The sequence below is a fragment of the Acidobacteriaceae bacterium genome (genome assembly GCA_035944135.1).
Classification (GTDB): Bacteria; Acidobacteriota; Terriglobia; order Terriglobales; family Acidobacteriaceae; genus Granulicella.
This window is the reverse complement of sequence record DASZBM010000003.1, coordinates 56,867-98,260: the sequence shown is the minus strand read 5'-3', so window position 1 is coordinate 98,260 and position 41,394 is coordinate 56,867. Positions and strand designations below refer to the sequence as shown.

General features: G+C 62.7%; 40 protein-coding genes and 1 tRNA gene (1 of these 41 running past the window's edge). 20 read left to right on the top strand and 21 right to left on the bottom strand.

The features are described from left to right. The 4 genes from VGU25_10135 to rpsL all read right to left on the bottom strand — a co-directional run. A partial coding sequence (locus tag VGU25_10135; protein ID HEV2577557.1) for a GTP-binding protein occupies positions 1-128 on the bottom strand: 128 nt, incomplete at its 3' end. Positions 129-274: 146 nt separating this feature from the next. After that, entirely contained in the window at positions 275-2,365 is a 2,091-nt protein-coding gene (gene fusA, locus VGU25_10130; GenBank protein ID HEV2577556.1) for an elongation factor G, read from the bottom strand. A gap of 98 nt (positions 2,366-2,463) precedes the next feature. Further along, the gene (rpsG, locus tag VGU25_10125) at positions 2,464-2,934 is read right to left on the bottom strand and encodes a 30S ribosomal protein S7 (protein HEV2577555.1); all 471 of its coding nucleotides are present in this window, start codon (positions 2,932-2,934) and stop codon (positions 2,464-2,466) included. Between the two features lie 103 nt (positions 2,935-3,037). Next, on the bottom strand, positions 3,038-3,421 hold the full coding sequence (gene rpsL, locus VGU25_10120) for a 30S ribosomal protein S12 (protein HEV2577554.1): 384 nt from the start codon (positions 3,419-3,421) through the stop codon (positions 3,038-3,040). A gap of 523 nt (positions 3,422-3,944) precedes the next feature. On the opposite strand from rpsL, the gene VGU25_10115 reads away from it, so the two are divergent. The 3 genes from VGU25_10115 (at position 3,945) to VGU25_10105 (ending at position 9,417) form a co-directional block, all read left to right on the top strand. Continuing rightward, a complete protein-coding gene (locus tag VGU25_10115; GenBank protein ID HEV2577553.1) occupies positions 3,945-4,733 on the top strand; it encodes a GNAT family N-acetyltransferase in 789 nt (262 codons plus the stop codon). 60 nt (positions 4,734-4,793) lie between these two features. Beyond that, entirely contained in the window at positions 4,794-6,821 is a 2,028-nt protein-coding gene (locus VGU25_10110) for a S9 family peptidase (protein HEV2577552.1), read from the top strand. Between the two features lie 232 nt (positions 6,822-7,053). Then, a complete protein-coding gene (locus VGU25_10105; protein HEV2577551.1) occupies positions 7,054-9,417 on the top strand; it encodes a hypothetical protein in 2,364 nt (787 codons plus the stop codon). A gap of 242 nt (positions 9,418-9,659) precedes the next feature. Here VGU25_10105 and nusB read toward each other — a convergent pair whose 3' ends face one another. Together nusB and ribH are read right to left on the bottom strand one after the other, a co-directional pair. Beyond that, complete coding sequence (gene nusB / locus VGU25_10100; GenBank protein ID HEV2577550.1) at positions 9,660-10,085, bottom strand: transcription antitermination factor NusB; 426 nt, start codon at positions 10,083-10,085, stop codon at positions 9,660-9,662. Continuing rightward, the gene (gene ribH, locus VGU25_10095; GenBank protein HEV2577549.1) at positions 10,085-10,978 is read right to left on the bottom strand and encodes a 6,7-dimethyl-8-ribityllumazine synthase; all 894 of its coding nucleotides are present in this window, start codon (positions 10,976-10,978) and stop codon (positions 10,085-10,087) included. The genes nusB and ribH overlap by 1 nt, the downstream gene beginning before the upstream one ends. A gap of 51 nt (positions 10,979-11,029) precedes the next feature. On the opposite strand from ribH, the gene VGU25_10090 reads away from it, so the two are divergent. The 4 genes from VGU25_10090 (at position 11,030) to VGU25_10075 (ending at position 15,663) form a co-directional block, all read left to right on the top strand. Then, positions 11,030-11,839: an enoyl-CoA hydratase-related protein gene (locus VGU25_10090; protein HEV2577548.1), complete on the top strand. Its 810-nt coding sequence runs from the start codon at positions 11,030-11,032 to the stop codon at positions 11,837-11,839. A gap of 61 nt (positions 11,840-11,900) precedes the next feature. Further along, on the top strand, positions 11,901-12,443 hold the full coding sequence (locus VGU25_10085; GenBank protein HEV2577547.1) for a hypothetical protein: 543 nt from the start codon (positions 11,901-11,903) through the stop codon (positions 12,441-12,443). Between the two features lie 98 nt (positions 12,444-12,541). After that, a complete protein-coding gene (locus VGU25_10080; protein HEV2577546.1) occupies positions 12,542-14,386 on the top strand; it encodes a DUF2339 domain-containing protein in 1,845 nt (614 codons plus the stop codon). Next, positions 14,383-15,663: a DUF3999 family protein gene (locus VGU25_10075; protein ID HEV2577545.1), complete on the top strand. Its 1,281-nt coding sequence runs from the start codon at positions 14,383-14,385 to the stop codon at positions 15,661-15,663. The genes VGU25_10080 and VGU25_10075 overlap by 4 nt, the downstream gene beginning before the upstream one ends. A gap of 104 nt (positions 15,664-15,767) precedes the next feature. On the opposite strand, the gene VGU25_10070 is transcribed toward VGU25_10075, so the two are convergent. Further along, positions 15,768-15,843: transfer RNA gene (locus VGU25_10070), tRNA-Ala, on the bottom strand. A gap of 284 nt (positions 15,844-16,127) precedes the next feature. Here VGU25_10070 and VGU25_10065 point away from each other — a divergent pair. The 7 genes from VGU25_10065 to VGU25_10035 all read left to right on the top strand — a co-directional run bounded on the left by VGU25_10065 (position 16,128) and on the right by VGU25_10035 (position 23,950). Then, entirely contained in the window at positions 16,128-16,799 is a 672-nt protein-coding gene (locus tag VGU25_10065; protein ID HEV2577544.1) for a sigma-70 family RNA polymerase sigma factor, read from the top strand. Continuing rightward, the gene (locus VGU25_10060) at positions 16,799-17,524 is read left to right on the top strand and encodes an anti-sigma factor (GenBank protein HEV2577543.1); all 726 of its coding nucleotides are present in this window, start codon (positions 16,799-16,801) and stop codon (positions 17,522-17,524) included. The genes VGU25_10065 and VGU25_10060 overlap by 1 nt, the downstream gene beginning before the upstream one ends. Before the next feature lie 153 nt (positions 17,525-17,677). Next, a complete protein-coding gene (locus VGU25_10055; protein ID HEV2577542.1) occupies positions 17,678-19,474 on the top strand; it encodes a hypothetical protein in 1,797 nt (598 codons plus the stop codon). An 85-nt stretch (positions 19,475-19,559) separates the two neighbouring features. Continuing rightward, complete coding sequence (gene rnc / locus VGU25_10050; protein ID HEV2577541.1) at positions 19,560-20,474, top strand: ribonuclease III; 915 nt, start codon at positions 19,560-19,562, stop codon at positions 20,472-20,474. Then, a complete protein-coding gene (gene lepB / locus VGU25_10045; GenBank protein ID HEV2577540.1) occupies positions 20,471-21,259 on the top strand; it encodes a signal peptidase I in 789 nt (262 codons plus the stop codon). The genes rnc and lepB (VGU25_10045) overlap by 4 nt, the downstream gene beginning before the upstream one ends. Before the next feature lie 173 nt (positions 21,260-21,432). After that, a complete protein-coding gene (gene lepB, locus VGU25_10040) occupies positions 21,433-22,230 on the top strand; it encodes a signal peptidase I (protein HEV2577539.1) in 798 nt (265 codons plus the stop codon). Positions 22,231-22,282: 52 nt separating this feature from the next. After that, positions 22,283-23,950 carry an AsmA family protein gene (locus VGU25_10035; protein ID HEV2577538.1) on the top strand — a complete coding sequence of 556 codons (1,668 nt, stop codon included), beginning with the start codon at positions 22,283-22,285 and terminating at the stop codon, positions 23,948-23,950. A gap of 2 nt (positions 23,951-23,952) precedes the next feature. Here the strand turns inward: VGU25_10035 and VGU25_10030 are convergent, their stop codons facing one another. Together VGU25_10030 and rlmB are read right to left on the bottom strand one after the other, a co-directional pair. After that, positions 23,953-26,019, bottom strand: coding sequence for a M1 family aminopeptidase (locus VGU25_10030; protein ID HEV2577537.1), 2,067 nt, complete (start codon positions 26,017-26,019; stop codon positions 23,953-23,955). Between the two features lie 2 nt (positions 26,020-26,021). After that, positions 26,022-26,840 (bottom strand): 23S rRNA (guanosine(2251)-2'-O)-methyltransferase RlmB, encoded by an 819-nt coding sequence (gene rlmB / locus VGU25_10025; protein HEV2577536.1) that lies wholly within the window; start codon positions 26,838-26,840, stop codon positions 26,022-26,024. Positions 26,841-26,957: 117 nt separating this feature from the next. On the opposite strand from rlmB, the gene VGU25_10020 reads away from it, so the two are divergent. From VGU25_10020 to VGU25_10000, 5 genes are all read left to right on the top strand, one after another. Beyond that, positions 26,958-27,680: a sigma-70 family RNA polymerase sigma factor gene (locus VGU25_10020; protein ID HEV2577535.1), complete on the top strand. Its 723-nt coding sequence runs from the start codon at positions 26,958-26,960 to the stop codon at positions 27,678-27,680. Further along, positions 27,677-28,060 carry a hypothetical protein gene (locus tag VGU25_10015; protein ID HEV2577534.1) on the top strand — a complete coding sequence of 128 codons (384 nt, stop codon included), beginning with the start codon at positions 27,677-27,679 and terminating at the stop codon, positions 28,058-28,060. The genes VGU25_10020 and VGU25_10015 overlap by 4 nt, the downstream gene beginning before the upstream one ends. After that, positions 28,060-28,602 (top strand): zinc ribbon domain-containing protein, encoded by a 543-nt coding sequence (locus tag VGU25_10010; protein HEV2577533.1) that lies wholly within the window; start codon positions 28,060-28,062, stop codon positions 28,600-28,602. Before VGU25_10015 ends, VGU25_10010 begins: the two co-directional genes overlap by 1 nt. 91 nt (positions 28,603-28,693) lie before the next feature. Beyond that, positions 28,694-29,674, top strand: a complete 981-nt coding sequence (locus VGU25_10005) for a response regulator (protein ID HEV2577532.1) — start codon at positions 28,694-28,696, stop codon at positions 29,672-29,674. A 2-nt stretch (positions 29,675-29,676) separates the two neighbouring features. Further along, positions 29,677-29,994, top strand: coding sequence for a hypothetical protein (locus VGU25_10000; protein HEV2577531.1), 318 nt, complete (start codon positions 29,677-29,679; stop codon positions 29,992-29,994). Positions 29,995-30,019: 25 nt separating this feature from the next. On the opposite strand, the gene VGU25_09995 is transcribed toward VGU25_10000, so the two are convergent. The 3 genes from VGU25_09995 to VGU25_09985 all read right to left on the bottom strand — a co-directional run bounded on the left by VGU25_09995 (position 30,020) and on the right by VGU25_09985 (position 31,606). Further along, a complete protein-coding gene (locus tag VGU25_09995) occupies positions 30,020-30,634 on the bottom strand; it encodes an outer membrane beta-barrel protein (GenBank protein ID HEV2577530.1) in 615 nt (204 codons plus the stop codon). A gap of 176 nt (positions 30,635-30,810) precedes the next feature. Beyond that, positions 30,811-31,257, bottom strand: a complete 447-nt coding sequence (locus VGU25_09990) for a DUF3147 family protein (protein ID HEV2577529.1) — start codon at positions 31,255-31,257, stop codon at positions 30,811-30,813. Between the two features lies 1 nt (position 31,258). Continuing rightward, positions 31,259-31,606 (bottom strand): DUF3147 family protein, encoded by a 348-nt coding sequence (locus tag VGU25_09985; protein HEV2577528.1) that lies wholly within the window; start codon positions 31,604-31,606, stop codon positions 31,259-31,261. 259 nt (positions 31,607-31,865) lie between these two features. On the opposite strand from VGU25_09985, the gene VGU25_09980 reads away from it, so the two are divergent. Beyond that, complete coding sequence (locus tag VGU25_09980; GenBank protein ID HEV2577527.1) at positions 31,866-32,741, top strand: YXWGXW repeat-containing protein; 876 nt, start codon at positions 31,866-31,868, stop codon at positions 32,739-32,741. Between the two features lie 136 nt (positions 32,742-32,877). On the opposite strand, the gene atpC is transcribed toward VGU25_09980, so the two are convergent. The 9 genes from atpC to hfq form a co-directional block, all read right to left on the bottom strand. Next, on the bottom strand, positions 32,878-33,321 hold the full coding sequence (gene atpC, locus VGU25_09975) for an ATP synthase F1 subunit epsilon (GenBank protein HEV2577526.1): 444 nt from the start codon (positions 33,319-33,321) through the stop codon (positions 32,878-32,880). A gap of 4 nt (positions 33,322-33,325) precedes the next feature. Next, the gene (gene atpD / locus VGU25_09970) at positions 33,326-34,771 is read right to left on the bottom strand and encodes a F0F1 ATP synthase subunit beta (protein HEV2577525.1); all 1,446 of its coding nucleotides are present in this window, start codon (positions 34,769-34,771) and stop codon (positions 33,326-33,328) included. Between the two features lie 33 nt (positions 34,772-34,804). Next, the gene (locus VGU25_09965; protein ID HEV2577524.1) at positions 34,805-35,896 is read right to left on the bottom strand and encodes a FoF1 ATP synthase subunit gamma; all 1,092 of its coding nucleotides are present in this window, start codon (positions 35,894-35,896) and stop codon (positions 34,805-34,807) included. Between the two features lie 3 nt (positions 35,897-35,899). Beyond that, positions 35,900-37,471 (bottom strand): F0F1 ATP synthase subunit alpha, encoded by a 1,572-nt coding sequence (atpA, locus tag VGU25_09960; GenBank protein HEV2577523.1) that lies wholly within the window; start codon positions 37,469-37,471, stop codon positions 35,900-35,902. A gap of 57 nt (positions 37,472-37,528) precedes the next feature. Further along, complete coding sequence (atpH, locus tag VGU25_09955; GenBank protein ID HEV2577522.1) at positions 37,529-38,077, bottom strand: ATP synthase F1 subunit delta; 549 nt, start codon at positions 38,075-38,077, stop codon at positions 37,529-37,531. Next, the gene (locus VGU25_09950; GenBank protein ID HEV2577521.1) at positions 38,077-38,835 is read right to left on the bottom strand and encodes an ATP synthase F0 subunit B; all 759 of its coding nucleotides are present in this window, start codon (positions 38,833-38,835) and stop codon (positions 38,077-38,079) included. Before VGU25_09950 ends, atpH begins: the two co-directional genes overlap by 1 nt. After that, positions 38,832-39,296, bottom strand: coding sequence for a hypothetical protein (locus VGU25_09945; protein HEV2577520.1), 465 nt, complete (start codon positions 39,294-39,296; stop codon positions 38,832-38,834). Before VGU25_09945 ends, VGU25_09950 begins: the two co-directional genes overlap by 4 nt. A gap of 303 nt (positions 39,297-39,599) precedes the next feature. Beyond that, positions 39,600-41,030: a GTPase HflX gene (gene hflX / locus VGU25_09940; protein ID HEV2577519.1), complete on the bottom strand. Its 1,431-nt coding sequence runs from the start codon at positions 41,028-41,030 to the stop codon at positions 39,600-39,602. 47 nt (positions 41,031-41,077) lie between these two features. Further along, positions 41,078-41,394 carry the 3' portion of an RNA chaperone Hfq gene (gene hfq, locus VGU25_09935; GenBank protein HEV2577518.1) on the bottom strand. 7 nt of this gene lie beyond the right edge of the window, so 317 of the gene's 324 nt are visible here — the last part of the coding sequence; the start codon falls outside the window, past its right edge — the gene reads right to left on this strand; it ends in the stop codon at positions 41,078-41,080.

The following is a 41,394-nucleotide window of genomic DNA, read 5'->3' as shown; positions in this document are numbered from 1 at the left end:
TTCTTCGGGTTGTGCTTCGACAGCACCTTCGTGATCGCCGCCGTCAACGTCGTCTTGCCGTGATCAATATGACCAATCGTCCCAACGTTCACATGCGGCTTGCTGCGATCAAATTTTTCCTTCGCCATGACTACCTTCTCCGTTTTTTGCTGAAGACTTATCGTCTAGCTCGCTACTGCTAACCCTTGTCTCTGCGCGCGCCGAAAATGTTTCGGCTCCAGCGCGCGGCTTACGTTGCGGCAAAACCCCAGAGAAACGCTCCTGCTGTCTCTCTTTACTTCTTCTCGCCCTGCACCTTGGCGATGACCTCTTCGCTCACCGACCGTGGCGCCTCTTCATACTGCTTGAACTCCATCGAGAAGTTCGCGCGGCCCTGCGTGCTTCCACGCATCGCCGTCGCATAGCCGAACATGTTCGACAGCGGAACCGTGGCCTTGATGGCCTGCACACCGCCGACCATTTCCATGCCCTCGATGCGTCCGCGCCGCGAGTTCAGGTCGCCGATGATCGTGCCCATATACTCCTCCGGCACCGTCACCTCAACCGCCATCACCGGCTCCAGCAGCACCGGCTTGGCCTTGCGCGCAGCCTCCTTGAACGCCATCGATCCGGCGATCTTGAAGGCCATTTCGTTCGAGTCGACATCGTGATAGCTGCCGTCGTACAGGCTCACCTTGATGTCAACCATCTCGTAGCCCGCCAGCACACCGCCCAGCATCGCCTCGCGAATACCCTGGTCGATCGGCTTGATGTACTCCTTCGGAATCACGCCGCCCTTGATGTCGTTCGAGAACTCATAGCCCTTGCCCGGCTCGTTCGGCTCAATCCGAATCTTGGCGTGTCCGTAGTTGCCCGAGCCACCCGTCTGGCGAATGTACTTGCCCTCCGCCTCAGCCTTGGAACGGATGGTCTCGCGGTAGTTCACCTGCGGCTTGCCGACGTTCGCCTCAACCTTGTACTCGCGCATCATGCGATCGACGATGATCTCCAGATGCAGCTCGCCCATGCCGGCGATGATCGTCTGCCCGCTGGTCTCGTCGGTCCGGACCTTGAAGGTCGGATCTTCCTGCGCCAGCTTCGCCAGCGCCAGACCCATCTTCTCCTGGTCCACCTTCGTCTTCGGCTCAACCGCAACTTCGATTACCGGCGCCGGGAAGTCGATCGACTCGAGCACAATCGGAGCCTTCTCCGTGCAGATCGTGTCGCCCGTCACCAGGTTCTTCAGACCCACAGCCGCGCAGATATCGCCGGCAAGAATCTCCGTGATCTCCTCGCGCTTATTCGCGTGCATCTTCAGCAGACGGCCGATACGCTCCGTCTTGCGCGTACGCGGATTCAGCACCGAGTCACCAGTCTTCAGCGTGCCCGAGTACACACGAATGAAGATCAGCTGCCCGACGAACGGATCAGTCATGATCTTGAATCCCAGCGCCGCAAACGGCTCGCTGTCGTCCGCCTTGCGGACAAGCCTGTGCTCCGGATTCTCCGGATCGACACCTTCGATGGCCGGAACATCCAGCGGGCTCGGCAGATATTCCACCACCGCGTCCAGCAGCGTCTGAATGCCCTTGTTCTTGAACGCCGTTCCGCACAGCACCGGGAAGACGCTCATCGAGATCGTCGCCTTGCGGATAGCGCGCTTCAGCTCCGCAACCGTGATCTCCTCGCCCTCGAGGTACTTGTGCATCACCTCGTCATCAGAGTCCGCAACCGCCTCGATCAGCTGGTTGCGCATCTCTTCGGCCTTGGCCTTCAGGTTCGCGGGAATCTCGACGACGTCGTACTTCGCGCCCATCGTCTCGTCATTCCACACGATGCCGCGCATCTCCACGAGATCCACAACACCCTGGAACTTCGACTCTTCACCGATAGGAATCTGAATCGGAATCGCGCGCGCGCCCAGACGATTCACGATCGTCGAGGTCGCATACTCAAAGTTCGCGCCCGCCTTGTCCATCTTGTTGATGAAGCAAATCCGCGGAACCTTGTACTTATTCGCCTGCCGCCACACCGTCTCCGACTGCGGCTGAACGCCCTGCACCGAATCGAAGCACGCGCACGCGCCGTCCAGCACGCGCAGCGAGCGCTCCACCTCGGCCGTGAAGTCCACGTGCCCCGGCGTGTCGATGATGTTGATGCGGATCCCGTTCCAGGTGCAGGTCGTCGCGGCCGACGTGATCGTGATGCCGCGCTCCTGCTCCTGCTCCATCCAATCCATCGTCGCGGTGCCCTCGTGCACCTCGCCGATACGGTGCGTGATGCCCGTATAGAAGAGGATTCGCTCCGTCGTCGTCGTCTTGCCGGCGTCGATGTGCGCCATGATGCCGATATTCCGACACTTGGCTAGAGGTACTGTGCGTGCCACGGTAGTTCTTTCTGCGGACCCAGTCCGCTGTTCTGCAAACCTGTTCAGATCAGCTCAGCACTTACTAATCTCTGATCTCTGATCTCTAATTTCTTCGCTTACCAGCGATAGTGTGCGAACGCCTTGTTCGCCTCAGCCATGCGGTGAACGTCTTCCTTCTTCTTCATCGCGGCGCCACGGCCATTCGCCGCATCCAGCAGCTCGGCCGTCAGCTTGTCGACCATGCCCTTCTCTCCGCGCGCGCGGCCGTACGTAACCAGCCAGCGAATCGCGAGAGATGTCCGGCGCTCCGGGTTCACTTCGATCGGCACCTGGTAGTTCGCGCCACCGACGCGGCGGCTCTTCACTTCCAGCATCGGCTTCACGTTCTCGACAGCCTTCTTGAACAGCTTGAGAGCTTCGTCGCCGCCCTTGGCTTCGAGGTTCGTCATCGCCTCGTAGAAGATGGCCTGCGCGGTCGACTTCTTACCGCCCCACATCATGCTGTTGACAAACTTCGTGACCAGCGTCGACTGATAGATCGGATCCGCTGCCACTTCCCGCTTCGCGATATAACCTTTTCTCGGCATTCTTCTCTCTCTTCTTCCCCCAGCGCGGTGAACCTCTCACGTTCTGGGCCTAAAGCTTCTGTCTTTTCACTGACTACTAACCACCAACGACTAACTCGCCGCCTTACTTCGCCGCTGCCTTCGGCCTCTTCGCGCCGTACTTCGAGCGGCTCTGCTTCCGGTTCGCCACGCCAACCGAATCCAGCGTTCCGCGAACAACGTGATAACGAACACCCGGCAGATCCTTCACACGGCCGCCGCGGATCAGCACAATCGAGTGCTCCTGCAGGTTGTGGCCGATGCCTGGAATGTACGTCGTGACTTCAATGCCATTCGTCAGGCGAACACGCGCGACCTTGCGCAGCGCCGAGTTCGGCTTCTTTGGGGTCTGCGTGTACACACGCGTGCAAACGCCGCGGCGCTGCGGCGATCCCTGCAGCGCAGGGCTGGCAGTCTTATAACGGGTCGGCGTGCGGCCCTGCTTCACGAGCTGATGAAATGTCGGCACTCTAAAATCCTCTTCCTTCTTTGCAACTCCGGCCTGCGATATCGCGACCGGGCTTCCGATTTCTCCCTCGGACACGCCGCAGGGCAGCTCCTTCGCTCTCTTTCCGGCACCAACCCTCTGGGTTCAGCACACACGAAAGGCGGTGAACTCAAACGCTCACCGGCGAAGTTCTGAATCCTGCACGCGGCCGTACTGCTCAACCACGCGGATTGCCATCACTCACTTGAATGACAGACGACGGTGGCCAGGCTCTTCAGAACAGCGCCTTTTACTCACGCCGTCCCGCCCCAACTCCGTTTCGCCTGCTCCGGCCCGCATAGCCCATCCCCATGGGTTCCCGCCAATTCGCGGGGAGGAGGGTGTCGCAGACACTCAGAAAGGCACGTTCCCGATATTCGCGGAACCTTCTTACTTTACCAAGTTGCTGAAACAGCGTCAAGATTGGGCCGGATCTCGAAAACTGTGCGCCCATGATCCCGATTTTGGGACCTGGACGAGCTGAACGTTTCTTCGCGGCGAATAGATGCTGACTCCCAACCTGCTACATCTGAAGGAGATGCAACCCGACCCAGCCCTCCTGTTCCCCAACCCGCCGCTCGAATCCCTCAGCACCACCTTCGGCCAGGTTTCCCTCCAACACGGCCTCGCCCTCAAGTTCCCCCGCCAGATCACGCCCTTCGCTGCCCTCCTCAAAAACTCCGCCGCAGCGCTCTCCGACCTCCACTCGCTCCTCGAACCCGGCGAATCCACCTACATCGTCTCCTTCGAAGCTCCCCCCACGATCCCCGGCATCACCACCTCCCGTCCCTACCCCGTCCGCCAGTTCGAGTGGCCCGCCACCGCCCCCATCCCACCCATTTCCGACAGCCTCACCATCGAACCCCTCACCTGCGCCCACGCTCAGGAGATGGTCAACCTCACCGACATTGCCTTCCCCGGCTTCTTCCGCATCCGCACCTGCGAGATGGGACCGTACTTCGGTATCCGCAGCTCCCGCGGCGCCGGAAATAGCGCCCGCGGCACCGGAAATAACGCCGGCCGCCTCGTCGCCGTGTGCGGCGAGCGCATGAACATCCGGCGCGCCGAAGACACCTTCCGCGAGATCTCCGGCCTCTGCACCCATCCCGAATTCCGCGGCCGGGGCTACGCCCCCGCCCTGCTGGCCCACATGCTCCAGCTTCACCGCGCGGCCGGCCTGCGCTCCTATCTCCACGTCGCTTCCAGCAACCCCACCGCCATCGCCCTCTACGAACGCCTCGGTTTCATCCCGCGCGGCGAGTTCCCGCTCTACTCCGTCCGCCGCCCCGCCTGACCATCTGCACCCGCTCGCGCTCCGAGCGCAGCGATCCCGGCGAATGGTACGCTCCATTCCATGTTCTTCAAGCGCCATCTGCTACCCGCTCTTGCCCTGTGCTCCGCCCTCGTCGCACTTCCCGCACTCGCCCAGCGTGGCATGGGCAACATGCATGCCCCGGGCGCCGTCGCCCTCTCGCCCGATGGCGCCACCGTCGCCTGGACCCTCCGCTCCCGCGACGGCTCGACCCTCCACCTCACCTCTGTCTCGGCCCCCACAGACGACAAGACCATCGCCATCCCCAACGCCACCGGCTGCGCCTACTCCAGCCCCATCTGGTCGCCCGACGGCCAGACACTCGCCTTCCTCGGCGCCTGCGCCCCCGAGTCCAAGGACCCCACCGTCCCGCGCCAGTCCCAGGTCTACCTCTGGTCCAGGTCCACCGGCGACGTCAAACAGCTCACCCACGTCACCGGCGACATCAACCAGCCCGCCTGGTCCCCTGACGGCAAATCCATCGCCTTCCTGTTCGTTGAAAATGCCACCCGCACCGCCGGCGCCCTCGACGCCATGAAGCCCTGGGCCGGCGTCATCGGCGAAGACGGCGTCGAGGTCCAGCGCGTCTACGCCGTCGACTCCACCTCCGGCACCGGCAGCTTCCTCACCCCGCTCACACTCCACGTCTACGAGTTCGACTGGGCTCCCTCGAGCAAGGAGATCGCCTACATCGCCGCCGACGCCCCCGGCGAGAACAACTGGTGGATCGCCCAGCTCTGGGCCGCGCCCGTCCACATCGACGCCAACTCCGTCCCCGAGCAGCCGCGCTCCGTCTTCAATCCCAACACCACCCATTCCGCCCTCCACGGCCTCCAGATCGCCGTCCCCCGCTACTCGCCTGACGGCAAGCGCATCGCCTTCATCGGCGGCCTTATGTCCGACCAAGGCTCCACGGGCGGCGACCTCTGGACCATCGCCTCCGACGGGCACGGCGAGCCCACCGACATCACCCCCGGCATCGACGGCACCCCCTGCTTCGAAGCCTGGATCAACGACCACGAGCTCGGCTTCGTCGAAGACCGCCGCGGCCACACCCGCCTCGTTGACTGGAATCCCGACACCAAAAAAGAAATCATCGCCACCGACCTCGGCGAAGTAACCGTCTCCGGCGGTCAGATCAAAGACGCCGTCTCCGTCTCCACCAAAGGCCCACTCGCCTTTACCGAAATCAGCCCCACCCACGCGCCCGAAATCTACCTGGCCGACGGCGACAAGGTCACCCAGCTCACCCACCTCAACGACGCCACCAAAACCGCCGCCGGTCCCCGCTTCGAATCGATCGAGTGGGAGAACGAAGGCTTCCACGTCCAGGGCTGGCTCACCTTCCCCAGGGACTACGACCCCGCCAAGCGCTACCCGCTGATCGTCTCCGTCCACGGCGGTCCCTCCGCCTCCGCCGGTCCGCGGCCTGACACCATGTTCTCCAACGCCGGCTACTTCGTTCTTGCCCCCAACCCGCGCGGCAGCTTCGGTCAGGGTGAAAGGTTCGTCCAAGCCAACCGCAAGGACTTCGGCTACGGCGACCTCCGCGACATCCTCAAGGGCATGGACACCATCGAGGCCAAATACCCCATCGACAAAAATCGCGAAGGCATCACCGGCTGGTCCTACGGCGGCTTCATGACCATGTTCGCCGTCACCCAGACCCACCGCTTCCGCGCCGCCGTCGCCGGCGCCGGCCTCTCTGACTGGCTCAGCTACTACGGCGAAAACTCCATCGACCAGTGGATGATCCCGTTCTTCGGCGCCAGCGTCTATGACGACCCCGCCGTCTACGCCAAATCCTCCGCCATCACCTACATCAAGAAGGTCAAAACCCCCACGCTCATCATCGTCGGCGACCGCGACGGCGAGTGCCCTGCGCCGCAGAGCTTCGAGTTCTGGCACGCGCTCCGCGACCTCGGCGTGAAGACACAGCTCGTCGTCTATCCCGACGAAGGCCACGGCTTCCGCAACCCCCAGCACATCGCCGACCGCAATCAGCGCGAGCTCAAATGGTTCGCCGACAACATGCCCGCCACCACCAACCAGCAGACCGCGCAGAAGTGAGCGAGACCGTAGAGGATAGGCCGTAGAGGGTAGAGAACCGTGCAGAGCAGATGTGCCATGGCGGTTCTCTCTACCCTCTACCCGTTATCCTCTAGCCTCTAATCACTTTTTCCCCGTCCCCCCGTTTGCCGCTTTCCCCGTCCAACACCTACACTGGAGGCTCGGAGATCAACGATCCGGCGGTTGAGATTGACCGTTCAGCGTGAGTTCCGGTTGAACGGGGAGGTTCTTAGTGCGGCTGTTTGTCACCAGATCAGTCCGGCGTTATGTCGGTCTGGCAATTCTTCTTTTCTTCACGGTTCCCTTCGGTTTGTCGGTCATCGGCTGCGGTCATAAAACTGCCCCGCCGGTTTACTGCAGCGCCAGCGCCAACTCGGGTCCGGTCGTCGGTCAGGCTTACGTCATCAGCCTTTCGCCCAACCTCGCCGTCGTCGGCGAATCGGTCAACTACGGGCAGATCATCTCCGGGCTCTCCGCCACCACGCAGGATTGCAAGGGCAACAGCGTCTCGGTCAGCAAGTACACCTACGCCACGACCAACATGGCCATCGCCGACGTGAACCCCTCGACCGGTGCCGTCTGCGGCGGCACGTGGAACCGGCAGTCCGGCAGCGGCATCCCCGACTACACCATCTGCAATCCGCCCGCGACCACGCCAGCCAACTCCGTCGCCTACATCACCGCCAGCGCCGACGGCGTCACCTCCAACGCCATCGCCGTCTACGTGCATCCGACCGTCACCGGCGTACAGCTCGTCACACCGGAATCGGCTACGTCCTGCAACGCCAACGACCCAACCAGCGACTGCTGCCCCTCCAACAACACCACCACCCCTGAGCCGCCCGCTCCCGGATACGACGGCACCTCCTGCGTCTCGCAGAACAACCGTGTCCAGCTCGCCGGCAAGGTCTACTACGGCGGCTTTACGGATCCCGCCCACAACATCACCTGCCAGGTCGGACACCTCACCTTCGCCGCGCAGGGCGCCTCCAACATCGTCACTATCGACCAGGCCGGCTTCGCCACCGCCAATCAGCCCGGTTCCGTGAACATCACCGCTACGGTGTCCAACTCCACCACGGCTTCCAACGCCGGATTCTTTTCCACCTGCCCTCCGGCCAGCATCCAGCTCACCGCCGTCGGCCAAAGCGGCAGCAACATCAATGTGGGGCTTAATAACGCGCAGCCCTTACAGGCGACCGTCTTTGACACAAACGGCAAGCCGATCACAGGCATCAGCCTGACCTACAACTCCACCACCCCGCAGACCATCTCGGCCTCGTCCGGCTCCATTCTGCCCAGCTTCCCCGGCTCGGCCAACATCACGGCAGTCTGCGAGCCCGGCGTCTGCAATCCGTCGCCCCTCAGCCAGATCGGCTATCTCGGCAACGGCAAGCCGCTCACTTCGAATGCCATCACCGTCAACACCGCCGGCTCCAGCGGAACCGTGCTCTACATGGCGTCCACCAGCTCGCAGTATGTTGTGCCCTACGACTTCACCCTCAAGCAGCAGGGCACGCCCATCAAGCTGCCCTACGTTCCCAACTCGATGGTCATGTCCCAGGATGGCTCGACCCTCTACTTCGGCAGCCCGCAGGGCATCATGACCATCTCCACCGCGGGCAACACTGCATCGGCTGCCAACCAGACCATCCCCGGTACCGTGCTCGCCGTCTCGCCGGACGGCACCACCGTTGTCGTCACCGACCCGACGCGCCAGACCGTTTCGCTCGTCGGCAATGGCGCCATTGCCACCAGCTACGGCAACGTGGTGGGAACCAGCGCCGCCTGGTCCCCGGACAGCCAGACCGTCTACATCACCACGAACACCAACACGCTGCTCACACACAACACCTTCAACAACTGGCAGGTCACGCCGACCAACACGCTCTACACCAACGTCACCGTGACCGTTCCCCACGTCGGCGCCTACTTCGCCGGCACAGTAACCGATGGCCGCAGCTATTGCCCGACGACCACCATCCTTACCCCGGGCTCCAACGGCAACCCGCCCACCACGGCCAACGTCTACTACCCGCTTGCCGGTGAAGTCGCAGCCCGGACCGACGTCCTCGCCGCAACCACGGACGGAAACCACATCCTCGGCGCCGCCGTAACCGGCGGTGCAGCCACCCTTGACGACATCAGCGTCGTCCTTCCGGTCCAGACTCCCTGCCCGATGCCTGGAGCTCCCCCGCTGACCTTCCAGAACACCAATACGGCGGTCCCGCTCTCGCAGATCGCCGCCACTCAAATCGATGGAGTCGTCCCGGCCAGCAACTCGGCGCTCGCCTTCGTCACCTACATGGGCTCCAGTGGTCTGCTGCCCGAGTATGTCCCGGCTACAGGCGCGGTGACGTATCTCCAGCTAGGCAACGGGGCCACCACGGCCACCGCCCCGCTCAGCGGCGTCTTCTCCACCGACAACCTCAACTTCTACGCCGGCGCCTCGGACGGCCAGGTCCACCTGATCTCCATCAACGGCACCACCGCAACCGAAACCGGTGTCCTCCAGCCCGCCCTGCCCAACGCCAACGGCAGCGGCAACGCACCGGTCAACCTCATCGCCCAGCACCCGAAGAGGCTGCAGTCTTAACGAATACAGGGGCGCGATCCCCGTCGCGCCCCCTGACATTCTCTTGACCCGGGATTGAAGCGAAAATTAGGAACGAAAAGCTCTGCGCTCGGCTTGACAAAATACCCACTGAAAAAGGCCCCTCACCCGAGGGGCCTTCACTTTGCCGCACGCTCTAAGCCCAGCCCGGCGCACACTAGGTCCGGACCTAAGTCCTCTTCTTTGAAGATTTTGCGCAAAAACCAGGGGGGGGAGGGGGGACCCTACCGCTTCAGTCTTTCGTCAAGCAGCTCGCGCCCGATGGCGTCCAGCACTCCGTTCAGAAACTGAAGGCTCTCCGGCGCTGCATACCGCTTCGCAATCTCCAGCGTCTCGTTGATCACGATCGGTGCCGGCGTATTCGGATACCCCAGCATCTCCGCCACCGCCGCCCGCAGCAAATTCCTGTCCACCGCCGGCATCCGCTCCAGCCGCCAATTCTTGGCATGCTTCTGGATCAGCTTGTCGACCTCATCCTCACGCCTTGTCGCCAGGCGGTGAAGGTCGTCGGCAAAGCCTCTGGTCTCGTCGTCAACGTCATCGCGCGACTCCCAGAACAGGCGCTCAACCTCTTCCGGCTTCTGCTTCCCCAGGTCGCCCTGGAAGAGCATCTGCATGGCCAGCTCACGGCTCTTGCGGCGCGTTCCCATCAGCGACCCGCTTCCGTTTCATGGCCCTGCAACCTGGCGCCCAGCTTCGCGCCAATGGACGCCATCTCGATGGCCGCAATCGCCGCCTCGAAGCCCTTGTTGCCGGCCTTCAGCCCGGCGCGGTCCAGCGCCTGCTCCAGCGTCTCGCAGGTCAGCACGCCAAACGAATGCGGCACGCCCGTCTCCTGCTGCGACTGCCCAATCCCCCGCGCCACCTCGGTGTAAATCGCCTCATAGTGCGCTGTCTCGCCGCGCAGCAGCACGCCCAGCGTGATGATTGCTGCAAACCGCTTCGACTCCGCCAGTGTGCGCGCCGCGGCCGGAATCTCCCACGCCCCCGGCACCCTCACAATCTCAATCAGCTTCGACTCCGCCCCGGAGCGCAGCAGCGCGTCCAGCGCGCCCTGCAAAAGACGATCCGTAATGACCGCATTCCAGCGCGCAACGACAATCGCGAAGCGTTTGCCCTCTGCCGACAGATCACCTTCGATCGCAATCGGCCGCCCGCGCAGTGGATTTTCCGATTGCCAGAACCCGATCTTGAGTCCGGGCGCGAGATCAGCGGTAAACAGCCGTGAATTCCAGTGCGTCGCTGCCGGTGCAGACAAACGAACCACAGCCTCTTCGGTGCGGAAGTTCGTGGCCATCCAGGCGCGCACAACCGCATACACCGCATCGAGCTGCGTCGTCTCAATCAGGATTTGCGGCACAGCGGGTGCGCGGCCGACGACGAGCTCAAGATTGCCCAGTGGCGCGAGGAACGGCGCGCCTTTCCCGCCGTCAACATCCCACCCCTTGCCCTCTTCAAAGCCCAACGAGCGGAAGAGACTGCCCAGCTTCGCATAGGCGTCCTCCGACGCAACCGGCGCAATGCTGGTGATTCCCTTGATCATAGGATCGATTGTATCGTCAGCTTGCTGAGGGGCTTTGGAGGTTCAACCGGGATGTCTACGACAGAAGAATCGACGGACCTACGCTGGACGAGACTGCGCGTGGAGCATGAGGGCGCGATCGCAACCGTGACGCTCGACCGTCCCGAGGTTTTGCACGCACTCGATGCCGTGATGTTCGATGAGCTCGAGCTCGCCTTTGGAGAGCTAAGCAACGACGCGAGCGTGCGTGTGATTCTGCTGACCGGCTCCGGCGAACGCGCCTTCGCCGCGGGCGCAGACATCCGCGCGCTTGCCGGCACCGATGCGACATCAGGACGCGCAGCCTCGGAACGAGGACAGCAGGTGTTCCTGCAGATTGAGCGTTGCGGCAAGCCAGTGATTGCTTGCGTGAACGGTATCGCACTCGGCGGAGGATGCGAACTCGCGCTGGCCTGCACGTTCCGCATCGCCAGCGAACGCGCGAAGCTCGGACTGCCGGAGCTCAAGCTCGGTCTCATCCCAGGTTACGGCGGAACACAGCGGTTGCCGCGCCTCATCGGCCGGAGCGCGGCGCTGCGGCTGATGCTGACAGGCGCTGCTGTCGACGCGACTGAGGCGCTGCGGCTCAGGCTGGTCGACGAGGTGGTCCCGGCGGGCGAGTTAATGACGCGTGCCCGTGCGCTGGCGGAATCCATCGCGGGAATGGCTCCGCTGGCTATCTCCGCAGTGATGCAGGCGGTCGCACGCGGTCAAGATCTGCCCATTGAAGGCGCCCTCAAGGTTGAGGCGGAAATCTTTGGCGAACTGTGTGGGACAGTCGACAAACGCGAGGGGCTTGCCGCGTTTCTGGAAAAGCGCCCGGCAAAATGGACCGGAGCCTGAACGTCTTCAGTCACTTGATGACTCGCTGCCCCGCTGACCGCTGACTTGCTATTCTTAACCAGTGACCCGCCGCAGCCTGCCGCTTCTGTCCTGCCTCGTTCTGCTTCCACTCACTGGAGTGCTGTCCGGCTGCCACAGCCACACCTTCAGTCAGGACGCGGAGCAGGCACGCGCCGAGCGCAATGCCCGGCAGGACAGCGATCGCCAGCAGCTGGATATGATCCCGCCGCCATCGAAGAGCCGCTTCATGGCGATCCACACAGCAGAGTCGTGGGAGAATCCGTCGATCACGGTTGAGCCCGGCATGCTGGAGCTGCGCATCACTCTCGCCGACCCCGACCCTCAACTCGGTTCCGGAGGCATGCTTCGCCCCGTCTCCGCCCGCCAGCAGGAGCTGAACATCTCGCTGGACAAGCTGGATGAGGCGGTGAGCTCGATTCCCGAGAGCGCGTGGCCTTACGGCCGGGTGGTGTCGGTCGAAGAGCCCACGAATACGCCTGCGAAGGCCGAGCCGCAGGTTCGCCGCAACCTGGAAGTGACCGTGCGCGAGCTGAACGACCTCGGGGTCGTCGCCTACGACGTGCGCGACGGCATCGTGCGCTAAGCAAGTCGCAAACCGAAGTTATCTACTGATTTCCGCGCGCCTCACTGTACATTGGTTCCGTTATGAACGGCAGCGATGTTCAGGACTTACGAGAGCAGTTGGCGGAGCTCCGTTTACGGGTCGCGTGGCTGGAAAGCCTGATCGGGGCGCAACAATCGCATGCGCCGATCGTGGTGGAGCAGCCTCCTGTCGCGGAGATCGCCGCACCCGTCCAGTTCCACGTGCCACCGCCGGAAAGCGCTGGCCGTGAGGTCGCAGCGACACCGACACCCGTGGCAAGTGCACCTCCGGCGCGCGTAGCGGTTGCTGCGCCGCATGCGACGGATCGATCGCTCGAGAGCCGCATCGGCTCGCAATGGTTCAACCGCATCGGCATCCTTGCAGTCCTGATTGCGATGTCGTGGTTCCTCAAGCTGGCCATCGACAATCACTGGATCGGGCCGCTGGGCCGCGTGGTCATCGGACTGATCGCGGGGATCGGACTGATCGCGTGGTCGGAGCGCTTCAGCCGCAAGGGCTACGTGATCTTCTCCTACTCGCTGAAGGCGCTGGGCAGCGGCATTCTGTACCTTTCGCTGTGGGCTGCGTTTTCGCTCTTCCACCTGATTCCATCCTCGGTTGCGTTCATCGCAATGATTGCGGTCACCGCGTTCAACGGAATCATGTCGTGGGTGCGCGATTCGGAGTTGCTCGCGCTGTATTCAATCGTTGGCGGACTCAGTACGCCGCTGCTGCTGTCGACGGGCGAAAACCACGAAATCTCTTTATTCACCTATCTGCTCATTCTGGATGTTGCCGTTCTTTTGCTGGCAATGCTTCGTCCTTGGTCGCGGCTTCTCTTCGCAGCGTTCACGGGCACGACGCTGTTTGTCGCGGGCTGGTGGATCAGGTTCTACACGGACGATCAATTCGCACGAACCGCATTCTTCGTCGCATGTTTCTTCCTGTTGTTCGCGTTCGCTCCGCGGCTTGTGCGAACCGTCGAAGAAAGCACGCACAAGACGAGTCCATGGGACAGTCTGGCCACAATCGTCATCCCGCTGGCGAATGCCGCACTGGGATTTCTGGCGTTTTATGCGCTGCTCGACCGGCAGGAGACCGCGTGGGCCAGTCCGTGGCTTGCGGTGGCGTTCGCGGCCTTTTATCTGCTGCTTCTGAGGCTTCCCGCGCGCGGTATCGCCAGGCGGAACTCGCCGGTCTCTTCCGCGTTACAACTCGTCACGGCGATCGTGTTCCTCACGATCGCGATCCCGCTCAAGACGCAGGGCCGGTGGCTCACGATCGGCTGGCTTGTGCAGGGAGCGGCGATGCTGTGGGTGGCGCGTCGGCTGGATCAGTGGCTGCTTCGGACGCTGGCCCTCATCGGTCTCGTGCTTGGACTCGGAGCACTGTTGCTCAACAATCCACCTGCATCGTTGACACCGTTGCTGAATGAGCGGTTCGCAACCTATTGCGTTGCCATTGCGGTTTTCGTGTTCGTCGCGCTGTTGTCGCGGAGCGCTGAGCCCAGCGTGAGCGAGCAGCATACGATTCCCTGGACTACAGTGGCGGTTTCTTCCGCGCTGCTGATCAGTCTGCTGATCCTGATTGCTGTGAGTTGGGAGATTCATGGCTACTGGTGGTTCGTGCGCTGGCGTGGCGACTGGAGCCTGATGCATGACTACCGGATGTACGCGCAGTTCACGTACTCAGCGTTTTTCATGATCTACGGCGCGATTCTTCTCGTTGTCGGATTCTGGCGCCACTCTGCGTTTGTAAGGTGGCAGGCGCTGGTGCTGCTCGCGGCAGCGATTGCCAAGGTGTTCCTCGGCGACATCAATTCGCTCAGCCAGGGCTATCGGATTCTCAGCTTTCTGGGGCTCGGTGTGCTGTTGCTGGCCGTCAGCTTTGTGTATCAGCGTGACTGGCTGCACCTCCGTGGCCCGGAGAGCGAAAACGCATGAAGGCAGCCGCTTTGCTTGCCCTGCTGGTGTTGAACGGGGCCTCGACGGACACAAACCACTTTCGTTTCGAGCGGTCGATTGTAGGGATAGCGCAGAGTTCCTCGCAAACTTGTGTCGTGTTGGACCCTGGGTTTTTTGCGCACGCCGCTCCCGCCCTCGCTGATCTGCGGCTCTTCAACGGTATCGTCGAAACTCCGTATGTCGTTCGCGCCGCAGCTCCGGTCGAAACCTCGCGGAGCTCGCTCGATCCGCTGAATCTCGGCACCCGCGACGGGCAGACCAGCTTCGACCTCGCCATGCCGTCAGGCACGTACAGCGATCTCGAGCTTAGCGTGTCCGCACAAAATTTCATCGCCACGGTCAACGTCTCTGGAAGCCAGTCGGAAAATGCATCCGCCGAAACTCGCCTCGGCGCCTTCACCATCTTCGACCTGAGCGCGCAGAAGCTCGGCCGCAGCACCGTTCTCCATCTGCCTCCATCGGACTTCCGCTATCTGCATTTCCGAATCACCGGCTCGCTGAAACCGGACGAGATCCAATCCGCATCCATCTCGCGCGATCCCGTCACGCAGGCCCTGTACACACTTGTTGCTGAAACCTCCGTTGTGAAACAGCAGCAGCACATTTCAGTCATCACCTTGACCGTGCCCGCGGAGGTGCCGGTCGACCGCGTTCTCTTTGTGCCCACGGATCAAACCGGCAACTTCACCCGCGATGTAACCGTAGAGATCCAGCCGGGAATAAAGACTCAGCCGCAGGAGGACAGCGCTCATGGTGTGGAGATGCTCCCCAGTTTCTCGGGCAATCTCCTGCGTCTCCACCGGATCGCAGACGGCCGGCACATCGACGAAGAAAGGCTCGCAGTTGACGTCAGCAATGAGCTTGGGAACGAACAGACGGCCTGGGTCATCACCATTGAAAACGGCGACGACCCGCCTCTCGCCTTGAAGGACGTCCGTCTCGAAATGCAGCAGCGCGAGCTCTGCTTTGACGCTGCGCCGAACAGTTCCTACACGCTCTTCTACGGCGACAGTTCTCTTCAGCCGCCACGCTACGATTACGCGACGCTGTTCGCGCCGCAGAAGAATCCGGCGCCGGCGACGGCCGGACCCGAGGAGCCGAATCCTGCATACCAGCCGCGACCGGACGATCGGCCGTTTACGGAGAGGCACCCGGCGCTGCTGTGGATCGCCCTTCTGGCAGTAATGGTTGTGCTTGGCGTTGTCGCGGTGCAGTCACTCTCGGGTCCTCGCCCGCAGGACGGAAACGTCCGGTAATCGACCAGAACCAGCGTTTCAAAACGCGTCAAAACCGCACAAAAACGCGCAAAAAGCGCTCGTTTTCGCACCATTTTTTCAGCCGGATTTTGTAGAAAGGAAGTTGGTGGACCTGATCGGGATCGAACCGATGACCTCTTCCATGCCATGGAAGCGCGCTCCCAGCTGCGCCACAGGCCCACTCTTGAGGACTCCCTCATTCTCGCCCGTCGCGCGCTTCACGTCAAACGAGGGTGCGTGCGATGAAGGAACAAAAGGACTTTGTGAGGTGTCTAAGCAGGGAGAGTGGGCGAGCACTCTGCCGCCGGCGGCGCAGTTCCCCTCCCGCTTCAAGATGAGACCAGATGGTCGCGCGATCATGCGGTACGGTCGTCTAAACCAAAGGGTCTCTGGACAGTTGTAGCGCCGAGGGCCTACTTTAAAGGGCACTCGGATTGGGGCTGCCAATGCGAGCAGGGGCTGCGATGAGCGATCTGGCAAGCGCGATCGGGATCCGAGCGGAGGAGCAGGAGCTCGTGCGCGAGCTGAAGAGCGGCTCCGAGCAGGCCTTCGCGTTGCTGATTGCCCAGTACAGCCAGCCGATTTACTCGCTGATTGCACGGAGTTTGCGCGATCCGTCGGAGGCCGCGGACGTGACCCAGGAGGTCTTCGTCAAGGTCTTCCGGAGCATCCGTGGGTTTCACGGCGACGCCAGTCTGCGGACGTGGATCTACCGCATTGCCCTGCACGAGGCCAGCAACCAGCGGCGCTGGTGGAACCGGCACAAACGGCAGGAGCTGGCGATCGACGCGCCTATGGAGAACGAAGACGGTGAGTGCACCTGCATGGCTGAGACCTTGCGTGCAGCCGATGCGTCCCCCTTTGAGGAGTGCCTGCGGACCGAGACCCGGCAGCGAGTGGAAGCTGCGCTGAGAAACCTTCCGGCCGCGTATCGCGAGGTAGTTGTATTGCGCGAGATTGAGGGCTTTGGGTATGAAGAGATTGCCGAGATCCTGAATGTGAATCTCGGAACGGTGAAGAGCCGGCTGACGCGAGGACGGGCGGTGCTTCGTGAATCTTTGAAAAAGAAAGACTTGGAACACGCGGAACATAACGGTTCCACAGCGGCGGCCGGTAGACTGGAAGTGGTGATCTGATGACTTCGCAGCACGATCTCGAACAGCAGATGCAGGCGGTGAACGAATCTCTGGCGGGCCAATGCCTGGCGGCCAGGGCTGCGTTCTCGTCGTATCTGGACGGCGCGTTGAGCGGCGTGGAGATGGGGCGGGTTGCGGATCATCTCGAGGGATGCGCGCCGTGCGCGGCGGAGTTTGACGGCTGGCTGGCGATGCAGACGGCCCTGGCGGAGATTGGCCCGGCGCGGGCACCGCGGCAGCTTCAGCAACAGATCCAGACAGCGCTTGGCGAGGAACGCGAGCGCGGGAGCCATCTGCCTCTTTCGGGACGGATTGCGCTGACCTGGCGGACTTCGGTTGCGCCGCTGGCGGTTCAGACCGCAGGCGGGATGGTGGCCGCTGTCCTGTTGGCAGCCGGGCTGTTCCGGCTGTTCGGGCCGGGGGTTGCTGTACAGGCGAACGACGATGGAATGGCACACCTGATCGCGCCGCATTACCTGTACTCGCAGGTGGCTCCGATGGCCGTGGAGACCGGACGCGATGTGCCGGTTCTGATTGACGCCAAGGTAGATACGCGTGGCATGGTGTACGACTACACGATCCTTCAAGGGCCAAGCGACCCGTCGGTGCGGCTGCAGGTGGAGCAGAATCTGCTGTCGAGCGTGTTCAAGCCGGCAACGGTGTTCGGCGAGCCGGTGGATGGTCACGTCATGGTGACCTACACGGGCGTGTCGGTACGCGGCTAAGGCTAGCGGATACCCCAGAGGCGAAAGCCTGCTTCCTTTGCGGCGGGTTACGGCAGGGCTAAAGCCGTGCCCCTTCGAGACACGACGTGTTTGCGATGTCTTGTGCCGCTTCCATAGACTAAGCGGGTGCGTCAGTTCAGTACGGTGCCCCTTTTGAATCGCATCCTCCAGCCAGCCCTTTTCGCGATCGGTTCAGGGGTTGTTTGTCTCGGGCTGATGGGCCCTGTTGCGTTTGCGCAGAGCTCGTCATCGTCTTCGTCGGCGCCTCCGGGTGAGCAGGCTGCCGATAACCAAAACCCCATCGCGAGACCGAGGGCGGCGCAGATTGAGCCGGGCGGCGCCGCGGTAACGCTGGAGACCAGCGAGCCGCTGTTCCAGATGGCGGCGGCGCTGAATGCATGTGGCTACGATGCCGACCTGGATCACTCGGCGCCGGTGCGGGCCGAGATCCGGGCGGACATGAACGCCGCGCTGCAGCAGTCTGAAGACGCGCGCAAGAGCCGCGACGCGCTGTGCGACTACGTTTCGCAGCACCGGCTGACGGACTCTGGTTTGGGGATTGGGCAGTATGTGTCGCTAGCGCTTTATCTCTCGCCCGCGCCAGACCTGACGCCGAACGTGGATGAGACGGAGCTGCCGCCGCAAGCTGCGCAGGTGGTCAACGTGCTGCCGCTGCTGCGCGCGTTCGCCGAGCAGGTGAATCTGCACTACATCTGGGTGCATCATCGGGCGGAGTACGAGGCGTTGGCGGCGCGCGTGCACGACCCCATGGTGAAGATGATTTTGAACACGAACATCTATCTGCACCAGCCGGTCTCGAGCTACGACGGACGCCGCTTCCTTGTGCTGCTGGAGCCGATGCTATCGCCGGCGCTGACGAACGCGCGCATTTACGGCATGGATTACATCATCGTGATGTCGCCGGATAGCAGCGCGGGCGACCCCGTGCGGATGAATGAGATCCGCCATATTTACCTGCACTACGTTGTGGAGCCGATGGTGTACAGCCGCGGCCAGGCGATGGAGCGCATTCAGCCGGTGCTTCGAGGCGTGCAGGATGCGCCGATCGAGTTCACGTACAAGAGCGACGCCGTGGCGCTGATTACCGAGTGCCTGATCAAGGCGATCGAGGCGAAGTTGTTTGTGGTCGATTCGCCCGCTCCGCAGAAGCCAAAGGGCGCAGTGGGACGTGCAGAGACCGACCGCTACGAGGCGCAGAAGGCCGTCTATGATCACGCGAACACGCTGGCGCGGCAGCGGCTCGTCGACACCGACGAGGCACAAGGATGGGTGCTGACCGGCTACTTTTACCAGGCGCTTGGAGCCATGGAGCATAACGGCGACGGGCTGCGCGATGAGATTGCACCGATGATCTACGGCATGGACGTGGATCGCGAGCGGCGGCATGCGCAGCAGATTGTCTTTGTGAAGGAGGCACCTGCGGACCCATTGAGCCGGGGAGGGACGCGGCCGCACAAGCTGGAAGGGCTTGACCTCGCGGAGATGGACCTGGCCAAAGGCGATGTGGACGGCGCGGCGGAGCTGGCAGACAAGGCCATGCAGGATCCGAAAGCCGACCATGGCGAGGCCCAGTATCTGCTGGCGCGGGTGGACCTGATCCACGGGGATGCTGAAGAGGCGAAGGACGGGTTTGAAAAGACCCTGACGCTGACCAAGGACCCGCGGACGCTAGCCTGGAGCCACATCTACCTGGGCCGGCTATACGACACGATGGCGACGCCGGACCGGAACCACGCCGTGGCCGAATATCAGGCGGCGCTCGAGGTTCGGGATGGGCGGCCAGACACGCGCCAGGCGGCCGAGGCCGGGCTGAAGAAGCCGTTTGCCCTGCCCCGGCGCGAGGACGCCCAGCCGGATCAGAGCGATGCAAACTTCGACCCAACCGGCAAGGCCCAGAAAGAGGCCTACAAACCGGACGCCCCGAAGTAGCCGGGGCAGATTGGTGGGAGGGTTCGCCCACCTTCGTTGGAGCAACATCCCCCGGGCCAGCCGCGTAAACTAGAGCAGCAGGTTTATGGGTACTCAGCGGAGCAAGTCGGTGCCATCGGGAACGACGGCGGCCCCTCCCAGCGCGGAGCGGCGCCCACGTGTGTCTGCGGGGGGCGGCAACACTTCGCGGTCCGCTCTCGAACAAAATCTGGGCTACAAGTTCGCGAAGCCCGGGCTGCTGAAGCTGGCCCTCACGCACCGGTCGCACCCCTATGAGGCCAGAACAGATCCAGCCGATATTGCAGCGCATGAGACGAAGAATGCCCCCGGAACGGACAATGAGCAGTTGGAGTTCGTGGGCGACGCTGTGCTGGGATTGGCGGTGACGGAGCTGTTGTACCAGCGCTTTCCTGACCGCAGCGAAGGCGAACTGACCCGCATGCGTGCCAGCCTGGTAAGCCGTCAGCGGATGGCGAAGCTGGGATGCGAGTTAGGACTGGATGAGCATCTGCTGGTAGGCCGGAGCGCGGAGCAGAATGGAGCTCGGCGGAAGCCGGCGCTGCTGGCCAACGCGGCAGAGGCCGTGCTGGCGGCGATCTACCTGGACGCGAACGCGGCAGGCAAGGAAGGATTCCGCGAGGTGCGGCGACTGGTTGAGCAGAAGCTGGTGAAGCCTGAACTGGCATCGATGGAGGCCGCGCTGAAGATGGACGGCGGCCGCGGCGCGCTGCGGGATGCCAAGACGCTGCTGCAGGAGCGTGTTCAGGCTTATGGCGCAGGACGTTTGCGCTATGTCGACACGGAGCAGACCGGACCGGCGCACCAGCGTTGCTTCAAGGTGGAAGCCCGCATCGAAGGACCAGGCGAAACGATTTCCGTGCTCGCCACGGCGGAAGGTGCGAGCAAGAAAGAGGCGCAGCAGAAGGCCGCGGAGCTGGCACTGAAGCACTGGAAGCAGCCCAAGGAGACCGAGGCAAAGAGAAGCGAGGACGCAGCATGACGCCGCTTTCCATACTCGCTGTGGATACAGCGCAGTTTGAGCGCCGGGAGCCGGTACGTGCAGCGCGCGCGATGTCTGCCGGCGTGATGCCGGGTTCGAAGGCACATCATGGCCTGCTGGCGACGCTGCGCTCGCTGTGCGAGTTCCTGGTGGTCGCGCTGTTTGCCATGACGTTTATTCTGCAGCCGTTCCGGATTCCGTCGGAGTCGATGGTGCCGACGCTGCGGGTGGGCGACTTCCTGATGGTCGACAAGCAGTCCTATGAGCCGGAGGGTGCGCTCTCGTGGATGCTGCCTTCGTCGAACATTCATCGCGGCGATCTGGTGGTGTTCCACTATCCCGTCGATCCCTCGATGCACCTGGTGAAGCGCGTCGTGGCGGTGCCGGGCGACCGTGTGCGGCTGAAACATGGACGCGTATGGATAAACGACCAGGCGGTCGACGAACCGTATGCGTTTTACTCGCCAGCCGCCGTGGACGACTTCCGCGACAATTTTCCGTCGGTGCGGACGGCTGATCCGAGCCTGGATCCGAACTGGTGGATGCGGTTACGGCGCAGCATTGTGGACGGTGAGATCACGGTTCCCAAGGGGCAGCTCTTCGTGCTGGGCGACAACCGCAACGACAGCGAGGACAGCCGGTACTGGGGCTTCGTGCCGGAGCGCGATGTAGTCGGCCGTCCATTTGTTGTTTACTTTTCGATCATCCCCACCGATGACGATAGTGCGCCGCCGACGCTGCGAGCGCGGCTGCGTACGGCGCTGAGCTTTCATGTGCTGCGCTAAAGGCTTTGATGTCCTGCGGTAACTTCCAAACACTCTCGTAACGAACTCCTCAGCAGGCAACGGGGTACACTGGCAGAACCACGTTGCGTGGCAGGAGAGCGACCATTTTGACAAGAGTTGCAGACAGTGCCGCTGAGACGCGTGCTGCGGCCGAGCGCAGCGAGGAGGCCGTGATCACCGCGAATTTGGCTGCCGGACGTCCAGCGGATGCCGAGATCAAGGAGACGCCGCTGGAGGCGCTTGCTTCGATCTGCTCGGTGCTGGTGGTTGGGCTCTTCATCATGGGGTTCATCTTTCAGAACTTCGTGATCCCTTCTGGGTCGATGGAGAAGACACTGCTGATTGGCGACCACGTGGTCGTGGACCGCATCACGATCGCTCCGCCGACCTCGTGGGCGCCATTTGTGCACTACCGGCCGGTGAAGCGCGGCGACATTATCGTCTTCCTGAAGCCGAACCCAGAGACGCCGGACCTGATCCTGGTGAAACGCGCCATCGGAGTTCCGGGCGACCATATTCATCTCCGCCACGGGGTGGTGTACGTCAACGGCGTTGCCCAGAACGAGCCGTATGCGAAGATGCCGAACGACAACGACGGCGATTTTGAAGATGCGTATCAGCCGTATCGTGACGACTTCCCTGCAATTGCACCGCCGCCGGATATCCAGGTGACGGACTTGTGGCGCGTGGACCTGCCGACGCACATCCAGGGTGACGATATCGTGGTGCCGCCGGACAGAATCTTCGCCATGGGCGACAACCGCACCGAAAGCCTCGACAGCCGCTTCTGGGGTTTTGTTCCAATGGAAAACATCATGGGACGACCGATGTTTGTTTACTGGTCGTTCCAGACTCCGGCCGACCAGGAGGACAAGACCAGCCTGGGCGACCGCATGAGCTTCATGTTGCATGTTGTGACGCACTTCTTCAGCGGAACGCGCTGGAGCCGCACCTTCCACGTCGTTCGATGAGCGTTGAATAGCCTGAGTGCCGTCGATACGGCGGCACGCGAACTTGCGTCCCATGATTGAACTCGAAGACAGCGACCGGATGGAATTCAACGAGCAGAGGATGGAGCACGCACGGCGCCGCCAGCGTGTGATGATGGCTACCGCGATGGTGCTGGTTCTGCTGCTGCTCGCGATTACACCTCCACTGCTGAACGTCGGACGGTATCAGCGGCGCATTGTGACGAGCATGAGCGAGAGCCTGGGGCGGCCGGTGCATCTCGACAAGGTGACACTGCACCTGCTGCCGATGCCTGGTTTCACTCTGCAGAATTTCGTCGTCAGCGAGGATCCCGCGTTCGGCAACGAGCCGACGATTCGCGCGAATGAAGTTGTCGCCACATTGCGAGTCAGCTCGCTGTGGCAAGAGCGCGTCGAGTTCTCCCGCGTGAAGTTCGTTGACCCGAGCGTGAATCTGGTGCGCAGTGCGGACGGGCGCTGGAACCTTGAAGGCGTGCTGCTCCGCGCGTCGCAGGTGAACACGGCGCCTACCGCACAACAGCGTGCCGGGCCGGCGCCACGCTTCCCTTACATCGAAGCCACGGGCGGGCGCATCAATCTCAAGCTCGGACAGGAGAAGATGCCGTTCTCCTTGACCGATGCGGACTTCGCGCTCTGGCTTCCTTCGCCACAGGAGTGGCACGTGCGGCTGGAGGGAAAGCCCTCGCGCACGGATGCGAATATCGGCGACCCGGGAACAGTGCGACTCGAGGGTTCGCTGCAGCGCGCAGCGCGCATGCAGGATGTTCCGGTGAATGTGCACGCGAGTTGGTACGATGCTCCACTCGGTGAAGCGAGCCGGCTGGTTTCGGGCAGCGATCGTGACTGGCGTGGCACGCTGCATTCCGACGTATGGCTGCAGGGACCGCTGGCGGCGGCGGCGCTGAAGATGAAGGTGACGCTGGTGGACCTGCGACGGGCGGATTTTGTGCCGGCGCATTCGCTGGATGAGTCGATAAGCTGCACGAGCAGCGCCGATGTGCCCGGGGCGCGCTTGTCGAACGTCGCCTGCGAGGTGCCCACTGCGGGACCGCAACCGATCGAGATCGCTGTGCCCGCTCTGGACCTCACGCAACCGCGGGCGCAAGCGACCGCGCAAGCGCAGAAGCTTCCACTGGAGTGGGTCTTCGGGTGGATGCGGCTTTTCTCTGCGCGTATTCCGGCTGAGCCGCGCGTACAGGGTACGGTCGACGCGGACCTCGTGCACCTTGCGCAAACGCCTCTCGCTGACTGGAACGGCACAGTCACATTGACCATGCCTGTTCAGCCGCGGCGCGCGAACGGGGAAATCGTTTCCGCCAAAGGCGAGACCGAAGTGCCATCGCAGAGTTTTGAGGCAACTGTCGGCTCCTCAGGTGACGGCTGGACGGCATTGCTGAAACCCACACCTTTGCGCCTCGGCCCGGGCGCCGACCTGACGCTGAGTGGCCAGGCTTCGCCGACGGGCTACAGCTTCATCGTTACCGGCGACGCGAGTGAGACGCAGTTGGCGAGCATCGCGCATGCGCTACCACAGCTCGCCGACAGTACAGATCTCGTGCCTGCGAACAGCTCGACTGCATCAGACACGATTCATCCCATCGCACTCTCGTGCACGCGGGTGCTGAGCGGTGGACAGGCGTGCAGCGCACCAGCGCCACCGCCGCACCGGCCTGCCCGGCGGAATGTACACCTGCGGCGTTAGCGCTATTCCTGATGAAGTGCGACCGTCCGGGTATGCGTGCTGGGGCCGGCCTCGGGCACGCTTCCATCGTTCAGCTCAACCTCGGTCGGCGGATTCTGCATGATGACGCGCTCGGTCGTATTCGAAAGCCCGGCGACGCGAATCCGCTTCGTCGTAGCGAACTCTCCCGAGCGAACGACCAGCGGGACCTCGGCTGCTGCCGCTCCTGCATTGTGGACCGTGACGGCGACAAGCCATCCCTTGTCATGACCGGCGCCCGCGGGAAGCTCGCGCGGCGTGACGTCGACGATGCTCAGCGAAGGCAGGCCGCGGTCGTGCAGCACCCAGTCATCGAAGAACCAGGCGAGATCTTTGCCGCTGGTCTTCTCGAGCAGCGCCTCAAACTTCTGCGCCTGCACTTCGGCGGAGTCCTGGCTGGGCGGTTGCGTGCGCCACGCGCTCAGCGCAAGTTGCAGCGGCTGCTCGCCGACGATGTCGCGCAGCATCCACCACACCGCGGCGGCTTTGCGGCGGAAGAAGAGCTCATCATAGGCGGCGATCAGTGGCTGGCCTACGGCGGCGCTCTGACTGGCTGAGGAACTGGCGGTACCGCTGGTGGCGTTTGCCCCGGAATCCGTGAGCGTGTCTGCTGTCGCGACCTGTTGCATCACTGCATCGAGCTGCTTCACCGCATCATCGCGCCCGTGCTCCCGCTCGATCCACAGGAGCGAGAAAAACTCAGCGAGCCCTTCATCCATCCAGGGCTGCCCTGTCTGTATCCACGCGTGCGCCAGGCTATGCGCGAGCAGCGGAGCAGAGGTAGACGCGGCAAGCGTTCCGACCGGAGCCAAGAGCAGCGGGCCATCTTCGAACGGTTGTCCGGAATGATCGATGATGGTGAGCGCGGTGAGAGGATGCGGCCCGAGCCACTGCTGGACTAACGGTGCCACGCGCTCTGCGGAGTCGGCGAGCAGCGGAAGAGCACGGTCGTCGGTGGTCTCAACGGCGAGCATCTGCGGTCCATTCGCGTTTGAGGTGCCGGAGCTTGACGAGGAGGACACGGGCGCAGGCAGCGGCGCGATGAAGGTCTCCGGCTGCGCGATGACGAAGAGACTCAGCGGCCGCACACCGATCGGCTCGACCCTGAATGTCGCGGTCGCGATCCCGCTGCCATAGGCGACAGGAGCATCCTGGTTGTCATGCAGCGCCGCCAACGGCTGACGACGACCGCAAAAGTATGCTGCCGTCGGCGCTTCGCCGGCGTACTCGACACTCAGGCGCAAGCTCACGGGCGTGTCCGCATGCTCCAGACGCTCGCGCCCAATCGCTGGCACGAGGCTTCCGTCCTGCAGAAAAAGCTGCGGAGCCGCAACGGGAAACCACAGCACATTGCCGAAGCCGCGCAGGGCTGTAGCGTCAGGTGTGATGGCGTCCCAATCCGTCTGGAGGGCCTGCGCGGAGGATGCGCCGAGCCGCTCCAGGCGCTCGCTGTTGGCCGCGATCGTGCCGGCGTAGAAGGTATCCATTACGACGGTCTCGCCGGGCGCGAGTGGCTTCGGGAGCGTGACGATCAACTCGCTGGCGCGGCCGGTGTGGTCGGCGTCGGTGTCGAGGAGGTGTTGTGCAATGGGCAGCGCAGTTCCCTGCACCGATATGTTCTGCCATGTCAGTGTCGACGAGATCTGCAGCGCGATTCGCGGCAGCGGACGATCGCTCACGTTCCGCACGGTCAGCTTCGCGCGGCCGGTGAGCCGCGAGTCCGCAGGCACGAGCCGGATGTCGAGGTCGTACCGGGTGATGCGAATCGCCGAGCGGTCCGCGTCGGTGAGCTGGGGTTCGGCGCTTGGCGGGGCCTGCGGCTCGTTCGCGGCGGGCTGTGGATGTGGCTCTGTTTGTGGCTGGCCGGCGCTGTCGGACGCGTCAGGGTGGCTTTGGTACAACACCTTGCCATGCGGCGCTGGTTCCGGCTGTTGTGCGGGAGCGGCGGGTGGCTGCTGCGGCGCCGGAGTGGAGCTCTGAGCAAAAAACGGCGACGGGAGAAGTGCCGCGCACACAAGAAATACAGCGCCAAACAGGCGTCGATAACTCAATTTCACGATCCCAAACCTTTGCGTGGCCTTTGTATTTTGGAGTCCAGCCGTTTGGACTCCGCCGCGGACGGAACAGCACCAGAGCGCCGCTGCCGCATCGCCTCGTACATCACGACCGCGCCGGCCACCGAGACATTGAGCGAGCTGACGCTGCCCGACATCGGGATGCGCAGCAGAAAGTCGCAGGTGCGTTTCACAAGGTCATGCAGCCCTGCACCCTCGCGGCCCAGGACGAGGCAGCAGTCCTGGCGGAGGTCGAAGTCGGTGTAGTCCGGCGTCCCGCGCTCGTCGAGGCCGACGATCCAGATGTTCTGCTTCTTCATCTGCTCGAGCGCGCGAGTCATATTCGTCACGCGCGCGATCCGCACATGCTCGGAGGCACCCGCCGAACTCTTTGCGACAACGGCACTCAGCGGAGCGGATCGCCGCTCGGGCAGGATGACTCCGGTAACCCCAGCGCCATCGGCCGACCGTAACAGTGCACCGAGATTGTGCGGGTCCTCAACGCCGTCCAGCGCCAGAAAGAACCTTCGCCCCGATCCATCCGCCGGTGCCTCCAGCAAGTCCTCCAGTTCCAACAGCCGGCGCTCGCGGATGAAAGCCACCACCCCCTGATGCATGTCTGTGCGCACATGCCGGGCCAGTTGCTCGCGCGGCTCTGTGTCCACGCGGACGCCCGCCGCCCGCGCCTGCTCGAGCAGCCGGGTCAGCCGGGGATCGCGGCGGCTTTCGCGCTCACGGGCAATCGAAATGTGGTCGACCGCCCCGGGACGGGCGCGCAGCGCCTCCTCGACCGGGTGCAGACCGTAGAGAACCTCCATCTCTCCAGTGTACGGAACCGCCGCAGAACCGCGGTCCCCTCTCACTGGCTGGGGCGGAAAACCGCCAAAATGGGCAAAAAGCGCTTTCTTCGGCTTGCCGGGCAGCGTATCCTAAGAATGTCGGGTAGTCGAATTCCCAGCGTCCTGCGAGACTTTTTGCGCCGGATTGGCGTCATTGAGAACGTGAAGACCCCTGCGATCCTTACCGCCGAAGCCGCGAGGCAGATTGAGCGTGAAAACGCTGCGATAGCCCGTGGATTGAAACGGCAGGACCCCGAACTGCTCGATCGGCTCATTGAGACCTATCAGCACCGGCTGATGCGCTATCTCATGTTCCTCACGAACAAACGCGAGGTCGCCGAGGATCTCTTCCAGGAGGTATGGATTCGCGTTCTCAGGCGCGGATCGCAGTACAACGGAAAGGCGCGCTTCGACACCTGGATCTTCACCATCGCGCGCAATCTCGTCATCGACCTTTCGCGGAAGCGCACCATGGCTTCACTCGATGAGCTGCGGGAGGGCGGCGAAGATGAGCGCCCGTTTGAGATTGCACAGGACGGGCCTTCCCCACTCGATCAGTTCGAGGGCCGCGAGGATGCCGCCGAGCTCGCCCAGGTGATGCTGACGCTCGAGCCGAGCTACCGCGAGGTATTGACGCTTCGTTTCCACGAAGAGCTTTCGCTCGAAGAGATTGCCTGCATCACGCGCGCCCCGTTGTCGACAGTAAAGTCGCGCCTGTATCGCGGGCTGGCCTCGCTCAAGCCCCGGCTTCTGCAGCTTCGCGGACAACGCCAGGGCGAAGATTCTCATCAGGTTCATCGTTCGGAGGTGCGTCGGTGAACGCTCAGCCCAACGATCGGCACGATGATGTTTCGCAGGAGATTTTGCGCGCTGCCCGCCTGCAGGGTGGGGCACGTGCCCAGGTGGTCAACCGTACGCATCGCGTGGTGCGTGAACAGGCCCTCGTCATGCGCGAGCTGCAATCGCGGCAGCGCAGCCTGTGGGCTCCCGTGCTTATCTGCTCCAGCATGTTGCTCGTCATCTGCTACGCCATCTGGGGCATGATGGACGGCTACGACATGACGCCGACGGGCATCCCGGATGCGAGCGACCAGATGATGGTTCTGCTGATGTGGTCGCTGCCCGTGACGGCCTTCGTGCTTGGTCTCGTCTGGATCAAGCGCGGCCGCAACCGTGCGAATCATGAGGTGACCCGGTAATGCCGCTGCCCTGGTCCACTTCGCCTCAAACAGACATCGCTTCAGCGGGTGACGATGAGCTGCGGATGATTCCGCGCTGGTCGATAGTTCTCGCGGTTGCCCTGTTCGTCGGCATGCAGTACATCTTCCACGGCGTGCTGCCGCACCACAAGCACGAAATGCTGCCGATGCGCGTGATGATGGGCTACACGTGGGGCGCGCTCGTGGCCAGCTACGCTCTTCTGCTCGGCTACGTGAGCCGTGACGTGAAGCGCCGCGGCATGTCGCCGGGCCTGTGGATGCTGGTCTGCGTCGTGCTCCCGGGCGGCATTGGCGCGGTCGTCTACTTCATGCTGCGGCAGCCGATCCTCTCGCGCTGCCCGAACTGCTCCACTTCGCTGACGGCAAGCTACAACTTCTGCCCGCAGTGCCAGTTCCAGCTCGCTCCAGTCTGCGGACGCTGCCATCGCGGCGTAAAGATCACGGACGTCTTCTGCACCCAATGCGGACATGATCTTGCACAGGATGGCGCGCCTTCGCGGCTGCGCGCCTATAGCGATTGATTCGCACAAGTGAATAGTGAATAGTGAGTAGTGAATAAGACCAGATGTTTTTGCTTTATTCGCTTTTCGCTTCTCACTGTTCACTGCCTTCATGTCCCTTACAGCTCTGATCATCGATGACGAACCGCTCGCACGCCAGGAGCTGCAGTACCTTCTTGACCGCGCCGGCGACGTGGATGTGCTTGCCCAGGGATCGAACGGCATTGAAGCTGTTGAACTCATCCGCACGCATAAGCCGGACGTGGTCTTCCTCGACGTGCGCATGCCGGGGCTCGACGGCTTCGCTGTGCTGAAGAAATTGCTGGCCCTCGATCGCAAAGCGCGCCTGCCGCAGGTTGTCTTCGCCACCGCCTTCGACCAGTACGCCGTAAAAGCCTTCGAGGTAAACGCGGTTGACTACCTGCTGAAGCCTTTCGACAGCAAACGGGTCATCAAGACTCTTGAAAAAGTCCGCGCACGCGCAGCCGGAGGCGGACGCGACGTCACGGTCGAGCCGTATGAAGCACAACCGGCGGAGCCATCCCATTCACCTGCAAAGTCTGGACATCACGCGACATCGCCTGCGACCGTCGTCCACCAGCGCGAGGAGCAGAGCGGAGCCCGCAATCGTTTGTGGGACGCAGCCGAGGCGAAGCTGGACGCTCTGCTGCGCATGGTGGAAGAACAGGCGGCAGCCATCGGCGGGCGCGTGTCGAATGCAACCGGATCAACGGACGATGCCAGCGAATCGCGCCGCTCGGGCAAAGTCGTCGTCAAGGCGCAGAGCCGCCTGCTGCTCGTCGACCAGCGCGACGTCTGCTTCGCTTCCATCGACGAAGGGCGGATCACGGTCGTCACTAAAACCATCGAAGGCGAATCCAACGTGCGCACGCTAGAGGAGCTGTTGGATCAACTCAACCCTGACACCTTCTGGCGCGCGCACCGTTCGTACGTCGTCAATATCGAGCATATCCGCGAGGTCGTGCCGTGGTTCAAGTCCAGCTATCAGCTGCGCATGGACGACCGCAAGAACACCGAGATCCCGGTGAGCCGTTCGCAAACGCGCCGCCTGCGCGAACTCTTCAATCTCTAGCCATGACCTCGGCATCAACGCACGATCGCGAGCGACAGATCATCCACTGGCTCGTGCGCAGCGTTGTCACACTGTTCGTTATCGCGCTGCTTATTTATCCCGGTGACTGGCTCGTGTGGGAAGTGCAAAAGCTCTTCGGCGGCGGGGTCGGCTCCGTTCAAGTCAGCCACGTCACCATCGCGGAGCTTAAGGCCAACAAGGAGGAGTACTACGCCGACGCGCCTGATGTCGCGCCGTGCAGCCGCTCACTCTTTCCGCAAGGTGGCTATAGCGCGTGCTGGTGGCTCCGCCGCCATCCGGAGGTCGTCGAGCGCTACTGATGTATTCGGCTACCGATGTATGCCACTAGGGAGCGGCCGCATATCCACGCCGGTTGAAGTTGAACCGGTAGCGCGCGCCAACCATCACCGCCTTCGACCAGAGCGATCCTGAAACCGTAGCCGGCGTGTCATACCGCTGGAACTGCGCATCAACAAGCGCGGACACATGCTCCGTGAGCCTGTACTCCGCTCCACCACCCGGCGAGTACACATCAGACGTGCTGCGGAGAATCAAATACTGGCGGTCCGGTGAAGGATAGCCGCCGTTCTCGTAATCAATCTCTCCGCGTCCCAGTAGAAAATCGCCGTACACGCGCAAGCTCGGCCGCAGTTGCCGCTCCACGCGAATGCCGCCAAGCGCGTTCTTCTGCCTGTCGATCTGGCCGCCGTCTATCGCATACGTGCCGCGTCCCTCCAGGAACGGACGAAAGCCATGGAACGAGCGAATCCCAACGTCGACGCCGGCCGTGATGCCGAGATTCCGGCCGCCGGAAAGCCCTGTATAGGTTCCGTTTAATCCACCAAACGATGAAATCTCAAACAGCTTATTCGCCGTCGGCTGCGCGGTTTGTGCGTGCGCACCCCCTGCGACGAGCGCAAGTGCGGCGGCCAGGTTCAATCCAAAATTTCTAAGACGCAAACCCTCTCCTTGTTTCCCTAGAGAATAAGACGGTCAAAGCCCGCGAAGGTGGTCAATTGACATATCGTAATCAGACCCATTCCCGAATCGGGCTAAATGGGCTTTGCCTCTACGATACTGACCAGCGTGCCATCCTGCGAATCACCGCGCGGCAGTTTGGCGAGCAGCTGCGCGTTCTATCTGAGCACGCGGAGCCGAACCCCGAAGATGCGTCTCCGCCGCAGCTCCCAGAGACCGATCGACACGACCATCCAGATCGCAAGCGCCCCGATCAGGATCAGCACAGGGTTATGCTGCGGAAGTAATATCCAGAGAACGACCGCAAATCCTGCAAGACCGACGCAGCCGAGTGCGGCGCCCCCTGCGTCAATGCTGGCTGCGATTCGGCCGCGATTGCTTCCATCATGGCCGATCTTTGCCATGCGCTTCTTTTCGTGGCTCTCAATCAGAGTTGCGGTTGCTGGAAAAATCGCCGGAAACGCGAGGAAGAGGCCACCGGCACCAGGGCCAAAATGTTTCGCAACCAGGCCGGCGAGAACGGTAGCCGCTCCGCCAAATGCAAAGCGCACGAGGTATTCGTGCGGCTTCGTTTCTTTCAGCGAGGATAGCTTCGCGTCGACCAAATCACTGCCTTCCGTTCAACAAAATCCACGTCCCAAGCGTCACGGCAAACCACACCGGGATAAGCACGATGCTTATAACGTTTGCACTGGCTCTATAGCGTCTGAGAACACAGCGGACGAGCACCGCATAGACAAGAAAGCCCGCGCAACCGAGCAGCATGGTCTTGACTTCCTGTGCAGCGTAGAGTTTTCCATCCTTGTGTATCGTCAGGGCGAGCGTTGCCAATGCCACTGAGGGCGCCGCGCTGAACAGCCCAGCGAAGCTCTTGGGATAAAGCACGTCTCCAAGGATCGCGAAGACGCTGACCACCACACCGCCAACCAGGAAACGAATTATGAGATCGCTCATCGCTTGCGTCGGCCTCACTCGGGCAGGAAGTTGTTCTCGAGTCAGCATTGGGAGTCACATGGCAGAATCCATGAACTACGGAAATCATTCGGCGGTGCCGCGCACTCATCAGTAACTGGTTCGCAGGCCTCTCCGCAACTTAGATGCTTCGACATGTGTCTAATCAAGCGAGTCCCGGCCCAGGCCGAAACTCACCGGTGACAAACCCGCAAACCCTCGTATATTGGACGGGAAGCGAGGCAACCACCAAGGATCGACCATGCAGATCAAGCGCACACTTCGCACCTTTTTCGCAGCAGCCGCACTAACGGGAGCAGCTCTCATCGCGGCGCCCACACCCCAGGCACACGCGGCGGTCTTCGTCTCCGTGGCCTTCGCTCCACCGGCCATTCCCGTCTACGAGCAGCCGCTCTGCCCCGGCGACGGCTACCTCTGGACGCCCGGCTACTGGGCCTGGGGTCCCGACGGCTACTACTGGGTCGATGGCGCCTGGGTTGAACCGCCCTACGTCGACGCGCTCTGGACACCTGGCTGGTGGGGATTTGGCGGCGGCCTCTACTACTGGCATCCCGGCTACTGGGGACGCACTGTCGGCTATTACGGCGGCATTAACTACGGCTTCGGGTATTTCGGAACCGGCTTCTACGGCGGCTACTGGAACGGCGGTCACTTCTTCTACAACCGCGCCTACGGCCACTTTGGCGCCGGATTCCACGGCAATGTTTATGAGCGCCGTGAAGCCAACTTCAACGGCCGTCCCGGCGGCGCTGCCTTCGCGGCCCATCCGCCCGCTCAGTTCGCTGCTGCCACGCATGGTGCAGAGGCCTTTCACGGCTCGGCCATCAACGGAACGCCACGCGGAACGGAGGCCTTTGCCAACCGCAACACGAACGGGTTCGCCAACCGTCAGCAGGGCTTCGCCGATCGCGGCGCAGTAAACAACTACAACCACGGCGGACAGAGCTTCGAGAATCGCGGCGCTCAGCCCGACGTCAACCGTGCACCCTCCGCCCCGGCCGGCAACTTCAACCGCGGCGGCAGCGCCCCTGCTCCTCACTACAGTGCACCGTCAGGCGGTGGTTCTCGGGGCGGCAGTGGCGGCGGCTCGCATGGGGGCGGCGGAGGACACCGCTAAAACCTTCAGTCACATTTCCACCGGGCTGGGCCTCGCGTCCCAGCCCGCTTACTTTTGCACAAAACTCGCGCCCGCAAAAAAGGCCTGGCCGAAGCCAGACCTCCTGAAGTTGAAAACTGAACACTGAAGGGCTCGCTCAGTGCGCTGCGGAAGCCTTACCCTGTGCCGCAGCAAGCTTCTCCTCGGCGACTCGCGCGGCGGCATTTGCCTCGTCGTATCTGGCCTGATCATCACCAGCCTGATTCCAAAGTTCCTGCGCGCGCTGCAGCTCACGCTGCGCCTCAGCTACGTCGATCTCCTCCGGATGCAAGGCTGTCTCGGCGAGAATGGTGACACGCTCCGGGAGCACCTCGACGAAGCCCCACGCAACGAAGAACACCTGCTCGCCCGCGCTTCCATCGTGCAACCGTACTTGGCCTGCACCCAGCTCCGCGAGCAGCGGAGCGGCTCCGTATAGCGCCTCCAGGTAGCCGGACATCGACGGCAGCTCTACCGCCGACGCCGTCGCGTCCAGCAGCACGCGGTCCGGCGTCACCAGCCGTACCTTCAGCAGCCCCGAATTGTTTCCGTTCTCTGCCATCGGTTTACGCCGTCGCCTTCATCTTCTCCGCAGCCGCCATCACGTCTTCGATGCCGCCCTTTAGATAAAACGCCTGCTCCGGAATATCGTCGTGCTTGCCCTCGATGATCTCTTTGAAGCTGCGCACCGTGTCCTCGACCTTCACATACGCACCCGGAATTCCGGTGAAGATTTCCGCGACGTGGAACGGCTGCGAGAGGAAGCGCTGCACTTTACGAGCGCGGGCGACGGTGAGCTTGTCTTCTTCCGAGAGCTCGTCGATGCCGAGGATGGCGATAATGTCCTGCAGGTCCTTGTAGCGCTGCAGAATGCGCTTCACACCCTGTGCGACATCGTAGTGCTCCTGGCCGACGACCCGCGGCGTCAGGATGCGCGAGGTCGAGGCCAAAGGATCGACAGCCGGATAGATACCAAGTTCCGACAGCGGACGTGAGAGCACGGTCGTGGCATCGAGGTGGGCGAAGGTCGTCGCCGGCGCCGGATCGGTAAGGTCATCGGCGGGCACGTAAACGGCCTGCACTGACGTGACGGAACCCTTCTTGGTCGACGTGATGCGCTCCTGCAGTTCGCCCATTTCGGTGGCGAGGTTCGGCTGGTAGCCTACGGCCGACGGCATACGGCCCAGCAGCGTGGAAACCTCAGAACCGGCCTGCGTGAAGCGGAAGATGTTGTCGATGAAGAGCAGCGTATCGGCGCCTTCTTCGTCGCGGAAGTACTCAGCGACGGTGAGGCCGGTCAGCGCGACGCGCAAACGCGCCCCTGGCGGCTCGGTCATCTGCCCATAGATCAGCGCGGCCTTCGACTTCGGCAGGTCCTTGAGGTCGATAACGCCCGACTCCTGAAACTCATGCCAGAGATCATTGCCCTCGCGCGTGCGCTCACCCACCCCGGCAAACACCGAGAAACCGCCGTGCTTCATCGCGACGTTGTTGATGAGCTCCTGGATGATGACGGTTTTGCCGACGCCCGCGCCACCGAAGAGGCCGATCTTGCCGCCCTTCAAGAATGGCTGGATGAGGTCAATGACCTTCACGCCGGTCTCGAACATCTCTTCCGAGGTCGACTGCTCGTCGAACGCGGGAGCCTGCCGGTGAATCGGCATGTGGACCTCAGCGTTGACGGGGCCGAGCTCGTCGACGGGCTGACCGAGCACGTTCAGCACGCGTCCCAGCGTTGGGCGACCCACCGGAACCATGATCCCAGAGCCCGTGTCGGTGGCTTTCATGCCGCGAACCATACCTTCGGTCGCCGTCATCGCGATGCAGCGCACGCGGCCTTCGCCCAGATGCTGCTGCACCTCCAAGATGACGTCGATCGGTTGCGGGACATCGAACCCGTCACTTGTGACGCGGATTGCCTGGTAGATCGGAGGCATCTTCGCCTCGCCGAATTGCACGTCAACGGCCGGGCCGCTAACGCTGATGACTTTGCCAATGTTCTCTTCTGCCATAAATCCTCTAACCAAAACTCTCAACCAAAATCTTTACAGCGCCGCCGCACCCGAAACGATCTCGATAATCTCCTTCGTGATGGCAGCCTGACGAACGCGGTTCATCGTCAGCGACAGCTTGTCGATCAGCTCGCCGGCATTCTTCGTTGCCGCATCGGTTGCGGTCATGCGCGCGGCATGTTCGGCGGCAATCGACTCAAGCAGCGCGTGGAATATCTGGGTCGTCACGTACTTCGGCATCAGGTGACGAAAGAGACGGTCCGGTGCCTGGTCGAAGATGTAGTCGACATCAGCGGTGCCGAAGCGCTTCGCCTCCTGCTCGATCACAGACTCCTCGGGCTCGTAGATCGACACACCGGAGGTCTCAGCGGCGCGTGCTGCGGCTTCCCTCTGCTCCTCGGTCATCTCTTCCGACGCTGTGATCTCATGCGTGCCGAGCTTGCGAATCGGTAGCAGCTTCTCAACCACGACGCGCTGCGAGATTACGGACTTGAACTCGTTGTAGACAAGATAGACAGCGTCGATCTCGGCGCGCTCGTAGCGGTCGATGATGGAGTAGGCCATCTCCGAGATGTGCCCGATGTCAGCCTTGATGAGCAGGTCGGCGTGCTCCGCCGCGACCTCGATGGGTTGCGCGCGATGACGGATGTCTTCGATGTGCCTCGCGAGCTCGTTGTCGTATAGCTCTTCCTTGTGCTCGTAGACGGCCGCCGGATACTTCCGCTTGTACAGGCCAATCGCCTTCTTGCCGATCGGCTCGAGGTCGACGTTCTGACCCATCCCACGGCGCTCATCGATAAACTTCTGCGCTGCCTTGCCGATGTTCGAGTTGAAGCCGCCGGCGAAGCCCTTGTCACCAGCGATGACGACGACGAGGACGTTCTTCTCCTCGCGTTCAACCAGCAGCGGGTGCATAATGTCGCCGGTCTGTTCGTCGAAAAGATCTGTCCGGCGCACTAAAGACTCAAGGACATTCGTGAGCATCTGCGCGTACGGACGCGCCTGCAGAGCACGCTCCTGCGCGCGCCGCAGCTTGGCTGCGGAGACCATCTTCATGGCACGCGTAATCTGCCGCGTATTCTTCACGCTGCGGATACGGCGACGTAGATCGAGTACGTTGGGCATGGGTTAAGCAGCGGCTCCTGCGGTCTGCTTGGCCTGATCCTTGTCCTGGTTCTTGTCGGCAAGCTTTGCCTTGAAGTCCTGCTTGTACTCGTTGATGGCGCCGGTAAGGCGCTTGCGCAGATCGTCGTCGAACGCCTTCTTGGCCTCGATGTCGGCCAGGAGCTGGCTCTGCGCACCCTCCATATAAGGATGCAGGCCGTCTTCGAACGCTCGGATGTCCTTCACCTCGACGTCGTCGAGCAGGCCCTGCGTTCCGGCGTAGATGATGACCACCTGCTGCACCCACGTCAGCGGGTGAAACTGCGGCTGCTTAAGCAGCTCAGTAAGGCGCGATCCACGGTTCAGCTGATTCTGTGTGACCTTGTCGAGATCCGAACCGAACTGCGCGAACGCAGCGAGTTCGCGATACTGCGCGAGGTCGAGCTTCAGCGTGGAGCCGACCTGCTTGGTCGCCTTGATGGCGGCGGCGAATCCTACGCGCGAGACCGAAAGACCAACGTTCACAGCCGGGCGGACACCGGAGTTGAAGAGGTCGGTTTCGAAGAAGATCTGTCCGTCAGTGATCGAAATGACGTTCGTCGGAATATACGCCGAGACGTCGCCGGCCTGCGTCTCGATGATCGGAAGCGCAGTGAGTGACCCTCCGCCATTCTCCTTGGACATCTTCGCCGAGCGCTCCAGCAGACGCGAGTGGAGATAGAAGACGTCGCCCGGGTAGGCCTCGCGTCCCGGCGGACGGCGCAGCAACAGCGAGATTTCGCGATAGGACGCGGCATGCTTCGACAGATCGTCGTAAATGATCAGCGCATGCTTGCCGCTATCGCGGAAGTACTCGCCCATCGCGGTCGCTGCGAAGGGAGCGAGATACTGCATCGGCGCGGGCTCGGACGCCGTGGCGGCGACGACGATGGTATAGGCCATCGCGCCGTACTTCTCGAGCGTCTGAACGACCTGCGCGACCGAAGACCTCTTCTGACCGACCGCGCAGTAGATGCAGATGAGATTGTTCTTCGCCGAGTTAATGATCGTGTCGAGCGCGACGGCAGTCTTGCCGGTCTGGCGGTCGCCGATAAGCAGCTCGCGCTGGCCGCGGCCAATCGGAATCATTGTGTCGATGGCCTTGATGCCGGTGGCCATCGGCTCGGTGACGGACTGGCGCGCAATGACGCCGGGAGCGAGGCGCTCGACGGGAAGCCGGTGCGGAGTGTTAATGGGGCCCTTGTCGTCGATGGGCTGGCCGAGCGCGTTCACGACGCGGCCGATCATAGCCTCGCCGACTGGGACGTCCATGATGCGGCCAGTGCGCTTGACCTGGTCGCCTTCGCTGATCTCGGTGTAGTCGCCAAGCAGAACAACGCCAACCTGATCCTCTTCGAGGTTCATCGCGAGGCCGGAGACGCCGTGCGGGAAGTCGATCAGCTCGCCGGCCATCGCCTTGTCGAGCCCGTGCACGCGGGCGATGCCGTCGCCGAGCGTGATGACCGTGCCAACCTCGTCGACCTGGATGCGCTGCTCGTAATTGTCAATCTGGCTGCGCAGCAGCTCGGTAATCTCGTTTGCCTGAATCTGTGCCATGCTCTTCCCTTTTTCTCTTTGAACCTTTTTGACTCTAGACCTGCGCGCCGGCAGTTGTCAGGCGCCCGCTGCGGCCAACCGCTGTCGCATCTGCTCAAGCTGTCCGCGGACCGAACCGTCGTAGACCGTCGAGCCAAGCTTCACAACCGCGCCGCCAAGTAGCGAGGCGTCCTCGCGGTATGTAGCCTGGATGCGCGGCTCGCCAGCAAGCCTGGCGACCTGCAGCTCGAGCAGACGGCGGTTGTCAGCATCGAGCGGACGGGCTGTAGTGATCTCCACCTCGGCGATGCCGGAGTTTGCGTCTGCAATCTTTGCGTACGCCGCGATCATGTCGCGGAGTTCATGCAGGCGCTGGTGATGCGTAATCACGGCGATGAAGTTGCGAATGGGCCGCGAGAGGCCAAGCCGTGGCGCGAGCGCGTCGAGCACTTTCAACTTTTGCGCTTCGGGGATCGAAGGATTCTGCAGCACCTCGCGAAGCTCAGCGCTTTCCTCGAGCAGATTCGCAAAGTTCTCGAGCTGGCCCTGTGAAGCGATGAGGTCGAGCTGCTGATTGGTGACGACGGCGGCGAGAGCACGCGCGTAACGGAGGTCGACGACAGCCATCAGTTCTTTCCTCCGTTATCGCCCGTCAGGTGGCGGGCGAAACTTTCAACAAGGAGGCGGTCGGTTTCGGCAGTGACCACGAGCTTGCGTGCAGCCTGCTCGATCGCCAGGCCGGCGGCGAACTGCTGAATGTCGCGGCGTGCAGCCGATGTCGCGGCCTGAATCTCAGCTTCGGCGGCAGCGAGGATCTTCGTCTTCTCATCTTCGACACTGGCGCGGATGCGACGCGCTTCCTTTTCGGCGTCGGATTCAGCCTGATGGCGCATCGCGGCAATCTGGTCGTCGAGCTTGGAGAGGCGAGCTTCTACGGAGTTCAGGCGGGCGCTGGCCTCTTCAGTAGCAGTGCGCGCATCAACGAGCTGCTTCTGGATCCTGGTGTTGCGCGCAGCGAAGGTCTTCGGCAGCAGCTTCAGCAGCCCGTACCCGACGGCGATCGCAAGGATAAGGAAATTGACAAGCGTGAATGCCGTCGCCGCTTGTTCGGCGTCGAGGCCAATCCAGGAGCCGAGTTTCCGCACCGCGGCCGAGTGACGATATTCATCGTTCTCGTCCCGGACCTCTTCCTTTTTCTCGGGAACGGCGTTATCCGGCTCGGAGGCCTCACCGGCGTTAGCAGGAGCCTGCTGACGCGGCTGTTCATGATGCGCGTGAGCCTGTGCGTGCAGCTGCAACGCGGGAACGGGCATCAGCGCAAGCGCAAGCAGAGCGACAAACGAGCAGCGCCGAAGACGGCGGGAGATCATGCAAAAGAATGTCACTGACGGGCCTCCGCAACGGCCTCGCCGACCGGCAGAATGGCCTTGATGATCTGCTCTCCGAGCATCGCGGCAGCGCGCTCAATCTGCTCGCGAGCGATGACGGTCGAGCTCTCGATGTCAGCCTTGGCCGATTGAATCTTCTTCTGGGCCTGCTCACGCGCGTCCTTGAGAGCGGCTTCGCGCTCGGCCTGCAGACGCTGCAGTTGCTGCTCACGCAGGGCTAGAATCTGCGCGCGGGCGGCGCGGAGCTTCTCTTCGTAGGCAGAGGTCTCGGCTTCGGCAGCGGCGATGGCGCCGCGGGCCTGCTCGACAGCCCCGGAGGTACGGGCGCGCCGTTCGGCGAGGGTATGCTCCAGCGGCCGGCGGACCAAAATGCCGTAGGCGACCACGAGCAGGATGAAAAAGATCGCAGTCGGCACAGCGCCGAGCAGCAGACCACCAAGTTGGTTGAGAATTTCCATGTAATTCTACGGGTAGGACGGGCGGCGGGGCTTTTCGCTGCCCGCTGAGTGCGCACACTTCAGGCGGCGCAGATTCCATACCTACGTTCCTTCTAGTTGTAGCAAACGCGCGCTTTGAACGTCAAAACTGCGAGACCGGTAATCGGTGGATAATGGCGATAATCAACCGCCAGGATGTCCGCCAGCGACGTTCAATTTGTGCTCCCTTCGCGAGATTTTTTGGTGCATCTTGCGTCGGGAGGCGTACACTAAGGCTACCACCCGAGACCCGTTCCGGGTCGTGCAGGCCGCGTGAAAGGGGATTTACCTCCGCTCCCCACTCAGGCGGCCTGTATTGTTGTTATCGCCATTTGCCTGATAGCGCCGATAACGGCCGAGAAGCGATGTCGGTCCCACAGCGGTCAGCGCAATGTTGTTGCCTTCATAACTCTGGTTGAGCAGCGTCGCACCGCGCTCGAGTGCTGCCAAAACGCGCCCTTCCGACTGCGGAATCCGGAACTTCGCCTCGACGAGCGGGTCGGCCGTGAGTGCGGCGTCGATCGCCTGAAGAAGATTGTCGAGACCTTGGCCCATGAGCGCAGAGACTGCGATCGCGCCTGCAGGCATTGGCGTGGCGCCTTCGGCTAGCAGATCAATCTTGTTGAAGACCTGGAGGGTGGGCTTGTCCTGCACGCCAAGTTCAGTGAGCACAGCCTCGACCTCGACCCGTTGCTCTTCAAGCAGCGGGCTGGCGGAGTCGCGAACGTGCAGGAGCAACTCGGCGCGCTCCACCTCTTCCAGAGTCGCCCGAAAGCTGGTCACGAGACTGTGCGGGAGCTTGCGGATGAATCCGACAGTGTCCGACAGCAGGACCTTGCGGCGCGAGGGCAACGTGAGCTGTCGAAGCTTGGGATCGAGCGTGGCGAACATGCGCTCGGAGGCGAGGACTTCAGCTCCGGTGAGAGTGTTGAAGAGCGTCGATTTGCCGGCGTTGGTGTAGCCGACGAGCGCCACGGTGGGAACGGGAACGGCTTCGCGGCGCCCCCGCTGTTGGCGGCGGATGCGGCGCACAGCCTCAAGCTGCTGCTTGATGCGGTCGATGCGGGCGTTGATGCGGCGACGATCGGTTTCGAGCTGCGTCTCACCTGGGCCGCGGGTGCCGATGCCGCCCCCGAGCTGCGACATGGTTTTGCCGCGGCCGGCGAGGCGAGGGAGCTGGTACTCAAGCTGAGCGAGCTCGACCTGGAGCTGGCCCTCGCGGGTACGGGCGTGCCGGGCGAAGATGTCGAGAATGAGCTGCGTTCGATCGATCACGCGGCAGGGCAACCGCGCCTCAAGATTCCGGAGCTGGGATGGCGATAGGTCATGGTCGAAGAGGACGAGATCGGCCTCCGTGGAGCGAGCCGTGGCATCGATCTCGTCGAGCTTGCCTCCGCCGACGAGAGTTGCCGGGTCGGGGCGTGGGCGGTGCTGCACGAGCACCGCGGCGATCTCGGCTTCAGCGGAGCGGGCGAGTTCCTGGAATTCGGCCAGCGACAGGTCGAACTCGAGGTCGCGAGTAAGCGTCGGTTCGGCGGCTTCGGGTGCAGCTTCGCCGCGGGTCGCACGGTCAAGCGCGGCAGACGCACGGGCCTGCCGGGCCGCCGGCGAAAGACCGGGGCGTCCGCTGGTGAAGTCGACGGCGACGAGCACCGCGCGCTCCCGCGCGGCACCGCCGCGTGCCCGCCCAGCGATGGCATGAGGAGCTGCTGACATACGACTCTCTAGTTTCTTCCGGCTGATACCCGGCCCGGCGTTCGCGTTCAGCGAGCGACGGCAGTTGGCGTGGCCGGAGTGCCCTCAGCGGTCGCGGAGGCCGGCCCAGGTCGATGTTCTGCGCCGGGCGCGCCCGCCGGTCTCGGCTCGGTGTGCAGCGCCGGTCGGCCGCTGACCACGGTGGAGATCGCGTGCTTGAAAATAAGCTGCTCCTGCGCGTTGTTCTCCAGCAGTACCGAGTACTTGTCGAAGGAACGGATCCGCCCTGTCAGCTTGACGCCGCTGACCAGATAAATGGTGATGGGGCTCTTGTCCTTCCGAACAGTGTTGAGAAAGGTGTCCTGAATATTCTGCGCCGGCTTCG

Bases quoted from the DNA above. Each gene is read 5' to 3' on its own strand.
- rpsG (HEV2577555.1), bottom strand. From the start codon at position 2,934: ATGCCGAGAAAAGGTTATATCGCGAAGCGGGAAGTGGCAGCGGATCCG.
- VGU25_10115 (HEV2577553.1), top strand. From the start codon at position 3,945: ATGCTGACTCCCAACCTGCTACATCTGAAGGAGATGCAACCCGACCCA.
- VGU25_10110 (HEV2577552.1), top strand. From the start codon at position 4,794: ATGTTCTTCAAGCGCCATCTGCTACCCGCTCTTGCCCTGTGCTCCGCC.
- nusB (HEV2577550.1), bottom strand. From the start codon at position 10,085: ATGGGAACGCGCCGCAAGAGCCGTGAGCTGGCCATGCAGATGCTCTTC.
- ribH (HEV2577549.1), bottom strand. From the start codon at position 10,978: ATGATCAAGGGAATCACCAGCATTGCGCCGGTTGCGTCGGAGGACGCC.
- VGU25_10090 (HEV2577548.1), top strand. From the start codon at position 11,030: ATGTCTACGACAGAAGAATCGACGGACCTACGCTGGACGAGACTGCGC.
- VGU25_10075 (HEV2577545.1), top strand. From the start codon at position 14,383: ATGAAGGCAGCCGCTTTGCTTGCCCTGCTGGTGTTGAACGGGGCCTCG.
- VGU25_10065 (HEV2577544.1), top strand. From the start codon at position 16,128: ATGAGCGATCTGGCAAGCGCGATCGGGATCCGAGCGGAGGAGCAGGAG.
- VGU25_10060 (HEV2577543.1), top strand. From the start codon at position 16,799: ATGACTTCGCAGCACGATCTCGAACAGCAGATGCAGGCGGTGAACGAA.
- rnc (HEV2577541.1), top strand. From the start codon at position 19,560: ATGGGTACTCAGCGGAGCAAGTCGGTGCCATCGGGAACGACGGCGGCC.
- lepB (HEV2577540.1), top strand. From the start codon at position 20,471: ATGACGCCGCTTTCCATACTCGCTGTGGATACAGCGCAGTTTGAGCGC.
- VGU25_10035 (HEV2577538.1), top strand. From the start codon at position 22,283: ATGATTGAACTCGAAGACAGCGACCGGATGGAATTCAACGAGCAGAGG.
- rlmB (HEV2577536.1), bottom strand. From the start codon at position 26,840: ATGGAGGTTCTCTACGGTCTGCACCCGGTCGAGGAGGCGCTGCGCGCC.
- VGU25_10020 (HEV2577535.1), top strand. From the start codon at position 26,958: ATGTCGGGTAGTCGAATTCCCAGCGTCCTGCGAGACTTTTTGCGCCGG.
- VGU25_10010 (HEV2577533.1), top strand. From the start codon at position 28,060: ATGCCGCTGCCCTGGTCCACTTCGCCTCAAACAGACATCGCTTCAGCG.
- VGU25_10005 (HEV2577532.1), top strand. From the start codon at position 28,694: ATGTCCCTTACAGCTCTGATCATCGATGACGAACCGCTCGCACGCCAG.
- VGU25_10000 (HEV2577531.1), top strand. From the start codon at position 29,677: ATGACCTCGGCATCAACGCACGATCGCGAGCGACAGATCATCCACTGG.
- VGU25_09985 (HEV2577528.1), bottom strand. From the start codon at position 31,606: ATGAGCGATCTCATAATTCGTTTCCTGGTTGGCGGTGTGGTGGTCAGC.
- VGU25_09980 (HEV2577527.1), top strand. From the start codon at position 31,866: ATGCAGATCAAGCGCACACTTCGCACCTTTTTCGCAGCAGCCGCACTA.
- atpC (HEV2577526.1), bottom strand. From the start codon at position 33,321: ATGGCAGAGAACGGAAACAATTCGGGGCTGCTGAAGGTACGGCTGGTG.
- atpD (HEV2577525.1), bottom strand. From the start codon at position 34,771: ATGGCAGAAGAGAACATTGGCAAAGTCATCAGCGTTAGCGGCCCGGCC.
- VGU25_09965 (HEV2577524.1), bottom strand. From the start codon at position 35,896: ATGCCCAACGTACTCGATCTACGTCGCCGTATCCGCAGCGTGAAGAAT.
- atpA (HEV2577523.1), bottom strand. From the start codon at position 37,471: ATGGCACAGATTCAGGCAAACGAGATTACCGAGCTGCTGCGCAGCCAG.
- atpH (HEV2577522.1), bottom strand. From the start codon at position 38,077: ATGGCTGTCGTCGACCTCCGTTACGCGCGTGCTCTCGCCGCCGTCGTC.
- VGU25_09945 (HEV2577520.1), bottom strand. From the start codon at position 39,296: ATGGAAATTCTCAACCAACTTGGTGGTCTGCTGCTCGGCGCTGTGCCG.
- hflX (HEV2577519.1), bottom strand. From the start codon at position 41,030: ATGTCAGCAGCTCCTCATGCCATCGCTGGGCGGGCACGCGGCGGTGCC.